General features: G+C 55.4%; 53 protein-coding genes and 1 pseudogene (2 of these 54 cut by a window edge). 30 read left to right on the forward strand and 24 right to left on the reverse strand.

Going from position 1 to position 57,671, the window contains the following annotated elements:
* From ID864_RS15450 to ID864_RS15490, 9 genes are all read right to left on the reverse strand, one after another.
* Positions 1–397: the beginning of an SDR family oxidoreductase gene (locus ID864_RS15450; protein ID WP_048916234.1), read on the reverse strand. 401 nt of this gene lie to the left of the window's left edge; only the first 397 of its 798 coding nucleotides appear in the window; its start codon is at positions 395–397; the stop codon falls past the left edge of the window.
* 72 nt (positions 398–469) lie between these two features.
* On the reverse strand, positions 470–1,984 hold the full coding sequence (locus ID864_RS15455) for an FGGY family carbohydrate kinase (RefSeq protein ID WP_048916235.1): 1,515 nt from the start codon (positions 1,982–1,984) through the stop codon (positions 470–472).
* Positions 1,977–3,044, reverse strand: a complete 1,068-nt coding sequence (locus tag ID864_RS15460) for an ABC transporter permease (RefSeq protein WP_062820952.1) — start codon at positions 3,042–3,044, stop codon at positions 1,977–1,979. Before ID864_RS15460 ends, ID864_RS15455 begins: the two co-directional genes overlap by 8 nt.
* A gap of 20 nt (positions 3,045–3,064) precedes the next feature.
* Positions 3,065–4,615, reverse strand: a complete 1,551-nt coding sequence (locus ID864_RS15465) for a sugar ABC transporter ATP-binding protein (protein ID WP_099755210.1) — start codon at positions 4,613–4,615, stop codon at positions 3,065–3,067.
* Between the two features lie 11 nt (positions 4,616–4,626).
* Positions 4,627–5,238 carry a DUF2291 family protein gene (locus ID864_RS15470; protein WP_048918588.1) on the reverse strand — a complete coding sequence of 204 codons (612 nt, stop codon included), beginning with the start codon at positions 5,236–5,238 and terminating at the stop codon, positions 4,627–4,629.
* Positions 5,239–5,294: 56 nt separating this feature from the next.
* A complete protein-coding gene (locus ID864_RS15475) occupies positions 5,295–6,230 on the reverse strand; it encodes a D-ribose ABC transporter substrate-binding protein (protein ID WP_048918589.1) in 936 nt (311 codons plus the stop codon).
* Positions 6,231–6,312: 82 nt separating this feature from the next.
* Positions 6,313–7,110: a GolD/DthD family dehydrogenase gene (locus tag ID864_RS15480; protein ID WP_048918590.1), complete on the reverse strand. Its 798-nt coding sequence runs from the start codon at positions 7,108–7,110 to the stop codon at positions 6,313–6,315.
* A gap of 15 nt (positions 7,111–7,125) precedes the next feature.
* Positions 7,126–8,043: a transketolase family protein gene (locus ID864_RS15485; protein WP_048918591.1), complete on the reverse strand. Its 918-nt coding sequence runs from the start codon at positions 8,041–8,043 to the stop codon at positions 7,126–7,128.
* Positions 8,044–8,045: 2 nt separating this feature from the next.
* Positions 8,046–8,849: a transketolase gene (locus ID864_RS15490; RefSeq protein WP_048918595.1), complete on the reverse strand. Its 804-nt coding sequence runs from the start codon at positions 8,847–8,849 to the stop codon at positions 8,046–8,048.
* Positions 8,850–9,227: 378 nt separating this feature from the next.
* Here ID864_RS15490 and ID864_RS15495 point away from each other — a divergent pair, with 378 nt between their 5' ends.
* A complete protein-coding gene (locus ID864_RS15495; RefSeq protein WP_048918592.1) occupies positions 9,228–10,019 on the forward strand; it encodes a DeoR/GlpR family DNA-binding transcription regulator in 792 nt (263 codons plus the stop codon).
* A 126-nt stretch (positions 10,020–10,145) separates the two neighbouring features.
* Here the strand turns inward: ID864_RS15495 and ID864_RS15500 are convergent, their stop codons facing one another.
* Together ID864_RS15500 and ID864_RS15505 are read right to left on the reverse strand one after the other, a co-directional pair.
* Complete coding sequence (locus tag ID864_RS15500) at positions 10,146–10,565, reverse strand: DUF1311 domain-containing protein (RefSeq protein WP_191150041.1); 420 nt, start codon at positions 10,563–10,565, stop codon at positions 10,146–10,148.
* Positions 10,562–11,167 carry a pesticin C-terminus-like muramidase gene (locus ID864_RS15505; protein WP_191150042.1) on the reverse strand — a complete coding sequence of 202 codons (606 nt, stop codon included), beginning with the start codon at positions 11,165–11,167 and terminating at the stop codon, positions 10,562–10,564. The genes ID864_RS15500 and ID864_RS15505 overlap by 4 nt, the downstream gene beginning before the upstream one ends.
* A gap of 1,005 nt (positions 11,168–12,172) precedes the next feature.
* Here ID864_RS15505 and ID864_RS15510 point away from each other — a divergent pair.
* From ID864_RS15510 to ID864_RS15545, 8 genes are all read left to right on the forward strand, one after another.
* Positions 12,173–12,766, forward strand: a complete 594-nt coding sequence (locus ID864_RS15510) for an SH3 domain-containing protein (protein ID WP_318153235.1) — start codon at positions 12,173–12,175, stop codon at positions 12,764–12,766.
* Between the two features lie 113 nt (positions 12,767–12,879).
* Positions 12,880–14,103 carry a type IVB secretion system protein IcmH/DotU gene (icmH, locus tag ID864_RS15515; protein WP_048916240.1) on the forward strand — a complete coding sequence of 408 codons (1,224 nt, stop codon included), beginning with the start codon at positions 12,880–12,882 and terminating at the stop codon, positions 14,101–14,103.
* Positions 14,072–16,213, forward strand: coding sequence for a type VI secretion system membrane subunit TssM (gene tssM, locus ID864_RS15520; protein WP_099754002.1), 2,142 nt, complete (start codon positions 14,072–14,074; stop codon positions 16,211–16,213). The genes icmH and tssM overlap by 32 nt, the downstream gene beginning before the upstream one ends.
* 10 nt (positions 16,214–16,223) lie before the next feature.
* Positions 16,224–16,922, forward strand: a complete 699-nt coding sequence (tagF, locus tag ID864_RS15525) for a type VI secretion system-associated protein TagF (RefSeq protein WP_048916242.1) — start codon at positions 16,224–16,226, stop codon at positions 16,920–16,922.
* A 38-nt stretch (positions 16,923–16,960) separates the two neighbouring features.
* Entirely contained in the window at positions 16,961–18,136 is a 1,176-nt protein-coding gene (gene tagH / locus ID864_RS15530) for a type VI secretion system-associated FHA domain protein TagH (protein WP_048916243.1), read from the forward strand.
* A complete protein-coding gene (locus ID864_RS15535; protein WP_062818284.1) occupies positions 18,133–18,909 on the forward strand; it encodes a PP2C family protein-serine/threonine phosphatase in 777 nt (258 codons plus the stop codon). Before tagH ends, ID864_RS15535 begins: the two co-directional genes overlap by 4 nt.
* A 14-nt stretch (positions 18,910–18,923) precedes the next feature.
* Complete coding sequence (locus ID864_RS15540; RefSeq protein WP_191150043.1) at positions 18,924–19,874, forward strand: hypothetical protein; 951 nt, start codon at positions 18,924–18,926, stop codon at positions 19,872–19,874.
* Positions 19,875–19,908: 34 nt separating this feature from the next.
* Positions 19,909–21,333: a serine/threonine protein kinase gene (locus tag ID864_RS15545; protein WP_191150044.1), complete on the forward strand. Its 1,425-nt coding sequence runs from the start codon at positions 19,909–19,911 to the stop codon at positions 21,331–21,333.
* Between the two features lie 226 nt (positions 21,334–21,559).
* Here the strand turns inward: ID864_RS15545 and ID864_RS15550 are convergent, their stop codons facing one another.
* Positions 21,560–22,237 carry a gamma-glutamylcyclotransferase gene (locus tag ID864_RS15550; RefSeq protein WP_048916248.1) on the reverse strand — a complete coding sequence of 226 codons (678 nt, stop codon included), beginning with the start codon at positions 22,235–22,237 and terminating at the stop codon, positions 21,560–21,562.
* Positions 22,238–22,528: 291 nt separating this feature from the next.
* Between ID864_RS15550 and ID864_RS15555 the strand changes: the two genes are divergently transcribed.
* The 6 genes from ID864_RS15555 (at position 22,529) to chaA (ending at position 30,436) form a co-directional block, all read left to right on the forward strand.
* Positions 22,529–23,464, forward strand: coding sequence for an aminoimidazole riboside kinase (locus tag ID864_RS15555; RefSeq protein WP_191150045.1), 936 nt, complete (start codon positions 22,529–22,531; stop codon positions 23,462–23,464).
* Between the two features lie 130 nt (positions 23,465–23,594).
* Positions 23,595–25,139 carry a carbohydrate porin gene (locus ID864_RS15560; protein WP_191150046.1) on the forward strand — a complete coding sequence of 515 codons (1,545 nt, stop codon included), beginning with the start codon at positions 23,595–23,597 and terminating at the stop codon, positions 25,137–25,139.
* Between the two features lie 34 nt (positions 25,140–25,173).
* A complete protein-coding gene (locus ID864_RS15565) occupies positions 25,174–26,547 on the forward strand; it encodes a sucrose-specific PTS transporter subunit IIBC (protein ID WP_048916251.1) in 1,374 nt (457 codons plus the stop codon).
* Positions 26,544–27,953, forward strand: coding sequence for a sucrose-6-phosphate hydrolase (locus ID864_RS15570; protein ID WP_191150047.1), 1,410 nt, complete (start codon positions 26,544–26,546; stop codon positions 27,951–27,953). Before ID864_RS15565 ends, ID864_RS15570 begins: the two co-directional genes overlap by 4 nt.
* Before the next feature lie 28 nt (positions 27,954–27,981).
* On the forward strand, positions 27,982–28,998 hold the full coding sequence (locus tag ID864_RS15575; RefSeq protein WP_099754006.1) for a substrate-binding domain-containing protein: 1,017 nt from the start codon (positions 27,982–27,984) through the stop codon (positions 28,996–28,998).
* 346 nt (positions 28,999–29,344) lie between these two features.
* Positions 29,345–30,436: a sodium-potassium/proton antiporter ChaA gene (gene chaA / locus ID864_RS15580; RefSeq protein ID WP_048916254.1), complete on the forward strand. Its 1,092-nt coding sequence runs from the start codon at positions 29,345–29,347 to the stop codon at positions 30,434–30,436.
* A 233-nt stretch (positions 30,437–30,669) separates the two neighbouring features.
* Here the strand turns inward: chaA and ID864_RS15585 are convergent, their stop codons facing one another.
* The 7 genes from ID864_RS15585 to hemA form a co-directional block, all read right to left on the reverse strand.
* The gene (locus ID864_RS15585) at positions 30,670–31,083 is read right to left on the reverse strand and encodes an META domain-containing protein (RefSeq protein ID WP_191150048.1); all 414 of its coding nucleotides are present in this window, start codon (positions 31,081–31,083) and stop codon (positions 30,670–30,672) included.
* 112 nt (positions 31,084–31,195) lie between these two features.
* The gene (gene kdsA, locus ID864_RS15590; RefSeq protein WP_048916256.1) at positions 31,196–32,050 is read right to left on the reverse strand and encodes a 3-deoxy-8-phosphooctulonate synthase; all 855 of its coding nucleotides are present in this window, start codon (positions 32,048–32,050) and stop codon (positions 31,196–31,198) included.
* A 28-nt stretch (positions 32,051–32,078) separates the two neighbouring features.
* Positions 32,079–32,888: an invasion regulator SirB1 gene (gene sirB1, locus ID864_RS15595; RefSeq protein WP_048916257.1), complete on the reverse strand. Its 810-nt coding sequence runs from the start codon at positions 32,886–32,888 to the stop codon at positions 32,079–32,081.
* A complete protein-coding gene (locus tag ID864_RS15600; protein WP_099754008.1) occupies positions 32,885–33,283 on the reverse strand; it encodes a SirB2 family protein in 399 nt (132 codons plus the stop codon). The genes sirB1 and ID864_RS15600 overlap by 4 nt, the downstream gene beginning before the upstream one ends.
* 9 nt (positions 33,284–33,292) lie before the next feature.
* Positions 33,293–34,129, reverse strand: coding sequence for a peptide chain release factor N(5)-glutamine methyltransferase (gene prmC, locus ID864_RS15605; RefSeq protein ID WP_048916259.1), 837 nt, complete (start codon positions 34,127–34,129; stop codon positions 33,293–33,295).
* Positions 34,129–35,211, reverse strand: coding sequence for a peptide chain release factor 1 (prfA, locus tag ID864_RS15610; protein WP_191150049.1), 1,083 nt, complete (start codon positions 35,209–35,211; stop codon positions 34,129–34,131). The genes prmC and prfA overlap by 1 nt, the downstream gene beginning before the upstream one ends.
* A 36-nt stretch (positions 35,212–35,247) precedes the next feature.
* Entirely contained in the window at positions 35,248–36,504 is a 1,257-nt protein-coding gene (hemA, locus tag ID864_RS15615; protein WP_048916261.1) for a glutamyl-tRNA reductase, read from the reverse strand.
* A gap of 226 nt (positions 36,505–36,730) precedes the next feature.
* Between hemA and lolB the strand changes: the two genes are divergently transcribed.
* The 3 genes from lolB to prs all read left to right on the forward strand — a co-directional run bounded on the left by lolB (position 36,731) and on the right by prs (position 39,423).
* Positions 36,731–37,357: a lipoprotein insertase outer membrane protein LolB gene (gene lolB, locus ID864_RS15620; protein ID WP_191150050.1), complete on the forward strand. Its 627-nt coding sequence runs from the start codon at positions 36,731–36,733 to the stop codon at positions 37,355–37,357.
* Positions 37,354–38,217, forward strand: coding sequence for a 4-(cytidine 5'-diphospho)-2-C-methyl-D-erythritol kinase (gene ispE, locus ID864_RS15625; RefSeq protein WP_048916263.1), 864 nt, complete (start codon positions 37,354–37,356; stop codon positions 38,215–38,217). The genes lolB and ispE overlap by 4 nt, the downstream gene beginning before the upstream one ends.
* A 258-nt stretch (positions 38,218–38,475) precedes the next feature.
* On the forward strand, positions 38,476–39,423 hold the full coding sequence (prs, locus tag ID864_RS15630; RefSeq protein ID WP_013201847.1) for a ribose-phosphate diphosphokinase: 948 nt from the start codon (positions 38,476–38,478) through the stop codon (positions 39,421–39,423).
* Positions 39,424–39,537: 114 nt separating this feature from the next.
* On the opposite strand, the gene ID864_RS15635 is transcribed toward prs, so the two are convergent.
* Positions 39,538–40,428, reverse strand: a complete 891-nt coding sequence (locus tag ID864_RS15635) for a LysR family transcriptional regulator (RefSeq protein ID WP_191150158.1) — start codon at positions 40,426–40,428, stop codon at positions 39,538–39,540.
* Positions 40,429–40,538: 110 nt separating this feature from the next.
* Here ID864_RS15635 and ID864_RS15640 point away from each other — a divergent pair, with 110 nt between their 5' ends.
* Complete coding sequence (locus ID864_RS15640; RefSeq protein ID WP_191150051.1) at positions 40,539–41,990, forward strand: MFS transporter; 1,452 nt, start codon at positions 40,539–40,541, stop codon at positions 41,988–41,990.
* A gap of 73 nt (positions 41,991–42,063) precedes the next feature.
* Here ID864_RS15640 and ychH read toward each other — a convergent pair whose 3' ends face one another.
* Positions 42,064–42,351, reverse strand: a complete 288-nt coding sequence (ychH, locus tag ID864_RS15645; RefSeq protein ID WP_048916265.1) for a stress-induced protein YchH — start codon at positions 42,349–42,351, stop codon at positions 42,064–42,066.
* A gap of 274 nt (positions 42,352–42,625) precedes the next feature.
* Between ychH and pth the strand changes: the two genes are divergently transcribed.
* Complete coding sequence (gene pth / locus ID864_RS15650) at positions 42,626–43,213, forward strand: aminoacyl-tRNA hydrolase (RefSeq protein WP_099754012.1); 588 nt, start codon at positions 42,626–42,628, stop codon at positions 43,211–43,213.
* 37 nt (positions 43,214–43,250) lie between these two features.
* Here the strand turns inward: pth and ID864_RS15655 are convergent, their stop codons facing one another.
* A complete protein-coding gene (locus ID864_RS15655) occupies positions 43,251–43,934 on the reverse strand; it encodes an EAL domain-containing protein (protein ID WP_191150052.1) in 684 nt (227 codons plus the stop codon).
* 137 nt (positions 43,935–44,071) lie between these two features.
* The gene (locus tag ID864_RS15660; RefSeq protein ID WP_048916268.1) at positions 44,072–45,553 is read right to left on the reverse strand and encodes a SulP family inorganic anion transporter; all 1,482 of its coding nucleotides are present in this window, start codon (positions 45,551–45,553) and stop codon (positions 44,072–44,074) included.
* 354 nt (positions 45,554–45,907) lie between these two features.
* On the opposite strand from ID864_RS15660, the gene ychF reads away from it, so the two are divergent.
* From ychF to ID864_RS15680, 5 genes and pseudogenes are all read left to right on the forward strand, one after another.
* A complete protein-coding gene (gene ychF, locus ID864_RS15665) occupies positions 45,908–46,999 on the forward strand; it encodes a redox-regulated ATPase YchF (protein ID WP_048916269.1) in 1,092 nt (363 codons plus the stop codon).
* Positions 47,000–47,098: 99 nt separating this feature from the next.
* Positions 47,099–47,314: pseudogene (locus tag ID864_RS23750) on the forward strand (phage integrase central domain-containing protein); the annotation flags it as partial.
* Between the two features lie 281 nt (positions 47,315–47,595).
* Entirely contained in the window at positions 47,596–49,803 is a 2,208-nt protein-coding gene (locus ID864_RS15670) for a DUF4401 domain-containing protein (protein WP_191150053.1), read from the forward strand.
* A complete protein-coding gene (locus tag ID864_RS15675; RefSeq protein WP_048916271.1) occupies positions 49,796–50,326 on the forward strand; it encodes a GDYXXLXY domain-containing protein in 531 nt (176 codons plus the stop codon). Before ID864_RS15670 ends, ID864_RS15675 begins: the two co-directional genes overlap by 8 nt.
* A gap of 199 nt (positions 50,327–50,525) precedes the next feature.
* Positions 50,526–50,930 carry a hypothetical protein gene (locus ID864_RS15680; RefSeq protein ID WP_224750524.1) on the forward strand — a complete coding sequence of 135 codons (405 nt, stop codon included), beginning with the start codon at positions 50,526–50,528 and terminating at the stop codon, positions 50,928–50,930.
* Between the two features lie 219 nt (positions 50,931–51,149).
* Here the strand turns inward: ID864_RS15680 and ID864_RS15685 are convergent, their stop codons facing one another.
* Entirely contained in the window at positions 51,150–51,494 is a 345-nt protein-coding gene (locus tag ID864_RS15685; RefSeq protein WP_224750525.1) for a hypothetical protein, read from the reverse strand.
* A 1,122-nt stretch (positions 51,495–52,616) separates the two neighbouring features.
* Here ID864_RS15685 and ID864_RS15690 point away from each other — a divergent pair.
* The 5 genes from ID864_RS15690 to ID864_RS15710 all read left to right on the forward strand — a co-directional run.
* Complete coding sequence (locus ID864_RS15690) at positions 52,617–53,168, forward strand: fimbrial protein (RefSeq protein WP_048918830.1); 552 nt, start codon at positions 52,617–52,619, stop codon at positions 53,166–53,168.
* 238 nt (positions 53,169–53,406) lie between these two features.
* Positions 53,407–55,926, forward strand: coding sequence for an outer membrane usher protein (locus ID864_RS15695; RefSeq protein WP_224750526.1), 2,520 nt, complete (start codon positions 53,407–53,409; stop codon positions 55,924–55,926).
* Between the two features lie 34 nt (positions 55,927–55,960).
* Complete coding sequence (locus ID864_RS15700; protein WP_191150055.1) at positions 55,961–56,716, forward strand: fimbria/pilus periplasmic chaperone; 756 nt, start codon at positions 55,961–55,963, stop codon at positions 56,714–56,716.
* A gap of 183 nt (positions 56,717–56,899) precedes the next feature.
* On the forward strand, positions 56,900–57,415 hold the full coding sequence (locus ID864_RS15705; RefSeq protein ID WP_191150056.1) for a fimbrial protein: 516 nt from the start codon (positions 56,900–56,902) through the stop codon (positions 57,413–57,415).
* Positions 57,416–57,652: 237 nt separating this feature from the next.
* Positions 57,653–57,671: the 5' portion of an MrpH family fimbial adhesin gene (locus ID864_RS15710; RefSeq protein WP_191150057.1), read on the forward strand. Its footprint extends 794 nt past the window's final position; only the first 19 of its 813 coding nucleotides appear in the window; the start codon lies at positions 57,653–57,655; its stop codon lies beyond the right edge, outside the window.

The following is a 57,671-nucleotide window of genomic DNA, read 5'->3' on the forward strand; positions in this document are numbered from 1 at the left end:
GTTTAACCATGTATTTTGCCGCTTCACGGCAGCACAGCCAGACGCCGGTGGTGTTAACCGCCAGAATTTTATCGAAGTCACTTTTCGGCATTTTGTCGAAGGTGTCGATAGTAATCACCCCGGCATTTTGGATCGAGACGTCGATGCTGCCAAAACGTTCGTTGGCCTGGCGGTAAAGCCCCTGCACCTGCTCTTCGTCGGTCACATCGACCTGCAGTGCCAGAATCTCGCTGCCGTGAGCCGCTTTCAATTTTTCGGCGGTGGCAAATACGCGTTCGGCGTTAGATACCATCACCAGGTTCGCGCCATCACGGGCAAAACGTTCCGCAATGCCGGCACCGATACCACGACAGGCCCCGGTAATCACCACGGTTTTTCCACTAAAATCTCGCTTCATCTGCTGCTCCTGTTGCAATATTCGTCGTTGACCGGCGGGTCGGGCATGCCCGACCCCTACGGGTATTGGCAATTAATTCGGGTTATTGCCCGGCTGCCACAGCGTGCGTTTCACCGCATCCTGCCAGCCCAGCCAGCTCTGCTGGCAGCGCTGATGCCGTTCGGCGTCGGGCTGCCACAGGTCATGCTGCGGCATCATTTCGCGCAGCTGACTGTCGTTGAGCTGACCGAGCGTGCGCCGTGCCAGCAGCCCGGCACCCAGCGCCGACAGCTCGGGCGTGCTGCTGCGCGCCACCGGGCAGCCCAGCAGGTCGGCCTGAAACTGCATCAGCCACGGGTTTTGCGTCGGCCCGCCGTCAACCATCAGTCGCTCCAGGCGGAAACCCGGGTGCTGACGCATCGCTGCAATCACATCGGCAATCTGGTAGGCGATCGCCTCCAGCGCGGCGCGGATCAGGTGCGCTGGCGTCACGCCACGGCTTAAACCGCAGATCATGCCGCGCGCCTGGTCATCCCACCACGGCGCGCCGGTTCCGGTCAGCGCCGGGACGAAATAGACGCCCAGCGTGGAATCGATGCTGGCCGGCAGTTCGTGCAGCGCCCGCGCCAGCACCTGCCCCTTACCGTCGGTCAAGCCGGTGGCCTGCGCCATCCACGCCACGCCGTCGCCGGTATGCGGAATATTGCCCTCAAGGCCGTAAACCAGGCGCTCGCCGTCGTGCCACGCCACCGTGGTCGCCAGGCTGGTGATGCTGGTGTCCGGGGTGTTAAGCGGCGCCATCACCGAGGATCCGGTGCCGTAGGTGGCTTTTACCCCGCCCGGGTCGCCCAAACCGTGACCGTAAAGCGCAGCATGAGAATCGCCCACCATCGCCATAATCGGCAGGCCATCGGCAATCCCTTCCAACCCGTGCGTGACGCCAAACAGGCTGCCGGACGGGCAGATCTCCGGCAGCGCCGCCGCCGGAATGCCAAACAGGGCCAGCATCGCCCCGTCCCACTGGCCGCTGTGCAGATTCAGCAGCTGGGTGCGCGCCGCATTGGAGGTATCACAGCGGAACTGCCGGCCGCCGCTGAGGTTCCACAGCAGCCAGGCATCAATAGTGCCGAGGCACAGCTCGCCATTTGCCGCACGGGCATGGCCATCGCTGACGTTATCCAGCAGCCAGCGCATCTTTGAGGCGGAGAACAGCGGCGCCACCGGCAGCCCGGTGACGGAGCGGATCAGCGCTTCCTGGCGATCGTGACGCAGCTGTTCGCAAAATGCCGCCGAACGCGAGCACTGCCAGGTCAGCGCCGGGCCAATCGGTTTACCGCTGTGGCGCTCCCAGCCGATGGCGGTTTCGCGCTGGTTGCTGATCGCCAGCGCCGCCACGTTCTCCTGGCCTACCGTATTCAGCACTTCGCGCAGCACCGTCAGCGAGGCATTAAGCAGCGTGAGGCCGTCCTGCTCCACCCAGCCCGGCTGCGGCGTCGCCACCGTCAGCGGGCGCGAGGCTTTCGCCACCACCTGACCGCGGGCATCAATCGCCACCGCTTTGACATTGCTGGTGCCTTCATCCAGCGCAATAATCAACGCTCTAGCCATGGCTAACCTCAGAGAGCGGCGCGGCCGCCTGCTTTTTTTCATGGCGACGCATCAGCACCACTTTGCTTTGCAGTTTCTGCTGGAACTGGTCGATGACCACGGCGGTCACGATAACCAGCCCTTTAATCACCATCTGCCAGAAGTCGCTCACGCCCATCATCACCATGCCATCGGCGAGGAAGACGATAACGAACGCGCCGATGATTGAACCGGAAACCCGCCCGCGCCCGCCCGCCAGCGCCGTTCCACCCAGCACCGTGGCACCGATAGCATCCATCTCAAACATGTTGCCGGTCATCGGGTGCGCGGTTTGCAGCTGCGACGCCACCACCAGCCCGACCAGCGCGGCGCACAGCCCGGAGAAGGCATAGACAAACACTTTGACTTTCACGATCGGCACACCCGCCAGGCGCGCCGCCGATTCGTTACCGCCGGCCGCATAGATGTAGCGGCCGAGCGGGGTTTTACGCGTGATATACAGACCGAGCAGCAGGAAACCGACCATCAGCCAGATCGGGAAGTAGACCCCAAGGAAGCTGCCGGACCCGAGCAGCGAGAAGCCGGTGTTGCCGAGCTGCGGCACGCCGACCAGGTTCGCGTAGGTGCTGCCGTCGTTGAACAGCAGGGCTGCACCGCGCGCCACATACATCATGCCGAGGGTACAGATAAACGGCGCCACGCCGAGACGGGTGATCACCGCGCCGTTGATAAAGCCCAGCAGGATGCCAAAAATGGCCACCGCAAGGATCACTTCCGGCACGTTGAGGAACAGCACCTGCCCGCCCCAGATCGGCACGCCGTTGGTCAGCAGCGCACCGGCCACCATGCCGCAGATCCCCGCCACCGCGCCGACCGACAGGTCAATCCCGCCAGTGAGGATCACCAGCGTCATGCCAATCGCCAGCAGCCCGGTGATCGCCACGTGCTGGGTCATGATCAGCAGGTTGGACGTAGTGAGAAAGTTCGGCACCATCACGCTGAAAAAGCCGACGACAATCAGCAACGCAATAAAGGTTCTGGCCTTCAGCAGGTACATATAGAGCAAATATTTCTGATTCATTTTGTCTTCCTCAAGCCAGCTTATTCGTGCGGTGTCGACGCAGTAATTAACCCTTCGCGCGTAGCGTCAGCACGCAGCAGGTCGGCAGCAATACGGCCATCGGCCATCACCAAAATGCGGTCGGCCAGCGCCATCACTTCATCCAGTTCGGACGAGGAGAACATCACCGCCAGGCCTTGATGCGCCATTTTGCCAATCAGTTGATAGACGTCAGTTTTGGCGCCGACATCGATACCGCGCGTTGGCTCATCCAGCAGCACCACCTGCGGGCCGGTCATCAGCGCCTTACCCAGCACCACTTTCTGCTGGTTGCCACCGCTCAGCGAGGTGATCGGCAGCTCGGTATCGCTGACTTTGATCGCCAGGCGCTGCACCATATCGTCCACTTTTTCGCTCTCCTGCTGCGGGCGCAGCAGGCCCAACGCCCGGCGAAAACCGCGCAGGCTGAGGTCGCTCAGCGTCATATTGGTTTTGATCGACATCATGCCGATCATCCCCTCGCCTTTGCGATCCTCCGGCACCAGCGCAATGCCTTTTTTCAGGCGGTACTGGAAGTCGCGCTTGTCGAGGCACTCGCCGTTGAGGTTGATACTGCCGTGCTCGCAGCCCATCAGGCCAATCAGCCCTTTAAACAGCTCGGTGCGCCCGGCGCCCAGCAGGCCGTAAATGCCCACCACTTCACCCTTGCGCAAATTGAAGGAGACTTCGTTCAGCTTGTAGCCGCCGTCCTGGCGCAGCGCGGTCAGCCCGTCCACCTCCAGTACCACCTCACCCTGCTGCGCCGCCGAGTAATCAAACTGTTTTTTCTTATCGCCGACCATCTGGGCGATAATCCACGGCACGCTGGCGTCACGCACTTCACGCTCGCTTATAAAGCGGCCGTCGCGAAAAATAGTGATGTGATCGCCAATCTCCATCAGCTCTTCCAGGCGGTGAGAGATGTAGATAATGGTGACGCCGCGCCGCTTGAGAGCGGCAATCACGTTGAACAGCACTTTCACTTCCGACTGGCTGAGCGCCGAGGTCGGCTCGTCCATAATCAGTACCCGGGTGTCTTTCGACAGCGCACGCGCAATCTCCACCAGCTGCTGGTGGCCGATGCCCAGTTCCCCGAGCGGCGCATAAGGATCGACATCCAGCTCCAGCCGTTCCAGCAGGGCTTTCGCCAGCTGGTACTGATATTTTTCGTTAATCCGGCCACGCTGGAAAAATTCATTACCGATAAAGATGTTGTCCATCACGTTCATATTCGGGAACAGATTCAGTTCCTGAAAAATAATGCTGATACCGTGCTTTTCGGCCTGCTGCGTCGAGTGCAGCGAGACGGCTTCACCGTCGAGGAAAATCTGGCCGGAGGAGGGTACTTCCACCCCGGCAAGCATTTTCATCATCGTTGACTTTCCCGCGCCGTTCTCGCCGATCAGCACGTTGACCTTGTTGCGATAGACGCGATAGTTGACCTGGTCCAGCGCGGTAACGCCGGGATAGATGCGCGAGACGTTGCGCGTTTCAATAATCACTTCTGACTGCTGTTCCGCGTGCGGCAGCACGTCAATCTGATGTTCAGCCATCATGACCTCCTCTACTGACGAACCACGCGGGCCGGTGTCACGTCCGGTGGGGTCTGTGGCACATCCCAGCTGCTGAAGACGCCGTCCACTTCCACCTTATCGCCCACTTTCGGCTGCAGTTTTTTCACCTCTTCAGAGGCGAGGTTATTGATGGCGCGACCGTAATCGCCAAACAGCACCTGATCGTTGAAGTCCTGATAGCTGGAGCCTTTATAGACATCGCGCAGTGCGGTGCCGCGAATAATCGGGCCAATCTGCACCACCACATCCTGACCGCTCAGGTCTTTCACCGTCATTTTTCCGCTGCGCGAGGTGGTATTCACTTTACTGACGGTGCCCTGCACTTTTACCGTAAAGATGCACGGGTTCTCATCCTGGCTGCGGTAACCCAGGGTTTTACACGCCGTGTCAAAATCTTTCGCCGCCGCCAGCGAGCTCATCAGCTCACCCAGCGGTTTCGCTTCACTGAGTACCTGCGGCACAATTTTTTGCTGATAAGTCGCGGTGACGTTGGCCATTGCCGGGTTGGGCGGATTTTTTAAATCGGCCAACTCCTGCTGCGACACAATACGACAGCCCCCGAGGGCTAAAGCGGCCATTGCCAGCCAGACTCGCCTGGACATAACTCTTCTCCTTTGCGCCCCCGCAGGGGCGCAGCAACTTCGATGAAAACGTTAACTCAGGATTTGAAATTAAAGTCCTGCACTTTGTCCGCGTTGTCCTTGTTGATCAGGATGCCGCGGAACATCACGCGCTGTTTCTCGGGTTTGGTGCCTTTCTGCAGGAAATTATCGATGTCGGTCACGCCCTGGGCTGCAATGGCCTGCGCCTGCAGCATCACGGTGGCCTGCAGCGTACCGGCTTTGACGGCTTCGCGTTCGTCGTTGCTGCCGTCGATGCCGACAACAATTACGTCGCTACGGCCAGCGGCTTTCAGCGCGGCAATCGCCCCCAGCGCCACCGGACCGTTACCGCAAATCACCCCTTTCACATCCGGGTGCGCCTGCAGAATACTGTCCATGATGCGCTTGCCGTCGATCAGGGTGCCTTTGGCATCCTGTTTCGCCACGCTCTTCAGATCAGGGTACTGATCCAGCACTTCATGGAATGATTTGGAACGGGTCACGCAGTTGTTGTCGGCGAGGTTACAGGTCAACTCGGCATATTTGCCCTTCTCTCCCATTTTCTCCACGAACACGTTGGCAACGTCAGAACCCGCCTGGAAGTTGTTGTGGGTGATCTGCTCCAGCGCCACGTTGTCGACCGGGATTTCACGGTTAATCAGCACCACCGGAATACCGGCGTCCTTGGCTTTCTGGATAGCGGCTACGCTGGCCGTCGAGTCGGCGTTGTCGAGGATAATGCCCTGCACTTTTTTACCGATAGCGGCATCAATCAGCTCGCTTTGCTTCTTCACATCTTCACCGTGCGACAGCACCGAGGTTTTGTACCCCAGCTCCTGAGCTTTCAGGTTGGCACCCTTGGCTTCCGAGGCGTAATACGGGTTATCCAGTGAGTTAACGAGGATCATGATAGTGCCTTTCTCAGCGGCAGAAGCCGCGTGGGAGAAGGCGCAGGCAGTTGCAAGGGCAAGCAGAGTTAAACGCATTTTCATATTGATGTTCTCTTATAATGTTATGTGTAGGTACAGCATCTTTACTCACGTTCTCTGGTCTGGGCGAAGCACTGACTAAGTGTTACCAAATTGTAAAACCGCCATCGATCATCAGATCGGCGCCGGTGATCATGTCGCTACCGTTGCTGGCAAAGAACAGCACGGCAGCGGCGATTTCATCCGTGTAGGCAAAGCGTCCCATTGGAATCAGTTTCTTCATCGCTTCCCCTTTTTCGCCGCGCCAGGCTTTTTCGCCCATCGGCGTCAGCACTACGGTTGGCGACAGGGTATTCACGTTGATTTTGTGTGGCGCGAACTCTTTCGCCATCACTTTAGTCATGCCGAGCAGACCGGCTTTTGCCGAGGTGTAGGCCACATGGTTATCGATAGCGATCGACGCCGCCTGTGAAGCAATATTGATAATCTTGCCGCCGTTACCGGCCTTAACCATGCGTTTTGCCACCGCCTGCGAGCAGAGGAACGGCCCGGTCAGGTTAACCGCCACCTGCTTCTGCCACTCGTCGAAGTCCGTTTCCAGCACCGATTGCAGCATCACGTAACCTGCGCAGTTCACCAGAATATCGATCTTGCCGTAGTGGGCTTCCACTTGCGCAATCGCCTGTTCTACCGAATGCGGGTCGGTGACGTCGCACTGCACAAACTGTACGCGGTCCGATGCGAACTGCCCGGCGATATCGGCGACTTTACTCTGCTCAAAGGCCGGATAAAGCAGCGCCAGGCTGGCGCCCTTCTCCAGCAGCATCTGATTACTGGCCATCGCGATGCCGCCCAGACCGCCGGTCACCACCGCCACTTTACCGGTCAGATCGCCTTTGGTGTCCACGCCGTAGCGCAGGTTTACGTCATATTCGTTGCTCATTTTCCTGCTTCTCCCTTATGCGGCGGCGACTAGTTGTTCTAAGGTGGCGCGCAGCCCGTCGGCATCAATGCGGAACTGGCGGCGCAGCGCAGCGCGGCTGCTGCTGTGGGTAAATTCATACGGCGGAATACCCAGCGGGATAAAGCGCTGACGCAGGCCGTGTTGGTGCAGCATTTCGCCGATAATGCTGCTCAGGCCGCCGCTCAGCACGTGCTCTTCCATAGTGATCACCTGCGAATGCGCAGCAATCAGCTTGACCACGGCATGCGTATCCAGTGGCCACAGTGACGGCAGGGAAACGATGGTGATGCTGTCATCTTTTGCCGCCAGCGCTTCATGTGCCAGCGTGCCCATGCAGAACACCACGGTCTCTTTGCCCTGCTGGAGCACTTCCGGCTTACCGGGAATAAACTGGTAACTTTCATCGTGCAGCAGCGGCACTTTGTCGCTGTCCATGCGAATATATACCGGGCCTTTATGGCTGATGGCATGGCGCGCAATCGCGCTGGCCTGAATCGCGTCCGCCGGGGCAAAAATTTGCAGATTACCCATCGAGCGGGCGATGGCGATATCGTTAGTACAGTGGTGCGTCGCGCCCAGCGGGCCATAGGCGAAACCGGCATTCAGGCCGAGCATTTTGACGTTGGTTTCGGAGTAGCAAACGTCATTTTTCAGCTGCTCGTTAGAGCGGGCAAACAGGAAAGGTGCCGCGTTGGCGGTAAATACCGTGCGGCCACTCAGCGCCACACCGGCGGCCATGCCGACCATGTTCTGCTCGGCAATGCCGACGTTGATCACCCGGTCCGGAAACGCTTTTTCGAACGGGGCGATTTTGGACGTTGAGGTGGAGTCAGCCACCATCACGCTGAGATCGGCGCCGCGGTTCTGCTCTTCCACCAGCGTATTAATAACTGCATCGCGTAAGTCTTGCATGATTACTCCTCCAGCTCGGCTAACCCAAGGGCCAGCTGCTCATCGTTCGGGACGGCGTGATGCCAGGCGGGGACGTTGGCCATAAAGGAGATGCCGTGCCCTTTCTCGGTGTTGGCCAAAATAACGCGCGGTTTGCCGATGCCCGGCTGATTGACCGCGGCGGCAATCGCCTGGGGATCGTGGCCATCGCACTCCAGCACTTCAAAGCCAAACGCCAGCCATTTGTCCGCCAGCGGCTCCAGCGGCATGATCTCTTCGGTCTTACCCGCCAGCTGCAGGCGGTTGCGGTCAACGATAGCGATCAGGTTTTCCAGCTTGAACTTGCTGGCTGACATTGCCGCTTCCCAGTTTGATCCTTCCGCCAGTTCGCCATCGCCCAGCAGCACGAAAGCGCGGCGATGCGCACGGCCAGAAAGTTTGTTACCCAGCGCCAGGCCTACGCCAATAGACAGGCCGTGGCCCAGGCCGCCGGAGTTAATTTCCACCAGTTCAGGCAGCTTCTGGTGAATCGGGTGGCCGGCCAGCAGCGTGTCGTCGCCCATAAACTGGTCGAGGATCGCCGGGTCCAGCAGGCCCATCGCCGCAGCGCTGCAGTACAAGCCGCCCGCACCGTGCCCCTTGGAGAGGATGAAGCGGTCCTGATCTGGACGGGCGCTGCTACGGTCCATCACCGCCATAAACAGCGTACAGATGATGTCCACCTCAGAGAGGTCGGCACCGGTGTGACCTTTACCTGCCCGATGATTCATTTGCAGTACATAGCGCCGGGCCTGACGCGCAGTCTGTTTGATTGCCTGAAAGTCCATCATTACCTCTTCATCAATGGCGCCGCGCTGAATAGCATGCTGATACGACAGTCAACTGCGGCAAACTCGTTTTCGAATAAAAATATACGCTATCGTTTGTAATCATATTGTGGGGTAGATCATAATTCAAACAAAAGCCGCGCAAATTATTAACCCGTTGTATTTGTTATGGTTAGATTGCTGATATGGGTGTTACCGCTAAACAATATGGATAAAAAGTGAAGTAAATCAATTGCATGACCTTGATTGGGCTTTCATTCGAAAATCGATAGTGATTTTCGCTCTGCTCGCAATTGGCGCATCCGGGGGTTACTATTTGACGCAGAGTCGGGCTGGCACGCATAAAAGGCCAGTAATCAGGCAAATGGAGTGTTTCACTTGAAAAGCAAAAATGAACAATTGGCTGATATGCAGCAACGACGAGAGAAAATCCTCGAAATGATCCGTGAGGACGGTACGGTCACGGTGAAATTGCTGACGGAGACCTTCGGCTTGACCGAAGCGACAATCCGCACAGACCTGCGCATGTTGCAGAAAGAGGGATATGTGCAGCGTTATCACGGCGGTGCCACGCTGATGACCGGTAAGCAGAATACCGGCGCGCTGCTGCTGGAGCGCCAGACGCATCTGGATGCCAAAGATGCCATTGGCCGCCTGGCGGCGCAGCATATCGAAAACGGCGATACGGTGATTTTCGATTCCGGCACCACCACCACCGCCATTGCCAATCATATGAACCATATTCGGCGGCTGTCGGTGGTGACCACAGCGGTGAATATTGCGCTGAAGCTGGGCGGCGAGCCGGGCATCAATATCCTGCTGACCGGCGGCACGTTTAAATTCCCCACGCTCTCCACCTCTGGCGATAAAGCCGCCAGCTTTTTTGAGAACGTGCTGGCCGAGAAGCTGTTTCTTGCCACTGCCTGTATTTCACCGCGCCTCGGTTTAAGCTTCCCCAGCGAGACCGATATCAAGGTGAAAACGGCGATGATCAACTGTGCCAGTACCATCTATGTGGTAGCCGACTCGAGTAAAATCGACAAGGTGTCGATGTTTGCCCTGCCGTGTGAGTGGAGCAAGATCCACTACCTGATCACCGACAGCGGCATTACTCCGGAGGCGGTGCAGGCTTTCGAAGCGCTGGGCGTCAAGGTGCTGGTGGCGGACTAAAAAATTTGGACGGTCGACTGCAAGATGCCAAAGTGCGACAGGTTGCTTACATCTAACATCTGGCAGTGGAATATGACAAGCGGGTGCATGACCATGCACCCGCTGTGAGTTTGTTCATTCCTTAGCTCATAATTGATAAGCCTTGTAATAGATGATCCTTTGCTGATAGCCCTTCACTAAGCATGCGCTATAGTCTGACTGGTAAGCATAGCTTCCTTTAATATCCAGCTGCGCTATCGCCATACACTCATTTTTTATAAAGTCATCCCAGTTTTTTTTTGCAGCCAGTACTGAATGATGGAAGTCAGCAAAGTTATTAAAAGAGGAGTTTGAAGAAATAATCTTATTTAGAAAATTGTTAAATTCTCTTTCATACTCAGTCTGTTTTTTGTTAGAAAGATCCTCCATACAGCCTTGTACCGCTTGAGACATAGGCTTGCTGTAACAACTCTCTACCGTTTCATTCTTGAAATAATCAATCTTATCCTCAGCATCTGAGGCTGTAACAGATAGCATCAAAACAGCCAAAACTCTATATTTTATCATTTCATGCGGCTCTTTATGTAGCCAATACGGTCTCTCGCAGCTTCATCATGGGAGAGCGACACACTGTTCTTAATAAGGTTAATGACATCATTCTTTTGATTCTTACCAATTACGGAGATCATATCAGGCCGCAACCTACCCTGATATAACATATCAACAACCACGTCTTTGAGCGTACTATCAAGGTTCCCCCAGCTAACTGAATCAGACTTCTTGTGTCTATTGTAAAAACACTCAGCATCTTTAGAGTAGCGCTGATAGAGAGAGTCGAATATTCTCAGTTGTTGTGACTCGGTTATTTCGCCTACATCAATTCTGTTTTCTCTAACAAAATCCCCTGCCTGGCAATGCGTAAGTTTAGAACCCTCAGCTATTTTTTTTGCCTGTTCCTTAAGTATGCCTGCCATGGCCAACATATGCATGACCTCTTCCTTAGAACGCCCACCCAGATCCAACCCTCTTCCTATAGTCACACCTGAGTTATTTTTGGAACAGCTCGCTCTGTTTCCGGGCCAATGAATTTTACGGGAATAATATGCACTACCTGAATCATTGTTACCTTCAGCTCTGAAGGTCAAAAGTCCTTCCTTTGGCTCTAACATTGCAATCTCCATATCATTTATTCAGTCATTTAGTCACTGAAAAACTGACTCTCACATTATTCTAACCTTTAAAACTATCACAGTGGTTTTTTAACGAAAAACTATAGATTTTTATTACAAATAAATTCTGAGTGTTGTATTTATTCCCTGCTTTGATTGTTCAATAGGCATATTCGTTGTCTTTAAGATCCTATCTCTGCATAGCGCTATCCGATGAACAGCATGATATGAGGTGGCCTGCATCAATTATTGACTGCGTTAAGCCATCGCTATTGGGAGCAGGCGATGGATCAGGCCAGAAGTTAGCCTATAAAAAAAGGCGTCCGCCATGCTGAGTCAGCTGCTGGCCGGACGCCTTAATCCAAAGCACTCGCTTCACGTTGTGCGAAACAAATGCGTAAGGGTTTACCACTTCCCACTTCTGACGTTGCAACTGCTGTGCCAGTTCCCCGACAGGATACTTTTCTGGCGCTTTTCAGCCACTAAACAGTTTAAAGCCGGGGCGATCCTGCCCTTTTTGCCCCTCACTGAGGCACAAGTGCACGTTTTTTGTGCAGCCTGTTATCTACGGCAGCAGATCTTTCTGGCATTTTGCTGAAAATTTTAAGCCAGCGTGCCAGTTGATTGCGCTAGCAAATAATTAGCGCTTTTAACCCTTTGAAGCTGAAGCGTTTAGCAATGCGCTTGAGATACCCGCACCTGCACATTTAATAGTATAAAAATCCGTTATCGCCATTAATCAAATTGCCGTTTTGTCACCTTTCAGGCAAACTCTGTCACGCCTAAAGTTCGCAGTAACATGTTCGCCGCGCCCCCGCAATGGTTTCCATTCCCAAAAGCGTCAGGTAGACTGATTGCAGATTTATCTTTATGTAAACCCGAGCAATTTTTTACCTGACGCTGACCGGACTTTTTTAGCCCGTCGCAGGCGATTAGGGTGGCTCAGCGCCGCAGCTTTGCGCCTGAAAAGAACCAGATTTTTTGATGATATTCACGAGGACCAATGTGAAAATTAGCATCGCGTTTACCCTGTTAGCCGTGCTCACCTTAGCGGGATGCAAAACACCTCCGCCGCCTGTTGGCGATGATACGATTGTCACCAGTGAAGTTGACGGCGTGAAGCTCAGCCACCGTCATGCGGTGCTGCCGCCAAAATCATTTACCCCGGTGAACGCTGAGTATCGCGCGCTCTATAATGCTTCCGTCATGACCAGCCCGGACTACAGCGGCAAAGTCGTGCGTTATCTGGAAAACGGTAAGCCATTTATCGTACTCGGCGAGGTTGAAAACCGCTGGCTGGCGATTGCCGACGTGCCAGAGAAAGCCGAAGCAAAGGCGGAAGCTGAGGCCGAAGCGAAACCTGATGCAGTGCCCGATGCCAAAGCCCCTGCCGAAGCCGGTGCAGCTGAAGAAAAACTGCCGCAGCTGATTGGCTACGTGCCGCTGAAAGCCGGGGTAAAGAGTGAGCTTTATGACGCCACTCTGCGCAGCGATCGTCCGCGTCCACGTAATAAAAATAATAAAAAAGTCTGCGTCGACGTGGGCGGACAGAGTAAAGCCTGTCGCAATAATGATACGGCGACCTGGATCCTGGAATAGTTGCCTGGCGCGCTACAGCCTGCTGCCAGGGAGGGCAGCAACAGTCCCCATCTACCCTCTGGTGAAGCCCCTTTTTTTGCCAGCTGGCACACAGCCGAGACTAACAAATCCTGATGACGTTGGAACTTCCCGCTGACCCAGCCACTCCGGTCAGCACAGACAATCCCCTGATTACAGCAGCGTCACCGCTGCTGAATGCCATCGTGCAAATCCGCCTGGCGGCCACGCATGACGATCCCGCCGGGCTGCGCCATCAGCTGATCGACGAAATGCGCCAGTTCGAGAGCCGCTGCAAGCAGGCAGCCATGCCGTTCGAGATGATCATCGGCGCCCGCTACTGCCTGTGTGCGGTACTGGACGAAGCCGCGGCGCAAACGCCATGGGGCAGCCGTGGCGTCTGGTCCGGCAGCGGCCTGCTGGTCACTTTCCATAACGAGAGCTGGGGCGGCGAGAAAGTTTTTCAGCTGCTGGCGCGCATTTCGCAAAACCCGGCGCAGCATCTCTGGCTGCTGGAATTGATCCACTACTGCTTACTGCTGGGATACGAGGGGCGCTATCGCGGCATGGATAATGGTCGTCTGCAGCGTGATGCCGTACGCAACCGGCTGGCGCAGCTGATCGCCGACGTGCGCGGCACCGCCCCGCTGCCACCGCTGCAGGTGGCTGAGGGCGCGCAGCACAATGCGCTGTGGCGCCCGCCGGTGCCGCTCTGGGCCTGCACCACCATGGCGGCGTTTATCGCCTGCCTTATCTTCTCCGGTCTTAACTGGCGGCTGGGTAACGCCGCCGAGCCGCTGCTGCGCGCTATCTGGCAGGTACCGCTGCCGAAAGTGGTGGCCGGTCAGCGCGGTGCCGCTCCGCAGGCGTTGATAGACCTGCGCCAGCGCCTGAGCGATCTGATTGCCGCTCGCCAGCTCGACGTCACCGACAGCGCCAACGGCAGTAAAGTGATTATCGCCGCCGACCGCCTGTTTAGCTCGCCTGCTACCGTCCTGTCGCCCGAAGGCCGGGCGCTGGTGGCGCGCGTTGCAACGGCGATGGAGTCAGGTAAAGGCACGATTGTCGTCAGCGTGTTCACCGACGATCGGCATATTCGCTCCAGCCGCTTCCCCTCAAACTACGAATACTCTACCGCTCAGGCTCGGGCCATCAGCACCATGATGGCGCAGATGATCGCCCAGCAGGGGATCAGCATACGTGCTCAGGGGCGTGGGGACAGCGGTGCGCTGCTGCCTAACGATAGTCCGGAAAATCGGGCGCAGAACCGCCGTGTCGAAATCACCCTGTTTGCTGCTCCGGATAGCGATGACAGCAGCCCAACTACGGGGAAAAAATAAGTTGAAAACCTTTTTCTCATGGCTTTCCAGCCGCCTGCTGTGGGGCCTGCTTGGGATCACCTCGCTTTCCGCCCTGATCTGGATGGTTGGCCCGCTGCTGACCTTTACCCGCTTCCAGGCGCTGGAAAGCCCGCTGAACCGCCAGCTGCTGATTGGCCTGTGCTATTTCCTTTGGGTGCTGTTCCAGCTGATCCCTCAGCTCTACCGCGCCTGGTTCAACAGCAAGCTGCTGACCCGCCTGCAGCTCAGCAACAGCGACCATGCGGAGCTGCAGGCCACTGGCGAAATGCTTGATAACCGCTTTAGCGAAGCGGCGCTGCTGCTGAAGAAAACCCAGTTCGGCAAGCGCGATAAAGGGTTCCAGCGCTTCAGCGCCCAGTACCTTTATCAGCTGCCGTGGTATTTGATTGTTGGCGCACCCGGTGCCGGTAAGACCACCGCGCTGATCAACTCCGGGCTGGAGTTTCCCCTTAGCGACGCGCTGGGTAAAACCGCACTGCGCGGCGTGGGCGGCACGCGTCACTGCGACTGGTGGTTCACCGACCGGGCCGTGCTGCTGGACACCGCCGGGCGCTACACCCTGCAGGAGAGCCAGCGCGTGCGCGATGCCAGCGAGTGGCAGACCTTTATCACGCTGCTGAAGCGCTACCGACCGCGCCAGCCGATCAATGGCGTGATCATGACCATCAGCGTCGCCGACCTGTTAAGCGACTCCGCAGAAGTGCGTCACGCCCAGGCCAGCGCCCTGCGCAAGCGTATGGCGGAGCTGCATCAGCAAACCGGGATCCACTTCCCGGTGTATATCATGGTGACCAAAACAGACCTGCTGAAAGGCTTTATGAGCTACTTTGCGCGGCTGGATAAGAGCCAGCGCGACCGGATCTGGGGCTTTACCTTCCCGTGGGAGGCCAGCCGCCAGAGCGAGCACCGCCTTAATGCGCTGTTTGAACAGCAGTTCAGCCTGCTCAATGCGCGGCTGATGAGCGATCTGAGCGGTAAAATGGCGCAGGAAGGTGACCTGACGCTGCGCGCCGAGTGCTTCCAGTTCCCGCAGGAGTTTCGCGCTCTGCGCCCGCTGCTGGCTGAATATCTCGATATCGTCTTTACCCCGGACAATGACGACGTTCCCTGGTCGGCGCGCGGCCTGTTCTTTACCAGCGGAACGCAGGAAGGCTTGCCGTTTGACCGCGTGATGGGCGAACTGTCGCGTAAGCTCCAGCTGCCGCAGGCTCAGGGCCAGTCGATTGCCAGCTGGGACAGCGTCAACCGCAGCGCGCCGATCCCGGCCAACAAGGGCCAGAGCTTCTTTATCCGCGGGCTGCTCAGCGATGTGGTATTTAAAGAGAGCCGCCTGGCCGGCAGCGACCGCCGCTGGGAGCACCGTAACCGCCTGCTGCACTGGACCGGCTACAGCACGCTGGCGGTTGCCCTGCTGGCTGCTTCGGCACTCTGGCTGACCAGCTACTACAAGAACCACCATTATTTGCAGGAAGTCGCTACCCGCCTGCCTGCCGTCAACCAAGCGGCCACGCGGCTGACGCAGGATAATCACGGGGATATTGTGGATCTGCTACCCTTCTTAAACAGCCTGGTTTCCCTGCCGCAGAGTCAGGCATTCGCGCTGGATAAGCCGCCGCTCACCCTGCGCGGTGGCCTGTATCGCGGCGACCAGATTAGCGAGGCCGCCTGGGGACTGTATCAGGGCGCGCTGAAGTCGCTGCTGTTGCCGCGTGTCGCCCAGACGATTACCCAGACGCTGCGCAGCGACAGCGGCGAAGATGCCGAGTTCAGCCGTAATGCGCTGCGCGCTTATCAAATGCTCTACCAGCCGCGCAGCTATGACGGTGAGTTTTTACGCGGCTGGGTGATGCAGAACCTGCAGCGCAGCCTGCCGGCCAGTGTGACCACGCGCCAGCTGCAGCAGCTGGACTGGCACCTCAGCCAGCTGCTTGACCGCCAGATCCTCAGTTCACCTTATCTGCGTGATAATGCGCTGATGATGAAGAAGCTGTCGCTTAATCTGGAGAATGCCGGGCATCAGGCTGACCCTGACGAGCCGCTGGCGGTGTTAAAGCCCGTTAGTGGACAAACTGCCGCATTGCATAAATAAGGTCATCACTATGGCAGCCAATAATGACCTGGGATGGTATGGCAAATTGCCGACAGCGGGCGATTTTTTGCAGCACCGGATGCCGGAAGCACTGATTAACAGCTGGTCCAACTGGTTCCAGCTCGGGCTGATCCACTGGCATCACCATCATGATGGCGCCAGCGATCTGTTCAGCCAGGCGCCGGTGTGGAATTTTGCCCTGCCCGCCACCCTTGGGGTGCAGCGGGTGCAGCTGGGCTGCCTGATGCCGTCACGCGACCGCGTCGGGCGCGCCTGGCCGCTGCTGGTGCTGCAAAGCGTGCCGATGAAATACTGGCACCCGGCACAGCTGGCGATCTCCGGTGACTGGTTCCAGGAAGTGGGCTCCACCATGGTTCAGGCGGTGCAGCAGCGGCATACTGCAGAGTGGCTGGAGCAGGCGCTGTGCGGCATTGCTCCGCTGTCGCTGCCTGACACCGGGCGCTCCGATATTATGGACGTGATTGGTTACCAGGATCTGCCCTGCACGCTCGACTGGCGCGAAGTCGCAACGCGTTTTGACCCATTACAGTACACCAGCTACTGGTGGACCAATCAGAGCGACGGCTACCCGCTGGCCAGCCATAAACACAGCGGCAACCTGACCGCACAGCTCTTTTCACAACTCTTTCATCCGGCTGCTGCAGCGCAGCCGGGCCGTCATGGGCTCTATCCACCGATGTTTGAATAGAGTCATTTGGCCCTGGGGCCTCAGTGCAGGAAACGCGCATGCGATTGACCATTTTGCAGAACCAGGCCGAGGCTCCGGTAGCCACCTGTGATTTTGTGCCGCCTGGCGGCACCATTGGCCGCAGCGTCGATAATGACCTGGTGTTGCCCGATCCCGATCGGGCGATTTCCCGCCTGCAGGCGCTGGTACACGTTGCCGCTAACGGCGACTGTCGCCTGACCAATCAGGGCAGCGTCATCGCCGTGATCCACAACGGCAACGAACTGACGCGCGGCAGCCAGGTGATGCTCGATCACGGTGATACGCTGTCGATTGGCTCATACCAGATTGGCGTCAGCGACCCGCTGCGCGCCGCTCAGCCGGACGCTACGCCGGCGTTTGATGACCCGCTGTCGCTGTTTGAGGATGATGGCGCGGGCAATGACCAACTGTTGGCGATGCAGCCGCTGGCCAGCAGCCCGCTGCCGGTGCAGGACGGACTGAGTGCCGAAGAGCAGGAGCTGCGCGCGCAGCGTCAGGCCGTGGGTCGCCTCGGCATTGACCCGGTCGCACACGACGCTCCGCCGGTAGAGCCAGGCGCAGCTGCGCAGGGCAACCGTGAGCAGCGCCTGATGGCCGCGCTGCTGGAGGGGATGGGGCTGGATACCACGCTGGATAAAACCCCGCTGACGGAAGATCAGATGCGCACCACCGGACGGATGCTGAGCCTGTTTTCCCAGGGCACGGTGGCGCTGCTCTCCTCCCGCTCGATCCTCAAACGCGGGGTGAAGGCGGAGATGACCATGATCCTCAACGAGGCCAATAATCCGTTTAAGATCCTGCCGTCCGGCAAAACCGTGCTGATGCAGATTTACCAGAGCCAGATGCCCGGCTTTATGCAGCCGGAGCAGGCGGTGCGCGATGCGCTGGTCGACCTGCAGGCCCACCAGCTGGGGATGATTGCCGGGATCCGCGCCATCATCGCCGCCATGCTGCAGTCGTTTAATCCGCAGCGGCTGGAGGAGCACGCCAGGCGCGATGGCGTGATGCCGCGTTTCGCCCTCAGCAGCGCAAAGAAGGCCCAGCTGTGGGACTACTTCATGCGCCACTATCAAAACACCTCGGGCGAAATTGAGGATGATTTCCACACCCTGTTTGGAGAAGCGTTCCTGCAGGCCTACGACATGGAAGTGAATCAATACAAAGACTCACAAACCCGACCGGAAGACGTATGAATATCAATTTTTCCAGCACCTCGCAGATCGGCGCGCGCGTGAGCAATCAGGACACCACGGGAGCCCTGTTAGGCGACCACCATGCCTGTTTTATGGTCTGTGATGGCGTGGCGGGCAACGCGGGCGGCGAGCTGGCGGCCCGCATCGCGCGCGACACGCTGCTGGCTCAGCTGGACGGCGACAGGCCGTTTCAACCTCAAAATACCGCCACCCTGGTCGAAAATACCGAGCTGGCGATACGCGCGGCGCAGCGGAATAATCTGAATTACAGCCAGATGAGCACCACCCTGGCGGCGCTGTTTATCGACCGCGATGCGCTGCAGGCCTGGTGGGTACACGCCGGTGACAGCCGGGTTTATCACTTCCGCCGGGGTCTGATCCATGCGGTGACTCGTGACCATAGTCTGGCCCAGCAGCTGCAGGATGCTGGCTATGAAAATACCGGAATTAACAGTAATTTACTTTATAATGCGCTCGGCGCAGATGTCTCCCATCCCCACGGCTACAGCGAAGTGCTGCCGCTGGAAGATGGGGATGCATTTTTGGTCTGCACCGACGGTTTCTGGAGCAACCTCACGCCGGGTGAAATGGAGCAGGCGCTGCGCATGGTGAATTCACCGCAGGAGTGGCTGGCGCTGATGCAGAAAGCCATCGATCGCAGCGCAAAAACCGATAACCTGAGCGCCGTAGCCGTCTGGGTTGGCTCGCCGCAGGAAACCACATTACTCTTTTCGATGGCGGATTCGGCTCGTTTTCTCCCGCCACGCGATTAATACCAAGGAATGCTATGAAATTTTGGTTGCCAGCTACTGTGACACTGTTGTTAGCCGCCAATGTCCAGGCGGCAGATTATCGGGTGGTCTACTCCCCCAGCCTCGCGCTGGAAGTCTTTATCGATAATGTTGCCAGCAACACGCCTGCGGCCTGGTGTCAGGAGACGCTCAACCTGCGTATCGTCTCAGGCAAGAGCACCGAATCCGGCGTGCTGACCAGCTTCCTGCCCCGTGTGGGCAACCTGCTGCAGAACCAGTGCGGCAAGCTGCTGGAGCTGCCGTGGCAGATGACCAATAACGACGGTACGGTGCTGGCCGCTGGCACCGCGGCCAAGGAACAGGGCTGGCGCCCGATTGTCACCGCAGACTCGACCGCCACCGCCACCGCCAGCAATGCCGCACCGCTCGACCTGTCACAGCCGGCAAATGGCGAACCGTTGCAGCATTTTGATCTGCCCGGCGGCTGCCATTTTCGCACCTGGTGGGATGATAACGGCCAGTCGCTGTTTATCCCGGATGAGAAAAGTATGACCTGCTCCACCGAAGGCTGGCTGGAGGGCCACAGCACCCTGACGCTGGCACGCGACGGTAAGAGTGAGGCGCTGCAGGTTAATTTCTACCAGGGATACCCGCTGCTGCATCTGCACCCAAAACCGGACGCTTTAGATGTCGTGGCGGTCAATAACCAGCGCCTGGTGGTGACGCGTGCCGATGCCGCCGATAGCTGGCTGGTGCTACCTTTCAATAACCCCCTGCACGCCTGGTCGTTTGACGGTGCGCTGCTGGTGAAAATGGACAGAGCGCAGGCCGGTGACAGCGCCGCGCTGAAAGCACGGGTGGATGCCGTGCGTAAAACCTGGTCCGACGTGATCGACACCGGGGTAAAAGTCAATGTGCTGTTGGTGGATGACCTGCACGCCGACCTGGCCGACCCGGCGATTGGCGCCTGGCGTACCGTTAATTAACCCTCAGCCCAATATGCGCCAGGAGAGCTCGACGATGTCGGCAAACGAACAGCAAAAAAACGTGCCCAATGCCCTTCCGGCTGGCTACCGGTTTAACGAGTTTGAAATTAAGGAAGTGATTGGCGGTGGGGGTTTTGGCATTGTCTATCGCGCCTGGGATCACCTGCTGGAGCGCACCATTGCCATCAAAGAGTATATGCCGATCTCACTGGCCAGCCGCAGCGACCAGCTGGCCATTACCCTGCGCGGTGAACGTTACCAGAAGCTGTTCAGCGCCGGGCTGAACAGCTTTATTCAGGAAGCTCGACTGCTGGCCCGCTTTAACCACCCTGGGCTGCTGCACGTGCTGCGCTTCTGGGAGGAGAACGGGACGGCCTATATGGGGACGCTGTTCTACAGCGGCATGACGCTGAAGGAGTGGCAGCAGACCAGCCCGCAGACGGTTAACGAAGCGTGGATCCGCCAGCTGTTACCGCCGCTGTTTGGCGCAATCAACACCATTCATCGCGCTGGCTACCTGCACCGCGATATCTCACTGGATAATATCCAGATCCAGGAGAACCAGCTGCCGGTGCTGCTGGACTTCGGATCGGCGCGTAAAGAGATTGGTAATCTTTCCGATGAAACCGAAATTATGCTCAAACCCGGCTATGCGCCGATTGAGCAGTACAGCGAAGAGGGCGACAGCGACCAGGGGCCGTGGACGGATATCTACGCGCTGGGCGCGGTACTGCATACGCTGGTGACCGGCAGCCCGCCGCCGGTGAGCGTGGTGCGCTGTATTGAAGATCATTACCAGCCGCTGAGCACGCTGTTACCGGAAGGTTTTTCACTGCCGCTGCTGCATGCCATTGACCGTGCGCTGGCGATGGATCCACGGCAGCGCCCGCAGTCGATTGATGAACTCGCTGCGCTGATCGACCTACCGGTGAGTGAAGTGGCGGAGCTGGTCAACAACGTCGCCCAGCCGCTGGAAGAGCAGGAACCGCTGCCGGAGCCTGAACCGGTGGTGCTGGCGGTGAACCCCACTGCCGGAGCGGCGGTGCCGGTGATGACGCCACGCGTGGCAAAGCGGCTGTCGCGCCCGCTGATGCTGATGAGTTTACTGGCCGTGGTGGCCGTGGCGGCGCTGGTCTGGGGCCTCAACGCTAACGATAGCACCCCGCAGAAGCAGCCGGCTGCGGCAGCCAGCAGCAGCCAGCCGCCCGTCAGCACGCCAGCCAACAACGCAGCGGCCAGTGCACCGGCGATGGCAACGGTGTATCTCAAGCTCAACGCCGGCGAGTCGCTACTGCTGAATGGTAATGTGATGGAAGTGAAGCCGAATAACAGCGGCTATGCCTCGCTCAACCTCGCCGCCGGGGATTATCATCTGGAAGTGCGCAGCGCCAGCAGCGTGCACAGCCAGCGGCTGAAGATTGACCGCGCGGGAACCTGGCTGATCAATCCCGGCCAGTAATGTCGTTTGCCGGGCGGACAGAAACAGAAATGTCGTTTGCCGGGCGGACCGAAAAAGAGGGTCCGCCCCTACGCGACCACTCCGGCCTTTATCTGGGTCGACCCGAATTCCAGCGACATTCAAGCCTTTGTAGGGGTCGACCGCTCTTCTGGTCGACCCGAAATCCAGCGACACCCCGGCCTTCGTAGGGGTCGACCGCTTTTCTGGTCGACCCGTCATGCGCTATTTATCCCACCATCCCGTTATGGCACTGCTGCAGCTCGCGTACGCGCTGCACCAGGTCGGTCAGACAATCGTCATACATCCCGCGCCGTTTCAGCTCCTGCTCAAGCGAGAACAGATACTGGGCATTGGTGCCGAGCGGTCCTTTGGCCTGCGCGATCAGCGGCGCGATAGTTTTCGGGCAGGAGTCGGCTTCGTACAGGGCGTGGCGCGGATCCATAACAAACACCAGCGCCGTCACGGTGCGGCCATCGTCCAGCGCCAGGTCACACCAGGTGGGCAGATAGCAGCCGGTGACCATCTCGCGCTTCCACAGCAGCTCGAGTTCCTCGTGCAGTTTGGCTTCGGGCAGGCAGAAAGCCAGCCCGGTGGTCTCGCCACCCTCTTTCAGCGCCAGCATGCGTCCCGGCTGGACCGCTGTCCCGCGTCCGGCGGTCAGGCGCAGGCAGAACGCCCGGTGCCAGCCCTGCAGCGTGCCCGCTGCTACTTCATCCGCTTCAAACACCGGGTTCCACATTAGCGAGCCGTAGCCAAAAATCCACACCGGGCTGTGATCGGGACGACAGGCCAGCGTTGCCGCAAGGGACGCGGCACGCTGCTCACTGGTCCACAGCAGCGACTCCTCAATATCACCAAAGGCGGTTTTACAGTCTGCTTTTAATAAGAAATCTCTTGTTAACATTGCCACCTCCCACGCCACTGCCCTGAATCCGCGCTGTTATCACTGCTATCCCTGGAAAATGCGCGTTTTCAGCAAAAAACTGAACGCTTTTAACGACCTTATGCATTTATGCGACTGCAATCAAGTTTGAACCTAATCACAAAAGAAAAAAAGTTTCACTTAAGCGATCGGCAGCAGGCCGGAAATCTTTATGGTGAGCGGAAAAAAAGCGGCACGAGAAGTAAAAAGAACTTTTGATTTTTTTGCTAAACCAGTTTAGCTTTCAGTCGAAACCATTTAAGGATAATCAACATGCAAAAAAGAGTCTGGGTTCTGGGTGATGCGGTCATTGACCTGCTGCCGGAAGAGGAAGGACGGCTGCTGCAGTGCCCCGGCGGCGCACCGGCAAATGTTGCCGTCGGTATCGCCCGTCTGGGTGGCAACAGCGCATTTATTGGCTGCGTGGGAGACGATCCTTTCGGCACGTTCCTGCAGCAGACGCTGCGCGCGGAGGGGGTGGATGCGCAATATATGTACCCCGCTGCCGGGCAGCGCACATCAACGGTACTGGTTTCACTGGATGCAGAGGGTGAGCGCCACTTCACCTTTATGGTGCGCCCCGCTGCCGATCTGTTCCTGACCCCCGACCGGCTTCCCGTCTTTCAGGCGCATGAAGGTCTTCACCTGTGCTCCATTGCGCTGAGCGCCGAACCGTCGCGCAGTGCCGCTTTGCAGGCCATGCAGGCGGTGAAACAGGCCGGAGGCTGGGTCAGTTTTGACCCTAACCTGCGCAGCGATCTCTGGTCAGACGCCAATGAGATGAACGCCCTTCTGGCTCAGGCATTTGCTCTCGCGGATATCATCAAGCTGTCCGAGGATGAGTTATTTACGCTGACCGGCTGCCGCGAGATTGAGCCTGGCATTAAGCAGTTTACTGCCGATTACCAGCCCGCGCTGCTGCTGGTAACGCGCGGTAGCGAGGGAGTCACGGTCTGGCAACCGCAGCGCCAGCAGCACTATCCCGCGCCGCACGTCAGCGTGGTCGATACCACCGGCGCAGGCGATGCCTTTGTCGCCGGACTGCTGGCTGCGCTTGCGCGTGAAGCCAATCCGTTGGCCCCCCAGCAGCTGGAGAAGGCCATTCAGCAGGCCCAGCATAGCGGTGCCGCCGCCACCACGGCCAAAGGTGCCATGACCGCCCTGCCTTACGCAGACGAACTTCTCCGTTTCACCTCCTTAGCAGGTTAAATTGCCAACCCGGTCACACTTCCTAAACCGGGTTAGCAAATCTGATTGAACAGCCTGATTCATTTCGCTTACGCTTCGCATCGAACCGGTTTAGCAAAATACAAAATAATCACTCTGGGATATCTTATTCATGATTAAACCTGGCACTCTGGCGATGGCTATTGGCATCGCCCTTTCCACTCCAACACTGGGCTACGCCGCACCGACCCTCGACAGCCTTGAAGCACGTCTGGTGGCCATGGAGCAGCGCCTGCAGCAGGCTGAAAGCCGCGCCGCCGATGCTGAAACACGCGCCACCGCTGCCGAACAGCAGGTTGCACATCTGCAAGCCCGTACTCAGGCACCGCTCTCCACTGCCCGACAGACGGACAGCGCCGCAGCGCCCACCCCGGCTGAACAACCCGCAACGAACGTGGCTGCCAGCGCCGCCGCGCTCAGTGAAGGTTTTGAGTTTCATGGCTACGCCCGCTCCGGCCTGATCATGAATGATTCAGCTGCGGGTACGCAGAGCGGCCCTTACCTGACGCCCGCCGGGGAGACGGGCGGCGCGGTCGGCCGTCTCGGCAACGAAAACAACACCTACGTCGAACTGAATCTTGAGCACAAGCAACAGTTGGCCAACGGCGCTACTACGCGATTTAAAGCGATGCTGGCCGACGGGCAGCGGGATTACAACGACTGGACCGGCAGCACCAGTGAACTGAACATCCGCCAGGCATTTGTTGAGCTGGGGAACCTCCCGACCTTCAGCGGGGTGTTTGATAACAGTACCCTGTGGGCGGGAAAACGCTTTGACCGCGACAACTTTGATATCCACTGGCTCGATTCTGACGTGGTGTTCCTCGCGGGGACCGGCGGCGGGATCTATGACGTGCAGTGGAACGAGGGGCTAAAAAGTAACTTTTCACTCTACGGGCGTAACTTTGGTGATATTGAAACCATTGATAACACTATCCAAAACTACATTGTCACCAGCAACCATTTTGCCGGACCGTTCCAGCTGATGGTCAGCGGCCTGCGCGCCAAAGATAACGACCAGCGGGTTAACCGCAGTCGTGATAACGATCGGGCAGGCGACAGCGGCATCCACGCGATGCTGGCTCTGCACAATGACAGTTTCTGGGGCCTGCGCAGCGGCAGCGCCAAAACTGCGCTGCTGTATGGGCATGGGCTGGGTGCGGAAGTGAAAGGGATTGGCTCCGATGGCAACCTGACGCAGCAGGCAGAAACCTGGCGCCTGGCCAGTTATGGCGTCACCCCGCTGAACAAAACATGGAGCTTTGCTCCGGCACTGCTGGCACAAACCAGCAGCGACCGCTATGCCGCCGGGGACCACTACCGCTGGGCGACGCTCAATGCCCGTCTGATCCAGGCGATAAACCAGAATTTCGCCCTGGCGTATGAGGGAAGTTATCAGTATATGGACCTGGATGCGCAGGGGTACAGAGATCGTCAGGCCGTTTCCGGCAGCTTCTGGAAGCTGACCGTCGCCCCGACCTTTAAAGTGGCGGATATCGGCGATTTCTTCACCCGGCCGGAGATCCGCTTCTTTGCCAGCTGGATGGACTGGAACAGCTCGCTCGATCGCTACGCCAGCGATGACGCCTTCGGCAGCAGCGGCTTCAGCGCGGGCGGAGAGTGGAACTTCGGCGTTCAGATGGAAACCTGGTTCTGATACACATAAAAAACGATAAGCAAAAGGTGAAAGAATGGATATTGATAAAACAGCCAGGGCGCTCCTGCCGCTGCTTGGCGGACGGGAAAATATTGCCAGCGCAGCCCACTGCGCGACACGCCTGCGTCTGGTAATGGTCGATGACAGTAAGGTACAAAAAGAGGAAATTGAAGCCCTGGAAGGTGTCAAAGGCTGCTTCCGCAACGCCGGGCAGATGCAAATTATCTTCGGCAGCGGCCTGGTTAATAAAGTGCATGCCGCCTTCGTCCGTGAAGCCGGAATTAGCGAATCGAGCAAAAGCGAAGCGGCCGATATCGCCGCTAAAAAACTCAATCCGCTGCAGCGCATTGCACGGGTACTGTCGAATATCTTCGTGCCGATCATTCCGGCTATCGTGGCATCCGGCCTGCTGATGGGCCTGCTCGGCATGGTCAAGACCTACGGCTGGGTTAACTCCGACAGTGCGCTGTTTATCATGCTGGATATGTGCAGCTCTGCCGCCTTTATCATTCTGCCGATCCTGATCGGCTTTACCGCCGCGCGTGAATTTGGCGGCAATCCTTACCTTGGCGCCACGCTGGGTGGCATTCTCACCCACCCGGCGCTGACCAATGCATGGGGCGTTGCCAGCGGTTTCCACACCATGAATTTCTTCGGTCTGGAGATTGCGATGATCGGCTACCAGGGGACGGTGTTCCCGGTGCTGCTGGCGGTATGGTTTATGAGCCACTGCGAGAAACGCCTGCGGCGCGCGATCCCGGACGCGCTGGATATTATCCTCACCCCGTTCCTGACGGTGATTATTTCTGGCTTCGTCGCCCTGTTGATTATCGGCCCGGCCGGACGCGCACTGGGTGATGGTATCTCGCTGGTGCTCAGCACGCTGATTGCCCACGCCGGCTGGCTGGCCGGACTGCTGTTTGGCGGATTGTATTCCGTGATTGTCATCACCGGCATCCATCACAGTTTCCACGCGGTTGAAGCCGGTCTGTTGGGCAACCCCGCAATTGGCGTTAACTTCCTGCTGCCAATCTGGTCGATGGCCAATATTGCTCAGGGCGGTGCCTGCCTGGCTGTCTGGTTCAAAACCCGGGATGTAAAGGTGCGCAGCGTGGTACTGCCCTCGGCGTTTTCCGCCATGCTGGGGATCACCGAAGCCGCTCTGTTTGGCGTAAATCTGCGCTACATTAAACCCTTTATCGCCGGGCTGGTGGGCGGTGCTATCGGTGGTGCCTGGGTGGTGACGATGCACGTCAATATGACCGCCGTCGGCCTGACGGCCCTGCCAGGCCTGGCGATTGTGCAGGCCAGCTCGATGCTCAATTATCTTATTGGTATGGCTATCGCATTTGGCACTGCGTTTGTGCTCTCACTGCTGTTCAAAATTAAATTCGAGGCAAAAGCATGAGTGAAGCCCAGCGGGTAAAACAGGCCCTGCTGGCTGTCCTGCGCGGACAGCCTGGCGTCGCTGATGACCCTCACCGCCCTGCCTGGCATCTTGCGCCACCGGTGGGGCTGATGAATGACCCCAACGGGTTTATTCAGTTCAACCAGCGCTATGTGCTCTGCTACCAGTGGAACCCACTTGCCTGCGCGCACGGGGCCAAGTTCTGGGGCCAGTGGAGCTCGGCTGACCTGGTCAACTGGCGACATGAACCCCTGGCGCTGGCGCCGTCGGAAGGATATGAAAGTCACGGCTGCTATTCTGGCAGCGCGGTGGACAATCAGGGCGAACTGACCCTGATCTATACCGGCAACGTAAAGTTTGACGACGGTCAGCGCACGGCCTGGCAGTGTCTCGCTACCCGTAATGCAGCGGGTGACTATACCAAGCTGGGGCCGGTAGTTACTTTGCCAGCCGGTTATACCGGCCACGTGCGCGATCCAAAAGTCTGGCAGCATGCTGAGCAGTGGTACATGGTTCTCGGCGCTCAGGACCTCAATCTACAGGGTAAGGTACTGCTGCTGCGCTCGCCGGACCTGCATCAGTGGACGCTGCTGGGTGAAATCGCCGGTAGCCAGCTCAACGGACTTGGTGATTTTGGCTACATGTGGGAGTGCCCGGACCTGTTCACACTTGGTGAGCACAGCGTACTGCTGGTCTGCCCGCAGGGGCTGCCGGCGGCAGACGGGCGGTATCTGAATACCTTCCAGAGCGGCTATTTCTGCGGCACGCTCGATTATGACCATCATCAGTTCAGCCACGGTCAGTTTCATGAGCTGGACCTGGGCTTTGAGTTTTATGCCCCACAAACCTGCCTGAGTGACGACGGACGCCGCCTGCTGATCGGCTGGATGGGCATACCCGACGAGGATGAGTTTTACCAGCCGACCAAAGCCTATGGCTGGATGCACACCATGACCTGCCCACGTGAACTGACCCTGCGATCTGAGCGCATTTACCAGCAGCCAGCGCGCGAGCTGCAGCAGCTTCGCCAGCAGCAGGTAACGCTAAACGCCCGCGCTGACGAACTTCCGCTGCTGGCGATCGACAGCGCAGAACTGGAACTGACCTTTAACGGCAGCTTTAGAGCGAACTTCGCCGATACGCTGCAGCTGGTGGTTGAGCCAGGCGGCATCTGGCTGCACCGCAACAATCTGCGCAGCGGTGAAGCGGAGCAGCGGCAGTGGCTGGGCAGCGTCCACAGTCTGCGTATTCTTTGCGACCGCTCCAGCGTTGAGATCTTTATTAACCAAGGTGAAGCGGTGATGTCGGCTCGCTACTTTCCCGGCCCGCAGCCGCGGCTGCATTTTAGCGGCGGCGCGCAGATCGCCCTGCATCACTGGAGGTTACGGCAATGCGTGATAGAATAAGGCGATGAGCCATCACACCTAAGCCACTGTGAATAAAAACAAACGTATCACGATTAACGATATTGCCCGGCTGGCAGGCGTGTCCAAATCTACTGCCAGCCTGGTTCTTAATGGCCGGGGAAAGGAGCTGCGCGTCGCGGAAGGAACCCGCAGCCGGGTGATGGAGATCGCCCGCCAGCAGCATTACCAGCCAAGCATCCATGCCCGCGCATTAAACTCCAGCCGCAGCCATACCCTCGGGCTGGTGGTGCCAGAAATGACCAACCACGGCTTTGCCCGTTTCTCTCATGAACTGGAAATGCTGTGCCGCGATGCTGGCCTGCAGCTGCTTATCGCCTGCACCGCGGAAAATGCCAGCCAGGAGACGCTGGCGGTGAATAATTTGATCCAGCGCCAGGTTGACGGGCTGATTGTGGCTTCCAGCATGCTCAATGATGCTGAATATCAGAAGATTAATCAGCAGCTGCCCGTGGTGCTGTTTGACCGCCATCTTGGCGACTCCACCCTGCCTCTGGTGATCACCGATGCCACTGGCCCCACCGCCACGCTGGTCGAAGCCGTGGCGCGCGAAGGCTATGACGAACTCTATTTCTTTGGCGGACAGCCGCGAATTTCACCGACGCGCGATCGTCTGGCGGGCTACCGTCTCGGGCTGGAGCGTGCCGGGTTAACGCTAAATCCGCAGTGGATCATGCACGGTCACTATCACGCCAGCTCCGGCTATGAAATGTTTGCCGAGCTCTACGCACGGCTTGGGCGGGTGCCGCAGGCGCTGTTTTGCGCCGCCTGTGGCCTGCAGGAAGGTGTCCTGCGTTACCTCAGCCAGCACGGCCTGCTGAATACGCCGATGCACCTGTGCAGCTTTGACGACCACTATCTGTATGACGCGCTCTGCGTGCGCATTGATACCGTTGAGCAGGATGAACGCCTGCTGGCATGGAACTGCTTCGAGATGGTCACCCGACTTATCGATGAGCAGATACCGGAAGAGACTCAGCGCTGGTTACCCGCACGGTTAATCTGGCGCCGTGCGACAGCCAAGTAGCCCTTGGGGATGGCTGTAAAATAGAGCCAATCCCCAGAATTTTTATCTGCAGCCTGCTTTTTTGCATCATAGCACCATCATTTTCCGTCCGTTATGGCTTGATTAATTACTTCTGGACAATAAAGACCCCAGTTTTTCATTAAGATAGCTACATAAGTGCAATAAATAGCTGTTATAGCCCGTTATTCATAAAACCCCGTAAAATAGCGTAAATTTCTGCCAAAAGCGGCGAAAAAAGGTTACACTTTCGCCACTTGTCTTTCATATTGTCAGACTATGTTTAATGGGCCTGCGGTGTGGTTTGCCGATTTCAGGCCAACAGGATAAGGTTAAGGAGCGTTTGCCTATGAGTGCGCACGAGAGCAGTAAAACCCGTCACACCGAGTATTCCCTCATCTTTCCCATCGCCGCACTGACCATTTTATGGTTTTGGGGCAACACCGCATCATTTCCTCTGGTCATTGGCATCAACCTGATTGCGCTGATCGCCATCCTCAGCAGCGCCTTTAGCGTGGTACGTCATGCCGACGTATTAGCCCACCGCCTGGGCGAGCCCTATGGTTCCCTGATCCTCAGCCTCTCCGTGGTGATCCTTGAAGTCAGCCTGATCTCCGCGCTGATGGCCACCGGCGACGCCGCGCCCGCGCTGATGCGCGACACGCTCTATTCGATCATTATGATTGTTACCTGCGGCCTGGTGGGCTTTGCGCTGCTGCTCGGCGGCAACAAGTTTGCCACCCAGTATGTCAATCTGGCGGGGGTTAAACAGTATCTGATTGCGATTTTCCCGCTGGGGATGATCGTGCTGGTGCTGCCGAATGCCCTGCCCGGCGGCAACTTTACCATCGGTCAGGCGCTGCTGGTTTCGGCCATTTCTGCGGCGATGTACGGCGTGTTCCTGCTGATTCAGACCAAAACGCACCAGAGTCTGTTTGTCTATGAGCACGAAGATGACGGTGACGATCCGCACCACGGTAAGCCCTCGGCGCACTCCAGCCTCAGGCACACCCTATGGCTGATTGTGCATCTGGTGGCGGTGATTGCCGTGACCAAAATGAATGCCAATACGCTGGAGTCACTGCTGACCGAGCTCAACGCACCGGAGCAGTTTACCGGCTTCCTGGTGGCACTGTTGATCCTGTCGCCTGAAGGGTTGGGCGCAATTAAAGCGGTGCTGGCCAATCAGGTACAGCGCGCGATGAACCTGTTCTTCGGCTCCGTGCTGGCGACCATCTCACTGACGGTTCCGGCGGTGACGATTATCGCCACGCTGACCGGGCAGCAGTTGATCTTCGGGCTGGAGCCGCCGCAGATGGTGGTGATGATTTCCGCCCTGCTGCTGTGCCAGATTTCGTTCTCTACCGGGCGTACCAATGTGCTGAACGGCGCGGCGCATCTGGCCCTGTTTATCGCTTATCTGATGACGGTGATGTTGTAAAATCGGCACCGGGCGACCGGAAAAAATGGCCTTCATCACGATTAGTGCTAATCATCGGCACCGGGCGACCGGAAAAAATGGCCTTCATCACGATTAGTGCTAATCATCGGCACGGGGCGACCGGAAAAAATGGCCTTCATCACGATGGGTGCTAATCATCGGCACGGGGCGACCGGAAAAAATGGTCGCCCCCTACAAGCGGGCTGACCATTTTTCGGGTCAGCCCTTTGATTTTATTGTGCCTGATACTGCAAAGTATGGCCGCTGCCGGTCAGCGTCAGCGACTGCTCATCCACCTTCACCTCAGCGCCATTCATCAACATCTGCGTTAGCGTCTGCTCCCACTTGTTCAGATCGGCATTGCTGCACAGCATGCGCGTGGAGGCCAGCTGCGGCACGCTCAGCCGTCCCTGCTCAACTTTGCCCTGGCCGAAGAAACGGTTGCACATCACCCCGCTCACCTTCAGCCCTTCACTAAAACCGATCCCCGGCCTGATGCCCTCATGCGGCACGACCGTCTGACCATCCACCACGCTGAGCACAAACTGACGATTCGCCAGCTGGCTGGCATCCGTCGGGCTGGTGTTGCTGTGGCTGCAGCCGCTCAGCGCGACAGCACCCAGTAACAGTAAAGTGACTTTTTTCATTATGACTCCTTAAATTGGCAATCCATGTTAACAACTGAGTAAGCCGGTAATAACGGCGCAGGGCGCGGAAAAAGAGCGGGCCAGAATATCTGGCCCGCAGGAGAAAGGAAGTTTAGTTGCTGGTATCGAGCTCGGGGAAGCTCTTCACCAGGTCATCAATCGCTTTCATCTGCTTCAGGAACGGCTCCAGCTTGTCCAGCGGCAGCGCGGACGGGCCATCGCACTTGGCGTTCGCCGGGTCCGGGTGCGCTTCGATAAACAGGCCAGCAATGCCAACGGCCATACCGGCACGCGCCAGTTCAGAAACCTGAGCGCGACGACCGCTGGATGCGGCGCCCATCGGGTCACGGCACTGCAGCGCGTGCGTCACGTCGAAGATCACCGGACTGTTGTTCGATACCTGCTTCATCACGTTGAAGCCCAGCATGTCGACCACCAGGTTGTCGTAACCGAAGTTGGCACCGCGATCGCACAGGATCACTTTATCGTTGCCGCCTTCAGCGAACTTATCCACGATGTTACCCATCTGGCCAGGGCTGACAAACTGCGGCTTCTTGACGTTGATTACCGCGCCGGTTTTCGCCATCGCTTCCACCAGATCGGTCTGGCGGGCAAGGAAAGCCGGCAGCTGGATCACGTCAACCACGTCAGCCACGGTCTGCGCCTGGCTGGCTTCGTGCACGTCGGTGATGATTTTCACGCCGAACGCCTGCTTAATTTCCTGGAAGATTTTCATCCCCTCTTCGAGGCCCGGGCCACGGTAAGAGTGGATAGATGAGCGGTTGGCTTTATCAAACGAGGCTTTGAACACGTAGGGAATACCCAGCTTCTGGGTTACGGTGACGTAATGCTCACAGATACGCATCGCCAGATCGCGCGATTCCAGCACGTTCATCCCGCCAAACAGCACGAACGGCAGGTCGTTTGCGACTTTAATGTCGCCAATGCTTACCACTTTCTGATTCATGTCTTCGCCTTTATAAAGTTCACTGCGTTTAGTGAAGGGTAATCTGTTTTTGCTCGATAGAGTGGATCTGAACCTTAATCATTTCGCTGACCGGATCTTCCGGGCACTGCTCAACAAAGTAGGCCAGATCGTGCAACGCCACGTGTCCACACTCCAGCTGGGCGAAAATCAGCCCGCGGTCGCGGATCTCATAAGGGTCTTCCGGATCCATCTGCACCAGCACCTGGCTCACGTGCAGCGCCATTTCCATCTGCTTCTCATCCATCAGCGATGATTTCAGCGTATCGAGCATTTTGCGCAGGACCGCCAGCGGTTCGGCTTCCTGTAAATCGTCATCATACAGTTCGGCAATCGGCCCGATGTTGCCCTTCAGCCACACTTCCAGCGTGTGCTCATCCAGGGTTTCGCCATCAAACGGGTTGATCAGCCACATATCCTGATCGATCCACTCGGCGCGCAGGATCAGCTGCGTCGGGAAGATCACTGGGAACAGCGGCAGATCGAGCTTGCCTGCAATATGCAGAAATATCACCCCCAGCGACACCGCGGTGCCCTGACGGGTACGTAAAACATTATCCAGCCACAGAGTATCCGACAGGCGATAAACGCCGCTCGCGCCACCAAAGCCCCAGCGGCCCCAGAACAGCGTTATCAGCTGCTCGACCTGTAAGTCAGCGGCCAGCTCGGGCGGGATCTCTGCGCGTGCTTCGGCAACCAGTGCCGACAACTGCTTTCTGACGTCTTCAGCCGGAAAGTCGCTGCGGATCGCCAGCGACGCGGCAATCACCGCCTCACTCAGCGGCGCTGCGGTAAAATCAAAATCAGCGATGGACGTCATACAAACCCCAGCAATGGCATTTTAGTGGTGGCTAACTGAACGATGGCCACAAGGGCGATTAACGCCACAATGAACGCTATCCAGCGTACTTTTTGCGCGCGCGGACGTCGTCCCAGGGCAATAGCGCCCAGCGCGATATAGATGATAACGCCAAACAGCTTCTCAGTCAGCCAATTGCCCTGCGGTGTAAACGGGTAAAAATGGGTCATCATCACCAGCAGCACGCCAGAAAGCAGCAAAAGCGTGTCGTTAAGATGCGGCACAATACGCACCCAGCGCCGCTGCAGCGTAGCTGAACCGGTCTGCAACCAGTAAAAGCGCAGCAGAAACATCACTGCCGTTATCGCTACGGTTAACAGATGAAAATTTTTAAGTGGAAGGTACCATGCGGCCATAAAAGTTCCTTAATTATGCGTTATCTGCCCGAGCGTCACGCGGTCGTTACCACCATAATCCTGACAGGTTTCTACCTGACAGAAGCTGTTTTCGCGCAGGATTTGCCGCACCGCTTCACCCTGCTGCCAGCCATGTTCCAGCAGCAGCCAGCCGTTATCCGCCAGATATTTCGCAGCCGAAGAGGCAATAGTTTTGATATCGGCCAGGCCATGATCGCTCGCCACCAGCGCGCTGGCGGGCTCAAAGCGCACATCGCCCTGCGACAGATGGTGGTCGGCGGCATCGATATAGGGGGGGTTACTCACGATCAGCTGGAAACGCTGAGCATTCAGCGCCGAAAACCAGTCGCTTTGCAGGAAGCGGGCGTTAGGCAGATTAAGTTTCGCCCCGTTGTGCGTTGCCAGCGCCACCGCCGCCGCAATGCGGTCCACGCCCGTCACCTGGCAGTCAGCGCGTTCACTGGCCAGCGCCAGCGCAATCGCGCCGGTACCGGTGCCGAGGTCAAGAATGGCGCACGGGTCGGCAGGAAGCCGGCTTAGCGCCTGCTCAACCAGCACTTCGCTGTCCGGGCGCGGGATCAGGGTGTCGGGCGACACGCTGAGCGGCAGCGACCAGAACTCACGTTCACCGATCAGGTACGCCACCGGTTCCCCGGCGGCGCGGCGCGCCAGCAGACTCTCCAGCGCGGCCAGCTGGCTGTCGTCCAGCTGCGCATCGTCAAAAGCGATCAGCCAGGCGCGGGATTTGCCGCTAACCCATGCCAGCAGGATCTCCGCGTCGCGTTTCGGGCTTTCGCTGCTGCTGAGACGGGCTATCGCCGCTCGCAGCCAGACACGGATTTGCACTACTCGTTCCCGGCAAGTGCAGCCAGCTGATCGGCCTGGTATTCCTGCACAATCGGCTCAATCAGCGCGTCCAGCTTGCCTTCCATCGCTTCATCCAGACGGTAAATCGTCAGGTTGATACGGTGATCGGTGACGCGGCCCTGCGGGAAGTTATAGGTGCGGTTACGGTCCGAACGGTCGCCGCTGCCGAGCAGATTGCGACGGGTCGAGGACTCTTGCTCCTGCCGGCGCGCCATTTCGGCGGCGCGAATACGGGACCCGAGCACGCCGAGCGCCTTGGCTTTGTTTTTATGCTGGGAACGTTCGTCCTGGCACTCCACCACGATGCCGGTTGGCAGGTGGGTAATACGGATCGCCGAGTCGGTGGTGTTAACGTGCTGGCCACCCGCCCCCGATGAACGGAAGGTATCAATTTTCAGGTCGGACGGATTAATCTCCGGCAGCTCCGCTTCCGGCACTTCCGGCAGCACCGCCACGGTACAGGCTGAGGTGTGGATACGCCCCTGAGATTCGGTTTCCGGTACGCGCTGCACGCGGTGACCGCCGGATTCAAACTTCAGGCGCCCGTAGGCACCCTCGCCAATCACTTTGGCAATCACCTCTTTGTAGCCGCCGTGCTCGCCTTCGTTGGCGCTCATCACTTCGACACGCCAGCGGCGCGATTCAGCGTAGCGGCTGTACATGCGGAACAGATCGCCGGCAAAGATCGCCGCTTCGTCACCGCCGGTTCCGGCACGAATTTCCAGATAACAGTTACGCTCATCATCCGGATCTTTCGGCAGCAGCAGCACCTGCAGCTGCTGCTCCAGCGCTTCGCTGGTGGCACGCGCCTCTTTTAGCTCTTCCTGTGCCATCTCACGCATTTCGGCGTCATCCAGCATCATTTCGGCGGTTTCAATGTCTTCCTGGGTTTGCTGCCACTGACGGAAGCACTGACTGACGTCGGTCAGCTGGGCGTATTCGCGGGATAAAGCGCGGAAACGCTCCTGATCGGCAATCACACCAGCATCGCCCAGCATCGCCTCAACTTCTTCGTGGCGCTCCTGCAAGGCTTCCAGCTTGGCAACAATAGAAGGCTTCATTCGTGTAGTTTTACCTTGTAAATAGAGGTTTAAACGCTATTCCAGCCCGAGGCTGTCGCGTAAAATTTGCAGGCGTTCGCCATCGCCATCGCGGGCGGCCTGCTGAAGAGATTTAGTTGGAGCGTGGATCAGACGGTTGGTCAATTTGTGGGCCAGGTCACGCATCACCGCTTCGGGGTCTGCACCCTGCTGCAGTGCGGCAAGCGCCCGCGCCTGCAACTCTTCCCTGACCTGCTCTGCCTGCGAACGGTAGTCGCGGATGGTTTCAACGGCGCTCTGCGCGCGCAGCCAGGACATAAACTCGCTGCTTTCCTGCACCACGATGGTTTCAGCCTGCACCGCAGCCGCCTGGCGCTGGGCCATATTGCTTTCAATAATCGCCTGCAGGTCATCCACGCTGTACAGATAGGCGTTCGGCAGCTTGCCCACTTCCGGCTCCACGTCACGCGGTACGGCAATATCCACCAGCAGCATCGGCTGGTTGCGGCGCTGCTTCAGCGCACGCTCCACCATCCCTTTACCGATGATCGGCAGCGGGCTGGCGGTTGAACTGATGATAATGTCGGCTTCTGCCAGACGTGAATCGATCTCCGCCAAGCCTATCACCTCAGCCCCGACTTCATCCGCCAGCACCTGCGCACGCTCGCGGGTACGGTTAGCGATGATCAACTTCTTCACCTTGTGCTGATGCAGATGGCGCGCGGCCAGCTCGATAGTCTCGCCCGCTCCGACCATCAGCACGGTAACGGTCGACAGCGATTCGAAGATCTGGCGCGCCAGGGTACAGGCGGCAAACGCGACCGATACCGCACTGGCACCGATTTCAGTTTCGGTGCGCACGCGTTTGGCGACGGAGAAGGTTTTCTGGAACATGCGCTCCAGTTCGCTGGAGAGCGAATGGCCGCGCTGGGAGTCGGCAAAGGCTTTTTTCACCTGGCCTAAAATCTGCGGTTCACCGAGCACCAGCGAATCCAGGCCGCTGGCAACGCGCATCAGATGGCTGACCGCTTCGTCACCCTGATGCCAGTAGAGGCTTTTACGCACCTCTTCAACGCTCAGATGATGGTAATCACAAAGCCACGAGACCAGCTGCTCCTGCAGATTTTCCTGCTGCTCAACGCTCAGGTACAACTCGGTACGGTTACAGGTAGACAGCACAACGCCGCCCTGAACCAGCGGCTGTGCCAGCAGGCTGTTAAGCGCCTGATCCAGCGTGTCCGGCGAGAACGTAACGCGTTCGCGCAGAGCCACAGGTGCCGTTTTGTGATTGATGCCGAGTGCCAGTAACGTCATGGTGCGAGGTTGGGTTAATCCCACAGTTGTCAGGGTTTTGTGAGGCGCATTCTACAAGATGAGCGAGATCAATAAAAGTGATGGTTCACCTATCCCTGTAACAAGTTATACCGACAACAGGTCAAATGAGACAATTTGAGCATTGACGCGGCCCGGTTAGCTGGTTAGCGTGAGCGGTTGATTGCGGCAAGTATGCCCGAACCCCGTCTGAGGAGCTGACCTGATTATGCTATCGCCAAACCGCCGCCTGCTGCGGCTTATCCCCCTTGCCAGCCTGCTGTTAACCGCCTGCGTTACGCCCACCAAGCCACAGGGGCCGGGCAAGAGCGCCGATACGCCGCAGTGGCGTGAGCATCAGCAGTCGGTGGAAAAGATCACCCAGTATCAGACTCGTGGCGCGTTCGCCTACCTCTCCGATCGGCAAAAAGTGTATGCGCGCTTTAACTGGCAGCAGACCGCACCAGACCGCTATCGCCTGCTGTTAACCAATCCGCTCGGCAGCACCGAGCTGCAGCTGGACCAGCAGGGCCAGACCGCACAAATTGTTGATAATAAGGGCAAGCGCTACGTCAGTAACGATGCCGCGAAGATGATCTCCCAGCTGACCGGTATGAGCATTCCGCTGGATAACCTGCGTCAGTGGATGGTCGGCCTGCCGGGCGACGCCACCGATTATCAGCTTGACGAGCAGTACCGCCTGCGCGAACTGAACTACAGCCAGGACGGCAAGCAGTGGCACGTGACCTACCAGGGTTATGACAGCAAGCTCAATCCACAGCTGCCATCCAATCTCGAACTGCGTGAAGGCAGCCAGCGCATCAAACTGAAGATGGACAGCTGGACGGTAAAATGATCACAACCTGGCCTGCCCCGGCAAAGCTGAATTTATTTCTCTACATCACTGGCCGCCGCGCCGACGGCTACCATAATCTACAAACGCTGTTTCAGTTTCTCGATTACGGCGACACGCTGACCATTGAAGTGGACGACAGCGGCGAGATTACGCTGCTGACGCCGGTGGCGGGCGTGCCGGATGCGCAGAACCTGATTGTGCGCGCCGCAGCGCTGCTGCGCGAGCGGGCGGCCGCTCTCGGTTCCCTGCCCGATGCTGCCGGGGCGAAAATTGCCATTGAGAAGCGCTTACCGATGGGTGGCGGTTTGGGCGGCGGTTCCTCAAACGCCGCCACGGTGCTGGTGGCGCTTAACCACCTGTGGCAAACCGGGCTGAGCCTGGGGCAGCTGGCAGAGCTTGGCCTTCAGCTTGGCGCCGACGTGCCGGTGTTTGTTCACGGCTTCGCTGCCTTTGCCGAAGGTGTGGGTGAGCAGCTGACCCCGGTTAACCCGGCGGAGAAGTGGTATCTGGTGATGCACCCTGGGGTGAGCATTGCCACCCCGCTCGTTTTCAACGATCCGGAGCTGACCCGCGACACGCCAGCAAGGGAAATCAGCCAGTTATTAAGCACCGAATTCCATAATGATTGTGAACCTGTCGTAAGAAATCGTTTTCGCGAGGTTGAACAGCTTGTTTCCTGGCTGCTAGAATACGCGCCGTCGCGCCTGACTGGAACGGGTGCTTGTGTGTTTGCAGAATTCGACACCGAGTCCGCCGCCCGCCAGGTGCTTGAGCTGGCCCCGAAAAATCTGCAGGGGTTTGTTGCGCGAGGTGTTAATATCTCGCCGCTACACCGCAGACTTTCAGGGCAATTGAGTTGATGTGACAGTGTCACTCTGTTCCAGACGCTGCACTACTGCTCTTATTTAACCCAAATAATTGGCGTTGTAGCAAGGCGGCAAGTGTTTGAGTTCCCGTGAGCTTACCCAGGTAAGTGACCGGGGCGATGACGCGCAGCCAACGCCGCTACGGCGTCAAGAATGTAGGGTTAAAACACCCGTATGAAAGCATAAGTCGTATACCGCCCAGTGCGGCTTATGGTATTTCATTCTCTGGACGCAAAGCCTGAGGTTCTTCTCGTGCCTGATATGAAGCTTTTTGCTGGTAACGCCACCCCGGAACTAGCACAACGTATTGCCAACCGCCTTTACACCAGCCTGGGCGACGCCGCCGTCGGTCGTTTCAGTGATGGTGAAGTGAGCGTACAAATTAACGAAAATGTACGCGGTGGTGATATTTTCATCATCCAGTCCACCTGTGCCCCAACCAACGACAACCTGATGGAACTGGTTGTGATGGTTGACGCCCTGCGTCGTGCTTCCGCTGGTCGTATTACCGCGGTGATCCCTTACTTTGGTTATGCACGTCAGGACCGCCGCGTGCGTTCCGCCCGTGTGCCAATTACTGCCAAAGTTGTCGCCGATTTCCTCTCCAGCGTTGGCGTTGACCGCGTTCTGACTGTGGATCTGCATGCTGAACAGATTCAGGGCTTCTTTGACGTCCCGGTTGATAACGTATTTGGTAGCCCGATCCTGCTTGAAGATATGCTGCAGATTGGCCTGGAAAACCCGATTGTGGTTTCCCCGGACATCGGCGGTGTGGTTCGCGCCCGCGCTATCGCCAAACTGCTGAACGACACCGATATGGCCATCATCGATAAACGTCGCCCACGCGCCAACGTCTCACAGGTGATGCATATCATCGGTGATGTGGCTGGCCGTGACTGCGTGCTGGTCGATGATATGATCGATACCGGTGGCACCCTGTGTAAAGCAGCGGAAGCGCTGAAAGAGCGCGGTGCGAAGCGCGTGTTCGCCTACGCAACCCACCCTATCTTCTCCGGTAACGCGGTCGAAAACCTGCGTAACTCGGTGATTGATGAAGTGGTTGTGTGCGACACCATTCCACTGCCGGAAGAGATTAAAGCGCTGCCAAACGTCCGTACCCTGACCCTTTCAGGCATGCTGGCCGAAGCAATCCGCCGTATCAGCAACGAAGAGTCTATCTCTGCGATGTTTGAGCATTAATTCCGGTGTGCTACGGATGGGCCGACCAGAAAAGCGGTCGGCCCCTACTGTAGGGGTTGACCTTCTTTTGCGGTCAACCCGAACAAAAAGGGACAGAGGCTCATCTGTCCCTTTTTATTTGCGCAGCGCAATGTGTTCCGCCAGGTAGTCAATCAGTACTCGCAGCTTGGGCAGCAGGTGGCGATTGCCCGGCCACAAAAGAGAAAACTGCCCGCCATGGCCGATCTCCCCCTCCAGCACGCTCTGCAGCTCTCCGCTCTCCAGATACTCCTGCACCGCAAAATCCGGGACATAAATCAGCCCTAAACCGCGTCGCGTGGCGGATATCTGCGCCTCCAGATTGTTAAACACCAGCGGGCCATTAAGCGATAGCGCCTGGGGATCGACGCCGTTAAACTGCCACGGCTGCAGCTGACCGCTGCCGGAAAAACGGTACAGCAGGCAGGCATGCTGGCTCAGCTCTGCTACCGTCTGCGGCGTGCCGTGCTGCTGAAAATAGCCCGCGGAGCCAACCAGACGAAACTGAAAGCCGCCCAGCCGCCGCGCCTTGAGGCGCGAATCGGCAAACTCGCCGCTGCGCAGCACCGCATCATAGCCCTCACCAATCACGTCCACCAGGCGGTCATTGAAATCGAGGTCCAGTTCAATTTCGGGATAGCGGGCGGTGAACCCCGGCAGCAGCGGCAGCAGCAGGCGGTAGCCGATGGCCGGAAAGCTCAGGCGCAGCCGCCCGCGCGGGGCCGCCATCAGGCGGGAAAGCTCCTGTTGCGCCTCTTCCAGCTCCATCACTATGCGCTGGCTGCGTTCAAAGAACAGCGCGCCCTCTTCAGTCAGGCTCAGGCTGCGCGTGCTGCGGTTAAACAGGCTGACGCCGAGGCTGGCTTCCAGCCGCGCCACGCTTTTGCCGATAGCAGAGGCCGAAACCCCCAGCCTTTCGGCGGCGGCGACAAAGCTTCCCAGCTGCGCGGCTTTCACAAACGCGCTCAGCCCGCTTAAACTCTCCACGCTGCTCATTCGCGACTTTTTGTCCTTTATCTGCGGCCTGATGGCCTGTTTATCGTGGCGTGACGCCAATTTATCCTGCTTTCTTTCCTGTTGAAAGCGGAGAGTCCACAATGAGTTCCCTGATCCTCACGGCACCAGGCAGCAGCTGGAGTGTTTTTGCCGTCTGCAGCGCCGCCCTGATGTTACCGCTCAGCTTCTCCGCCGGGGTGATTGCCACCCCAGCGATTGCCCAGCATCCCGGAGGGTCTGCACTGGCCCTGAGCTGGATTACCAATGCCTTCCTGCTCAGTTTCGGCAGCCTGCTGATGGCCGCAGGCACGCTGGCGGACCGTTTTGGCCGCAAGCGGCTGTTTATCAGCGGCGTCAGCGCCTTTACCCTGCTGTCAATGCTCACCGCCTGGGTGCCTTCGGTGGTGTGGCTGGACGTGGTGCGCGCCCTTCAGGGTGCCGCCGCCGCCGCGGCACTGGCCGGAGGCGCCGCCGCGCTGGCCAATGCCTTTGAGGGACAACGGCGCGCCCGCGCCTTCAGCCTGCTCGGCACCAGCTTTGGCGTTGGCCTTGCCGCCGGACCGGTGATCGCCGGGATGCTGATGCAGATTGCCGGCTGGCACAGCGTTTTTCTCTGCTGCGCCCTGTTTGGCATAGTGGCTCTGATTGCCGGCGGGCTTACGCTGCCGGAGTCGCGCAACCCGGATGCCGGCGCGCTCGACTGGCCGGGGGTTATCAGCTTCAGTACCACCCTGTCGCTGTTTACCTGGGGCATGCTGCAGCTGGCCGACAGCGGCGGCGACCGCCTGTCGGTTGCGCTGCTGCTGGCTTCCCTGCTGGCGGGCGGGCTGTTTGTGTGGATCGAACGGCGCAGCGCCGGGCCGATGCTCGATCTCACCCTGTTTCGCTACGGCCGTTTTGTCGGGGTACAGCTGCTGCCGGTAGCCACCTGCTACTGCTTTGTGGTGCTGCTGGTGCTGCTGCCGCTGCGTTTTATGGGATTCTATGGCTACAGCGCGCTGACCACCGGACTGCTGATGCTGGCGCTGTCGCTGCCGATGCTGATTGTCCCCTCTCTGGCGGTGGCGCTGACGCGCCGTTTCCATCCTGGTGCCGTCAGCGCGGCGGGCCTGCTGCTGGCCGCCGCAGGAATTGGCCTGCTGAGCCAGTTTTCTCCCACCGCTTCCCTGCCCATCACGCTGCTGGCGATGGCGATGGTGGGCTGCGGCACCGGGCTGCCCTGGGGGCTGATGGATAATCTGTCGGTCAGCGTGGTGCCGCCGCAGCGTGCCGGAATGGCGACCGGCATCTTTAGCACCGTGCGCGTGGCGGGAGAAGGTGTCGCGCTGGCAAGCGTTGCCAGCCTGTTCAGCCAGCTGCTCAGCTGGCAGCTCACGGCGCATAACCAACCGGCAGCGCTCGCCGGGCAGCTGGCGAGCTATCATCTGGTGGATCCACGACTGTTGGGGCTGGCGGAACAGGCTTTTCAGCAGTTATTACTGGTACTGATGGCGATGACGCTGCTGTGCGCGGCAGCCATCTGGCGCTGCCTGGTGACGCCGGACAGGAAGTGATCAAGCGGAGCAAACAGTAACGCCCGGCTGGCGGGCGTTGATTGCGCTAAGAGGGTAATAGCAGCGCGGAAATTTAAGACTGGCTGTTGTGCTGGCTGCTGCCGTGACGGCAGCGTTTGTCGCCGCAGTGGCGCACCCAGTAATAGCGGTCGGCGATCTTTTCCCGCCCGCTCACTCTGGCCCCCACCAGCCACAGCAACGCACCGATAAAGATGCTGAAAATCGCCCCATGCACCATATACTCAGGCAGATTGAGCTGAGGCAGCTGGTTGAGAACTGAATAACCCACGCCGCCGACCATCACCACTAAACCGAGTACCATCAGGGCATTACCCATCACATGTGAATGTTTACGTTTCATTGCGCACCTCCGGACAGTATTGAAAAGGCAAATTCCATTGCCAGATGCGCTTAGTGTAGGCAATCAACAGCTGCTCTGATGAGTTGGCGATCACATTTATTGCTTATGCTTTGACAAAACTTTACGTCTAACGGCCTGTTTTTATATAGAAAATGTATTATCACGCCTGTCAACTATCGTGACATGGCTCACCTTTTTACGCAGATCTTTGAGTTCTCGCAACGGCTTGCGTAAACTAGCCGCTTTCCCCCGTACGCTTCAGGAAACACCACACGTGAGTAGCATCAAACTGATTGTTGGCCTGGCCAATCCCGGCGCTGAATACGCCGCCACGCGCCACAATGCCGGAGCCTGGTACGTTGATTTGCTGGCTGAACGCCACAATCAGTCATTAAAGGAAGAGAGCAAGTTCTACGGCTACACTGCCCGGTTAAACATCGGGGGTGAGGATGTACGCTTGCTGGTGCCGACCACCTTTATGAATCTCAGCGGCAAAGCCGTGGCGGCGATGGCGACGTTCTACCGCATTGCCCCGGAAGAGATCCTGGTTGCCCATGACGAGCTGGACCTGCCTCCCGGCGTGGCAAAGTTTAAGCAGGGCGGCGGCCACGGCGGTCATAACGGCCTGAAAGATATTATCAGCAAGCTGGGTAACAACCTGAACTTCCACCGCCTGCGCATCGGCATTGGTCACCCGGGCGATCGCAACAAGGTGGTCGGTTTTGTACTGGGCAAGCCGCAGTCGGCAGAGCAGAAGTTGATTGATGATGCGGTCGATGAAGCGGCGCGCTGTACGGAAGTGTGGTTGAAAGAAGACCGCCTGAAAGCCATGAATCGTCTGCACAGCTACAAAGCGGGCTAAGCCTGCGCACCCGCTGTGGCCGCAGCCGCAGCGGGGATTACCCCTTCTCGCACCGCTTCCCGTCGTCGTCACATTCCAGGCTATCCAGCGTCAGCTGCTGTGCAAAATAGCCCTGCACGCCCCAGATTTTACTGTTGCGCAGCGTCTCCAGCTGACCGTCTCCGGCCACACCCTCCACGATCACCCGATTGGTATACTGACGGATATGGTTGATCAGCACCGAAAAGAACGGCTTATTGACGTTTTCCAGATAGAACTGGCGGTCGAGCTTTACCGCTTCAAACATGTTTGACTGCAGCGCATGCAAATTGGCATCGCCGGCACCAAGATCGTCCAGCCATAAGATATTCAGCTGTTCAATCAGGGTACGCAGCAGCGGATTGTCCATGCCGTCGTGCAGATTGGGGAAATCTTCCGACAGTTTCAGGCGCACAAAGGGCAGATGGCTGAGGATTTGCTGGATAAACGACGACTGCGTCACGGCGCGCGCCAGCTGAAAGTCGATGGCCACGCTGCACAGCAGGCCGTGCTGGCGAAAGTAATCGGCGTACTCTTCAACGATCAGCAGCTGATGCAGTAGCCGATCCTCAGGCAATGGCGGCTGCCGCACAGCATCCAGCGGGCCACCGACCGCAGCAGAATGCGGACGGTAGCTCAGGTCGATGGCGATCATCTCACCGCTAAGGGTATGTACAGGAGTACAAAAAAAATCGTTTTTCATGCCGCCGGGTCAGTTAACGGGCATCCTGCCAGTGAAATAAATCGTCGTACAGTTAAACTATAGAAGTAAATACTGTAAGCGCCGTTATAAAACGACGATTTCTAGATTATCGGCAGGTCCAGCAGTAGCTTTATGGTTCATGCATCATTGCTAGCAACTTTATAATCCGGGTCATCCAGCTCATGGCTGCAGAATGGCCCTGCCTGACGCAACAGGCTGATGCAATCCTCGCTCAGATGGCGCAGGCGCAGGCTTTTACCGGCTTCCATATAGCGCGCCGTCAGCTTGTCGATCGCCTCCACGCCGCTGGAGTCCATCACCCGGGTGCGGGCAAAGTCGATCACCACGCTATCGGTATCCTGCTGCGGATTAAACAGCTCCTGGAAACTGGCGGTGGAGCCAAAGAACAGCGGCCCTTCCAGACGGTAGGTTTTCTCCCCCTCTTTCTCGCTCTGCTCAATAATGGTGATGCGGGCGTGCTGCCAGGCGAAGACCAGCGCCGAGATAATCACGCCGCAGATCACCGCCATCGCCAGGTCGGTGAAAATCGTGACCAGCGTCACCGCAATCATAATCACCGCATCGGCTTTCGGCATGCGCTTCAGGCGCCTGATGGAACTCCACTCAAAGGTGTTGATGCACACCACAAACATAATGCCCGCCAGCGCCGCCACCGGCAGCAGCGCGATATAATCCGACAGGCTAATCACAAACAGGATCAGCAGCAGCGCCCCGACCAGGTTGGAGATGCGCCCGCGCCCGCCGGAGGTGAAGTTGATAATGGACTGGCCGATCATCGCGCATCCGGCAAAGCTGCCGAAGAAGCCGCAGAGAGTGTTGCCAATACCCTGCGCCACGCACTCCTGATTACCTGCGCCCTTTTTACTGCCCATCTCATCCAGTACCGCCAGCGTCAGCAGCGATTCAATCAGCCCGACCAGCGCAATCACCACCGCATACGGCAGCACGATCTTCAGCGTTTCCCAGCTTAACGGCGCGGTCGGCAGATGGAAGGACGGCAGCGTGCCGGAGATATCCGCCAGGTCGCCGACGCGTTTAGTATCCAGGCCAAAACCAATGGCAATCGCACTGATGGCGATCAGCGCCGCCAGTGAACCCGGGATCGCTTTGGTCAGCTTCGGGAACAGCCAGACAATTAACATCGCCAGCGCCACCAGCGCATACATCACCGGCCCCTGCCCTTTAATCATCGGGAACTGCGCCAGCATAATCACAATCGCCAGCCCGTTAACGAAGCCGTAAATCGCCGGTTGCGGCACCAGGCGGATAAACTTACCGAGCCGCAGCACGCCAATCGCCAGCTGAATCAGCCCCGCGAGGATGGTCGCCAGCAGCACGTACTCGTAGCCGTGCTGGGTAATCAGGCTAATCAGCACCACAATAATCGACCCGGCCGCGCCGGAGATCATCCCCGGCTTGCCGCCGAAGAAGGCGGTGACCAGCCCGAGAATAAAGGCGGTGTGCAGACCAATGGTCGGCGACAGCCCGGCCAGCAGAGAAAAAGCCGTCGCTTCCGGGATCAGCGCAACGGACACCACGGCACCGGCCAGCACGTCATTTTTGACGTCACTCGCCCTGAAATTGCTCAGGTTAAACATAAAATTTCCAGTTAATTTAAACGTGTTGGTTCTTCCGTGCCGCATTAATCGGGCACAGCTGGCTCGTCAGAGTGACGAGTGGCGGCAACGGGCGTTGCGCAGGCGGGAGGGTCTTAAGGTGGCGTAAGCAGCAAGCGATGCATCTGCGGGATTCTCCAGGTTCTGTAAAGACACGTCAGTATGGGAAAATGTGAGCACGATCTCAAGAGATAACTTAACCTCTGCCTCAGAAATCAACCGCCTCCAGGCTAAAATTACGTGTATAATGCGCGGAAACTTTTAAGACAACCGTCTGTGACACTATCAGGGCATGTAAAAGTGCGTTGATTATCAAGAAATTAAGGTGATTCAAACATGGGATTCAAATGCGGTATTGTGGGCCTGCCAAACGTCGGGAAATCCACCCTGTTCAATGCGTTAACCAAAGCGGGCATCGAAGCAGCTAACTTCCCGTTCTGTACCATTGAGCCGAATACTGGCGTGGTGCCAATGCCTGATTCACGTCTTGATCAGCTGGCTGCTATCGTTAAGCCACAGCGTATTCTGCCGACCACCATGGAATTCGTTGATATCGCTGGCCTGGTAAAAGGCGCCTCGAAAGGTGAAGGCCTGGGCAACCAGTTCCTCACCAACATTCGTGAAACCGAGGCTATCGGCCACGTGGTGCGCTGCTTTGAGAACGACAACATTATCCACGTGAATAATAAAGTTGACCCGGCTGACGATATTGAAACCATCAATACCGAGCTGGCGCTTTCTGACCTCGATACCTGTGAACGTGCCCTGCAGCGCGTGCAGAAGAAAGCCAAGGGCGGCGATAAAGACGCCAAAGCTGAACAGGCGGCGCTGGAAAAATGCCTGCCGCATCTGGAAAAAGCCGGCATGCTGCGCGCGCTGGACCTGACGGATGAAGACAAAGCGGCGGTCCGCTACCTGAGCTTCCTGACGCTGAAGCCAACCATGTATATCGCCAACGTTAACGAAGACGGTTTTGAAAATAACCCGTACCTCGATATCGTGCGTGCGATTGCCGAGAAAGAGGGTTCCGTTGTGGTGCCGGTGTGCGCTGCCGTTGAGTCTGATATTGCCGAGCTGGAAGATGGCGACCGCGAAGAGTTTATGGCCGAGCTGGGCATTGAAGAGCCGGGCCTGAACCGCGTCATCCGCGCAGGTTACTCCCTGCTCAACCTGCAGACCTACTTCACCGCTGGCGTGAAGGAAGTGCGTGCATGGACTATCCCGGTTGGTGCGACCGCACCGCAGGCCGCAGGTAAGATCCACACCGACTTCGAGAAAGGCTTTATCCGCGCTCAGACCATTGCTTTCGATGACTACATTGCCTGCAAGGGTGAACAAGGCGCGAAAGAAGCCGGTAAGATGCGTTCAGAAGGGAAAGACTACATCGTGAAAGATGGCGATGTGATGAACTTCCTGTTCAACGTCTAAACCCTTCCGTCGTCTTATGAGGTTTGATTGAACCTCCTACGATTCGAAACGCGATAAATCCACGCAGCTGCGTGGATTTTTTTTAGCTCGCCAGTTAGAAAAATCCGCAAGGACAGTGTCACTTCTCACACGTTTAAGCCCGTCGCCAGACAGTGTTTGCAGATGAAAGACTGGGCCGATATCACCCAAACGTGGCGACTGGATATGCTTGAGCGTGTGGTTTTCCCCGCCATCGGCAAACTTCCTATCAGGGAAATCACACCGCACCACAATCTTAAAATTTTTCAGGAAACGGCTAAACGCGGCGCTCCGACTGGTAACGCAGTAAGACCAGACTCTGGCATCAGGAAACGCAGGTGCTCCAGGTCACCGATGGCACTGAGAAAATCATGATCATCAGAATGCGTATGATCGTGCAGAATGCGTTAATCGCCTTTGTTTTTCGCTGTTATTTCCGCGAAATGATGATTAAATTCGTTCAGGGACATTATCCACAGAGTCTGAGGCTCATCAAAGCGTGACTCGGATTGATCGCAGGTAAGTACAGTCTTTAACTTCATCATCAAAGTCATCTCGCAAACAGAGGCAGGGAAAGAATGAGGGAGCTTGCACCCGATGGCATCACCGGGATGCCGTCACGGACGGTAGAGTATCTTTGTCGCCAGATAGCACGCCTGCTGAAAGGAGGAAGCCTGACCCCTGAGACCTGCGAGCGTATCTTTGCTTTCTGTGGAATCAGACCGTCAGATGCTCAGTGGCGTCAGTTTCTTATCCCGGTTCTTTCCTGTCTGGGATTACTGTCACTGGTTACCGGAGCGGTGTTCTTTATTGCCTGGAACTGGGCCTGGCTGCCGAAAATGGCGAAATTTGCCCTGGCCGAGCTGTTTATCGTCGCGCTGGCGGTGATTGTCTGGTGGCGCTGGTACAGCACGCTGGCACGCAAGGCATTACTGGCGACAGGGTTAAGCTTCGGTGCCCTGTTTGCGCTGTATGGACAGATTTATCAGACTGGTGCTGACAGCTGGGAGCTATTCCGGGCCTGGTTATATGTTCTTCTGCCGCTGGCGCTGATTGCCCGGCAAAACAGCCTGTGGTTTTGCAGCTGGCTGGTCGCTAACCTGGCGTTCCAGCTCTATTACAACACCCTGCCGTCGTCACTGCTGGATCTGGCCGCGTCTGACAGTTTAACCAGGCTTCCGACCACTGTGCTTTACGGATATCTGGCGTTGCTGGCAGCCTGCCTGATTGTCAGGGAAGCACTGGCCTGGCGCGCGATAACCCATCATCCCGAGAGCTGGCTGGCAAGCCGCTGGTTCTCGCGAGTCATGGCTGGATTTTTACTGCTTCAGCTGACCGCCATTGTGGCCGGGAACCTCTCTGACTGGGGCGGCGGTGACCACCTTCCTTATATCACGGGCGGTTGGGTGATCACCCTGCTGGCAGGTTATTACCTGTACCGTTACCGCTATCAGGATCTCTGCATGCTGACGCTGGGCATCGCCAGCCTGACCGTTGTCGGCTGTGCGCTAATCATGCAGTTATTTCTTTTAGCCTACGATACGGGCGATCTGTTTTTGACCGGCGCCCTGATGGCATTCTGGGTAGCGGTAAATGGTTCAATTCTGCTGAAGTGGCAACGCAAACTGGTTGAAAAGGGGCCAATCGATCTGGTTCCGGCCAGGCTGTCGTTACTGACAGACACTTTGCGTCAGCAGGGTTTGCTGAGCGCCTCGCAGGTTGAGGAAATTAAGCAACGCGGTCACGCATCCGACCTGCCCTGGTATCTGAGGCTGGCGCTAAGCGTCGGAGGCTGGGTGGCGGCAATCATCATTCTGTTACTGATGATACTGATGCTTTATGCCACTGAACTGCTCGAAGATCCGAATGCTGCCACCCTTATTATTCCTTCGCTGCTGCTTGCCGCCATTGCGCGTAGCCTGTTACGCAGTCAGCGTGACGGTAAACATCACCTCGGCCTGGCATGGGCGATTGCGGCAACGTGCGGACTGATAACCGGCGTTCTGCTGCAAATCCAGAGCAATGACGCCAGCTTTATTATGCTGAGTTCACTGACTGCCTTGCCGATCCTGGCCGCGATGGCGGTGGCTATGCCCGACCGCACTTATCGGTTTATGGCCATCACCGCCCTGACCTTTTTCCTGGTGCTGGCGGGCGATTCTATGGCACGGCTTTACCTGTCTCCGATGGCTACACGCCTTGCTGTGTCCGTACTGGTGGCGGCGGTCATATGTTTGTGGATGTGGACAGTCAGTCATCAGTTGAGGTTACAGGCTGGGCAGTGTGCTGACGCGGTACATCCCCTGTTGTATGGCATACCTTGTGGGCTGATGTTGCTAAGTTTCCTTGGGATTAACGCGGCTTATCTCACGGATTTCCTCTGGTCAGCATCGCAATTTTCCACGCTTCAGTCTGCGACAGGCCCAGGGATCGCGGCTGGCTTAGTGCTGAGTGCGCTCAGTCAGAAAAGGCACAGCCAGCCGCTGTTTTCGAGCATTACGCTGCCCGCTGCGCTTATCTGTGGGGCTGCCGCCCTCTATGCACCGGGTATAGGGCTGGGATTATGGTTAATTCTGATGGCACGTTATCAGGGAAGTCTGGGGTTAATGGTGGTCAGTGGCGGTTTCATGGTGCTGTATGTCACTGGCTGGTATTACTTTTTGGAGGTAATTTTGCTGCAGAAATCCCTGCTGCTGCTGGTCAGCGGTCTGGTTTTTCTGGGGCTGGCATGGGCAGTCAAAAAAGTATTACCCGTACAAATCGGAGGTGCCAGTGAGAATGCATAAACAGTGCCGATGGCTGGCCGGCGCTGTGATAGCGCTGGCGTTGATAGCCGTTAATGTCAGCATCTGGCAAAAAGAGCAGTTGCTGAAGCAAGGCGCGGTCATGATTTTGCCTCTTGCCCCGGTTGACCCGCGATCCCTGATGCAGGGTGATTACATGGCGCTGAACTATGCCCTCACCCGTCCTCTGGAACTGACGTTGTATCAACAGGCTGAGTCCTGCGGTGCGACCCTATCAGCGCCATGCCTGCCCACCAGCGGAACCCTGATTGTTGACCTCGATGCGCAGCGTCACGCGACTCAGGCCCGCTTTGATCAGGGGGAACCTCTGCAGCCGAATCAGCTACGGGTGAAGTACCATCAACATTCCGGTTCGCTGACCGTCGGCACTAACGCCTGGTTCTTTCAGGAAGGTCATGCCGACAGATTCGCGCAGGCACGTTACGGGGCATTTCGGGTGGGAAGCGATGGCACGGCTCTCCTGACGGATCTGCTAAATGAGCAGGGTAAAGCGATTCAGCCCTAAGGATGCGAGACGCTCACTGGCCTGGCGCTAAATACCCTGACAGGCGGCCTTAATATCCTTATTGCCCGGATGCCCGTCACAGGTCGACAAAAGGTTGCTGTGCCGGAAGCCTGTTTTGCGATTAAGCCTCGCGCCGAAAATTTAAGCGGGTACGCTGCATCAATATAGCTATTCAGACATTGAGAAAATTATGCCGAACATGATTAACGATAAATGGATTAGGGTATCTGTGATGTCAGCGATATTTAGTAGTTTAGTGGGTTCATTACTGGTTTTAACCTATCTTTCCTGGGGAAAAAACATTACACCCGTAGTGGGTCTCATATTTAATTATTTTTTCATCGTTATGGTGAGTATTATTGGCACTACGATGGGATCAATGATAATCGGCATGCCATTAGCGATGATTTCAAAGAGATTTTTTCCTGACGCTGCCCTGAAGGGGTGCTTTTTTATCATGTGCTCTGCGCTCTTCATGTGGCTGGTTATACTGGCATGGCCTGTTATCAGGATATGTGAAATGCCTTATTCGGATATTTTGCTTTTAAGCCCCTATGCTTTCTGTTCAGCTGCCGCACTTGCTTATCTGGTCTACTGGGATTGATGAGTATTATATCAATCAGGATCGGGGCAGAAGGACCGTTAATGAAAAGAGCTAATGGTATCATTTTTCAGCAAAACATATGGAAACAGGTGAGTCCAGGGCGTAGGAATTCCGATGTTTTCCAACCCCCTGTGAGCAGTTTTAATTACAGACTCACCTGGATGTTAATTAGACAATGTTTACGTGACATCACGCGATCACATTTTGCCTGCCAGATAATCATGGGTTCTGCTCGAAATATTGTTTATCCATCTCGACAAGTTTCTTTTGTAAACCGGCCTCCCCTTCAGCCACTTCGTGAAATTTACTGTAAATATAAAGATAAATACGCTCGGATGACGCAGCCATAAACATGTCTGGCGAAGCCATATTTGGGAAGCGACTTATCACTTCGGGCTGTAAAAAGATGACATCATTCCCGAGGTGACCAATCATTCCGCGCCCCCAGTTTCCCGCACGGAAAAGGGCACGCGCGCTGCTCTCTTCATTGCCCCCCTGACTCCACCCGATCAGTTTCAGATAGTTACTGACGGCCACCAAGTCTTCTGCATCCGTTTTAGCCAAAAGATACTCCGCGTTGCCTGTGAAATAAAATGCTCAAGGTTCAGGGGCTCAGCCTGCCGGGACGGCCGAGAAAATTCGCTAAACGGCAACGCCAGCGTGTTCACCATCAACAGAATAAAATCTATAAAGGATGACAAGAACTGCCCCAAAAAGATGGCCATAGATAGATAACACAAGTTGCGTGCACGAACCTGAGCGTGGCTTTTCTCTATAATCATGTGATTCACCAACGGATCAGAGAGCACGAATCCAAAGCCCATAAGTATTCCCACTACCATATTGCAGAGAGAGCGAACGAGCCATCAAATTCAAGTATGTTATTGATTAGTCGATGAAAGAATTTTTAGAAATACGAATCGGAAATCCTTAATTTATGAGAACGTCATGCGTATCTCCTGAGGGCACATCAAACACATTTGAAGTTCATGCGAAATCCTAATTATGTCATCCGGGAAGACTTCCATGCGTAAAGCAGAAACCGGGAACGTAAAATTATCGGCGTACTGAACTCTGCAGAAACTGGTCAAAACGTTAAAGATGCATGTATAGAGGCTACCAGTACTGCGATCAACTGCTACAACAGTATGTCTAATCGAGAGCACTATTAGAGATGAGAACACATTAGGAATTATTGACGTTACTATTATGCTCAGCATGACTTTGCTTCGTTATATTTAGGATACTCTACCTTATGAACCGCTGATGTAGATGCGGACAGAGATGACCAAATGTTTCATACTGGCAGTAAGAATATAATGAATATTGTTAAATTTTATCGAGCTAAAAAGATATATTCGTCAAATTTTAAAAAACGAAGTTACAAATAAGTTTTAGAACAAAAAGTAACCAGAATTATTAAATGGATATTTCTAAATGCACACTTTAAACAAAACTTAAATCCATAAACCAAATATTACTCAGAATAAAAACCTTTTTATTAGCAACTTATCGTTATTAAATTTTGCCATCTTCGTTAAGCAGTTAACTTAGTAGTGCCTTGCAAGGACTGGTAATCGAACCGGCAATAGCACTGGTAATAGCTCTGAAGCAATATATTGTTTCAGATTATTGAGGAATTTGATGGATTTAGAAAACACATCAGTTAAGGAATGGAAGGTAAATATGAAACTTAAAAAATTTGTTGGTGGTGCTTTAGTTCTGTTGAGCGCAACATCTTTGATGGCCAACGCAGCCGTTAAAGATCAAGGCCACGGCACTGTAACTTTTACGGGTTCAATTATTGAGGCTCCATGCTCAATTACTCCGGAAACGAAGGATCAAACCGTCAGTCTTGGGCAAGTATCAAATGTAGCATTAAAAGACGGCGGTCACTCGACGCCTAAGAACTTCTACATCAAACTTGAAAACTGCGATTTAACCAGCACAGACCCTGGTAAGAATAACACTGTCACAGTGAGTTTTACTGGCGCCAGTTCTATTGATGGTGCAGACCTGCTCGGTATAACAGGAACAGCTAAAGGCGCGGGCATTGCGCTAACTGATGGTGCAGGGAATCTTATTAAGCTGGGAAATCCGACAAGCGCACAATCCTTAGGACAAGGGAATAACACTCTGAGTTTTGCAGCTTACCTTCAAGGCAGTAAGGCTGAAAAGGCCGTGATCGTGCCCGGAGAATTCCAGTCTGTAGCAGATTTCACATTAGCGTATCAGTAATTTATATAACAACCTGTAAAACATGCGGGGTGACCCGCATGTTCCATCTTCGGAGCTTCAGATAAGACCTGTGAAGAATAATGAATGAAATTAGCTTGTTAAGATGAATAATAATATTGGGCATATAAACATTATCTATCAATAAATATTCGTTATTTATTAGAGACTGTGAATTATCTGTCGCCCAATCCCCATTGTACAATTTGATAATTTATTTTTCGATACAGGGATTAAAGATATGGTGCTTTCTAAAAATGAGAAAATGCTGCATCTACATTTATATACTGTAATATCGCTTTGTATATGCATTAATTTAAACTCACTAGTTTATGCAGACGATAATGTTCAGTTCAATACGGACATTCTTGATGTACAAGATCGAGAAAATATTGATTTAAGTCAGTTTTCACGTAGCGGGTATATCATGCCTGGCGCCTATACAATGGTCACTTATATAAATGACGATGAATTAGATGAAGAAGACGTAGATTTTTATCAATCTGAAAATGATGCTAAAGAAAGTTCACCTTGTATATCAAAAAAAATTACCATGATGCTTGGTTTAAAGACAGAATATTTGAAAAAGCTAACTTGGTGGCATCAAGGCCAGTGTCTCAATATTGAAAGTCTGAATGGCGTGAAAGTGCGCAGTGAACTAGCCTCATCTTCCTTGTATCTAAACATCCCTCAGATTTACCTGGAATACAGAACAAAGGACTGGGATCCTCCATCGCGCTGGGACGACGGCATACCTGGAGTTATATTCGACTATAATTTTAATGCACAAACTCAGTTTGAAAACATAAAAAAACCAAACACGAATAACATCAGCGCGAATGGGACTACAGGTGTTAATTTAGATGCCTGGCGTTTAAGGGCTGATTGGCAGGGAATCATCAACCACAATAGTAATAATGAAAACGATTCTCAACGTTTCGATTGGTCGCGCTTTTATATTTACCGACCGTTACATAATTTACGAGCTCTGCTTACAATGGGTGAGGATTACCTCGATTCAGCTGTGTTTGACAGCTTCCGTTACACAGGTTTGAGCTTGAGATCGGATGATAAAATGTTACCGCCAAACTTAAGAGGATATGCTCCAGAGATTAATGGCATAGCTAAAACTAATGCTAAGGTGACTGTTAGCCAGCAAGGAAGAGTTATTTATGAAACTCAGGTCCCAAGTGGTCCTTTCAGAATTCAGGACATTAACGAAACCGTTTCAGGGGAATTAGATGTTCGTGTAGAAGAACAAAATGGAAGTGTACAGAAATTCAAGATAAACACTGCGGATGTGCCCTATCTTACCAGGCCGGGACAAATTCGTTACAAATTTGCGGCTGGAAAACCTTCTGACTGGCAACATCACACCATTGGCTCAATGTTTGGTTCGGGAGAATTCTCCTGGGGTATGAATAACGGTTGGTCGCTTTATGGAGGGTTGTTGGCTGGAGACGACTATAACTCTATTTCTATCGGTGTAGGCCGTGATTTGATGGTGATTGGCGCGTTATCGTTTGATATAACGCAATCGTATGCCGTTCTGCCATACCAAAACAGCTCACTTACTGGTGACTCATACCGTCTTAGTTATTCAAAGACTTTTGATGAGATAGACAGTAAAGTGACTTTCGCAGGGTACCGTTTCTCCGATGATAATTTCATGAGCATGTCTGATTACATCAATGCGAAAATTTATAATGAAAGAACAGGTAGTAGTAAGGAAATGTACACGGTAATTTTCAACAAACAATTCAGAGATATAGGCTTAAGCTCATATTTAAATATAAGTCACCAAACCTATTGGAATCGATCTGCCAACGACCGTTATAGCTTATCCGTTTCCCGCTACCTGGATTTTGGCAATCTAAAAAGTTTGAGCGTGTCTTTTTCAGGATATAGAAATCGCTATAATAAAATCACAGATGATGGAATGTATCTTTCTTTTTCAATGCCATGGGGTAATAGCTCAAACATAAGTTATAACATGGATTCCACTCGTCATGACATGTCGAATAAGGTGACATATTATGATAATGTTGATGAACATAATAACTATCAATTGAGCACTGGAAAGTCTAATTCTGGAGTTAATCTAAATGGTTATTTAACTCATCAAGGCGATATTGGTGAGGTTAGCGCTAACGCAAGCTATCAAGAAGGTAGTTACAGTGCACTTGGCTTTAGTGCACAAGGAGGTATCACTTTAACTACGCAAGGGGGTGCACTTCACCGGTCAGCTGAACCGGGAGGAACTCGGCTTCTACTTGACACTGATGGCGTAGCGGGAGTACCAGTCCGGGGCTATGGTTCAACAACTAAAAGCAACTATTTCGGTAAAGCCGTAGTGACGGATGTTAACAGCTACTACCGCAGTCAGGCTAGTATCGATATTGACCAATTGTCTGATAATGCTGAAGCTACAAAATCAGTGGTGCAGGCTACCCTGACTGATGGGGCAATTGGATACCGTCGTTTTAATGTTATTTCAGGTGGCAAGGCTATGGCTACTATAAAATTAGTAGATGGCAGTTCACCACCTTTTGGAGCCACGATAGTCAATGATCAAAAACAGGAAACCGGAATAGTGAGTGATGGTGGAACCGTCTATCTAAGTGGTATCAGGCCGGGTGAAGAGATGATTGTAAAATGGAACAATAAAGAGCAGTGCGTGTTCTCCTTACCCCATGAACTGCCGAAAAATAGCTATAACAACATGTTTTTACCATGTGAGAGCAACAGCAATAGCATGTAAGTATTATTCACTGATATTTTTATAGGATAAAACCATGAAACTAAGAATTAAAAAAGCATTTATACCGACTTTATTTTTACTTAATTTTTTCATTATTATTCCTGCCAAGGCAGCAATCGCATTAGACCGCACTCGGATTGTATTTGACGGTTCACAGAAGTCAGTAAGCCTGAATATTACTAATGAGAATAAGAATTTACCCTATCTGGCTCAAGGATGGATTGAAGATGAAAATGGGAAAAAAATTAATGGCCCCTTAATAGTGTTACCCCCAGTTCAACGGATTGAGCCGGGAAAACCAAGCCAAGTTAAAATTCAGGCTTTACCTACTGCCGCTCAATTACCACAAGACAGAGAAAGTCTTTATTATTTTAACCTAAGAGAAATTCCTCCTCGGAGCGATAAACCCAATACGCTGCAGATAGCTCTGCAAACGCGTATCAAACTTTTCTACCGCCCGGAAGCGGTCATGCAGAGCAGATCTAAGATGGAAAACCCATGGCAAGAGAAGTTGATTGTAAAAAAATTGGGGAAAAATTTTATGATTAAGAATCCCACACCCTATTACATTACTATCGTTGATGTAAGAAACCAAAATGCGGCAGCAGGCGTGAATGGATTTAACCCTATCATGATCTCTCCCAACGAGGAAATGCAATTAGGCGTTAGCGTGCCATCAGTGGGGGAACATCCTGTTATCACTTATATCAATGATTATGGTGGTAGACCTCAGCTGATTTTTAACTGCACAGCTAATCCTTGCCAGTTAATGCCAGCTAAAAAGTTTTGATCTTGTCAAGAACGATAACTTTACGCCGCGATTAAATTGCTCAAGATAAACAGGTAATATCCTATTCTATTACAGGCTTTTTTCTGAAATTACAAAAAATTGAGTGAGAGCTTTTCTTCCATAGTTTTATCGCTACGTACCAAATAATTTTAATATGATAAGTAGATATTTACAGGTGTTCATATGTTAAAGAGAGTAATAAAACATCTACTTTTTGTTTCTTCGATGGTATTAAGAACATTTACCATCTACATGGTAGTGATTAGCGCAAGCGCGATTGCAAATACCACAATAAATATTTCCGGTACTGTCCTTGCAGCGCCCTCATGCGTCATAAACGGCAATAAAAATATCACAGTCGATTTTGGTGACCATATAAACAGCTTACTTATTAATGGAAGTAACTATGTGCGAGATGTTGATTATTCTCTAGAGTGCAAAAATTTCACTTCTAATACAATGAGATTAATGCTTGAAGGAACAGTAGCTGAATTCGATGGTAACTCTTTATTAACTAATAACCCAGATCTAGCTATCGGGATTAAAGCAAATGGCCAAAGTCTTGCAATCAACAAATGGTTTACTTTCGTCTACCCCTCGAAACCAGCATTGCAATCTGTGTTACTCAAACGCGCAGGTGCAAATTTAAAGCCCGGTCACTTTAGTGCCGCCGCAACGCTTAAGATCGATTATCAATAACGTTCTCACAATACAATATTGATGATATATTTACAAAATCAATCTCAAACTACGAGAATTTTATACCCAACATCTTCTTAAGCTTTTAAGGAGATGGTTAAAATCTTTATTTGATAGCTTTTGTGTTACGCCTACAAAAAAATTAGTTAATACAACTATTTTAACATCCAGTTTTCACTACATATTAAACTGCAATCATCGAATTGATTTAGCTGCTATGCGGAGACATTTTAAAAAATGAAAAAAATAACCTATT

It is taken from the genome of Erwinia aphidicola (assembly GCF_014773485.1).
GTDB lineage: Bacteria > Pseudomonadota > Gammaproteobacteria > Enterobacterales > Enterobacteriaceae > Erwinia > Erwinia aphidicola.

Coding starts and splice junctions, on each gene's coding strand:
- ID864_RS15455 (WP_048916235.1), bottom strand. CDS start 1,984: ATGGCTAGAGCGTTGATTATTGCGCTGGATGAAGGCACCAGCAATGTC.
- ID864_RS15460 (WP_062820952.1), bottom strand. CDS start 3,044: ATGAATCAGAAATATTTGCTCTATATGTACCTGCTGAAGGCCAGAACC.
- ID864_RS15465 (WP_099755210.1), bottom strand. CDS start 4,615: ATGGCTGAACATCAGATTGACGTGCTGCCGCACGCGGAACAGCAGTCA.
- ID864_RS15470 (WP_048918588.1), bottom strand. CDS start 5,238: ATGTCCAGGCGAGTCTGGCTGGCAATGGCCGCTTTAGCCCTCGGGGGC.
- ID864_RS15475 (WP_048918589.1), bottom strand. CDS start 6,230: ATGAAAATGCGTTTAACTCTGCTTGCCCTTGCAACTGCCTGCGCCTTC.
- ID864_RS15480 (WP_048918590.1), bottom strand. CDS start 7,110: ATGAGCAACGAATATGACGTAAACCTGCGCTACGGCGTGGACACCAAA.
- ID864_RS15485 (WP_048918591.1), bottom strand. CDS start 8,043: ATGCAAGACTTACGCGATGCAGTTATTAATACGCTGGTGGAAGAGCAG.
- ID864_RS15490 (WP_048918595.1), bottom strand. CDS start 8,849: ATGGACTTTCAGGCAATCAAACAGACTGCGCGTCAGGCCCGGCGCTAT.
- ID864_RS15500 (WP_191150041.1), bottom strand. CDS start 10,565: ATGATAAAATATAGAGTTTTGGCTGTTTTGATGCTATCTGTTACAGCC.
- ID864_RS15505 (WP_191150042.1), bottom strand. CDS start 11,167: ATGTTAGAGCCAAAGGAAGGACTTTTGACCTTCAGAGCTGAAGGTAAC.
- icmH (WP_048916240.1), top strand. CDS start 12,880: ATGACGTTGGAACTTCCCGCTGACCCAGCCACTCCGGTCAGCACAGAC.
- tssM (WP_099754002.1), top strand. CDS start 14,072: ATGACAGCAGCCCAACTACGGGGAAAAAATAAGTTGAAAACCTTTTTC.
- tagF (WP_048916242.1), top strand. CDS start 16,224: ATGGCAGCCAATAATGACCTGGGATGGTATGGCAAATTGCCGACAGCG.
- tagH (WP_048916243.1), top strand. CDS start 16,961: ATGCGATTGACCATTTTGCAGAACCAGGCCGAGGCTCCGGTAGCCACC.
- ID864_RS15535 (WP_062818284.1), top strand. CDS start 18,133: ATGAATATCAATTTTTCCAGCACCTCGCAGATCGGCGCGCGCGTGAGC.
- ID864_RS15540 (WP_191150043.1), top strand. CDS start 18,924: ATGAAATTTTGGTTGCCAGCTACTGTGACACTGTTGTTAGCCGCCAAT.
- ID864_RS15545 (WP_191150044.1), top strand. CDS start 19,909: ATGTCGGCAAACGAACAGCAAAAAAACGTGCCCAATGCCCTTCCGGCT.
- ID864_RS15550 (WP_048916248.1), bottom strand. CDS start 22,237: ATGTTAACAAGAGATTTCTTATTAAAAGCAGACTGTAAAACCGCCTTT.
- ID864_RS15555 (WP_191150045.1), top strand. CDS start 22,529: ATGCAAAAAAGAGTCTGGGTTCTGGGTGATGCGGTCATTGACCTGCTG.
- ID864_RS15560 (WP_191150046.1), top strand. CDS start 23,595: ATGATTAAACCTGGCACTCTGGCGATGGCTATTGGCATCGCCCTTTCC.
- ID864_RS15565 (WP_048916251.1), top strand. CDS start 25,174: ATGGATATTGATAAAACAGCCAGGGCGCTCCTGCCGCTGCTTGGCGGA.
- ID864_RS15570 (WP_191150047.1), top strand. CDS start 26,544: ATGAGTGAAGCCCAGCGGGTAAAACAGGCCCTGCTGGCTGTCCTGCGC.
- chaA (WP_048916254.1), top strand. CDS start 29,345: ATGAGTGCGCACGAGAGCAGTAAAACCCGTCACACCGAGTATTCCCTC.
- ID864_RS15585 (WP_191150048.1), bottom strand. CDS start 31,083: ATGAAAAAAGTCACTTTACTGTTACTGGGTGCTGTCGCGCTGAGCGGC.
- kdsA (WP_048916256.1), bottom strand. CDS start 32,050: ATGAATCAGAAAGTGGTAAGCATTGGCGACATTAAAGTCGCAAACGAC.
- sirB1 (WP_048916257.1), bottom strand. CDS start 32,888: ATGACGTCCATCGCTGATTTTGATTTTACCGCAGCGCCGCTGAGTGAG.
- ID864_RS15600 (WP_099754008.1), bottom strand. CDS start 33,283: ATGGCCGCATGGTACCTTCCACTTAAAAATTTTCATCTGTTAACCGTA.
- prfA (WP_191150049.1), bottom strand. CDS start 35,211: ATGAAGCCTTCTATTGTTGCCAAGCTGGAAGCCTTGCAGGAGCGCCAC.
- hemA (WP_048916261.1), bottom strand. CDS start 36,504: ATGACGTTACTGGCACTCGGCATCAATCACAAAACGGCACCTGTGGCT.
- lolB (WP_191150050.1), top strand. CDS start 36,731: ATGCTATCGCCAAACCGCCGCCTGCTGCGGCTTATCCCCCTTGCCAGC.
- ispE (WP_048916263.1), top strand. CDS start 37,354: ATGATCACAACCTGGCCTGCCCCGGCAAAGCTGAATTTATTTCTCTAC.
- ID864_RS15640 (WP_191150051.1), top strand. CDS start 40,539: ATGAGTTCCCTGATCCTCACGGCACCAGGCAGCAGCTGGAGTGTTTTT.
- ychH (WP_048916265.1), bottom strand. CDS start 42,351: ATGAAACGTAAACATTCACATGTGATGGGTAATGCCCTGATGGTACTC.
- ID864_RS15655 (WP_191150052.1), bottom strand. CDS start 43,934: ATGAAAAACGATTTTTTTTGTACTCCTGTACATACCCTTAGCGGTGAG.
- ID864_RS15660 (WP_048916268.1), bottom strand. CDS start 45,553: ATGTTTAACCTGAGCAATTTCAGGGCGAGTGACGTCAAAAATGACGTG.
- ychF (WP_048916269.1), top strand. CDS start 45,908: ATGGGATTCAAATGCGGTATTGTGGGCCTGCCAAACGTCGGGAAATCC.
- ID864_RS15670 (WP_191150053.1), top strand. CDS start 47,596: ATGAGGGAGCTTGCACCCGATGGCATCACCGGGATGCCGTCACGGACG.
- ID864_RS15675 (WP_048916271.1), top strand. CDS start 49,796: ATGCATAAACAGTGCCGATGGCTGGCCGGCGCTGTGATAGCGCTGGCG.
- ID864_RS15680 (WP_224750524.1), top strand. CDS start 50,526: ATGATTAACGATAAATGGATTAGGGTATCTGTGATGTCAGCGATATTT.
- ID864_RS15690 (WP_048918830.1), top strand. CDS start 52,617: ATGAAACTTAAAAAATTTGTTGGTGGTGCTTTAGTTCTGTTGAGCGCA.
- ID864_RS15695 (WP_224750526.1), top strand. CDS start 53,407: ATGGTGCTTTCTAAAAATGAGAAAATGCTGCATCTACATTTATATACT.
- ID864_RS15700 (WP_191150055.1), top strand. CDS start 55,961: ATGAAACTAAGAATTAAAAAAGCATTTATACCGACTTTATTTTTACTT.
- ID864_RS15705 (WP_191150056.1), top strand. CDS start 56,900: ATGTTAAAGAGAGTAATAAAACATCTACTTTTTGTTTCTTCGATGGTA.